The sequence below is a fragment of the Microbacterium sp. CIAB417 genome, from assembly GCF_022788845.1.
The window spans coordinates 1,079,846-1,135,979 of sequence record NZ_JAHZUT010000002.1 but is presented as its reverse complement, the minus strand read 5'-3'; the positions used below and the strand labels follow the sequence as shown (position 1 = coordinate 1,135,979).

The following is a 56,134-nucleotide window of genomic DNA, read 5'->3' as shown; positions in this document are numbered from 1 at the left end:
GCTGGCCCACGAACACGGCGTAGAGCGCGAAGGCCGCCACCATGACGGCGACGCCGATGCGTGCGCTCATGGAGTCGTCGCAGCGATCTGACCGGAGGCGGCGCCGTCGGTCACCCCGGCGCCCGTGGTGCGCGTTCCAGGCAAGCGGATGCCGATGTCGAGGAAGCTGTCGAGTCCCACGTGCACGCCGCGGGCGTCGCGGGCGGCGGCGAGCGCGATGCGGATGCCGGGGGCGTAGGCCAAGGCCGGCTCGATCGTGTCGTGCACGATCGAGAGTGACTCACCCGGTCCCGACAGCACCACCTCCTGGCGCGCGACGACGCCGGGGCGACGGAGCGAGTGGATCGGGACGCTGGCCACCTGCTGTCCGCGTGCCCGCTGGTCGACGTGCGGTGCCTCGACCGGGCCGGTGCCCTGGCGGGCGGCGGCGATCATCTCGGCCGTGCGCACCGCAGTGCCGCTGGGCGAGTCGATCTTCGTCTCGCGATGGGCTTCGACGATCTCGATCGAATCGAAGAAGGGCGCCGCGGCGGCGGAGAGGGCCGAGCCCATGACGGAGCCGAGCGAGAAGTTGGGGATGAACACGACGCCGACGTCCGCCGCATCCGCGAGAGGCCGCACGAGGGCGATGCGCTCGGCCGACCAGCCGCTCGTGCCCACCAGCACGTTCTTGCCGCGTTCGACGGCCGCGCGCACGACGTCGATGGAGATGGCGGGCACCGACGCGTCGATCACGAGGTCCGCATCGTCGATGGCCTGGATGTCATCGCGCGACGAGAGAGCGGCGACGAGCTCGAAGCCCTCCTCACCCTCGACCACGCCGCGGATGATGCTTCCCAGCTTGCCGGTTGCTCCCACGATGGCCACACGCGTCGTCATGTCTCCACCCTAGGCGTACCCCGGCTACGCTCGCGGTATGCCCACCCTGCGTGCCCTTCCCGCAGACGACCCCGTCAGTCACGAGCTGCTCACCCTGTACTTCGCCCGCCGTGCGGAGGGATTCCCCGGCGGCGGATACCGCACGGTCTTCCCGAACCCCGCGGTCTTCGAGGAGCCGAACGGCGTGTTCCTGGTTCTCTTCGACGACGCCGGCGACGCGGTCGGATGCGGCGGCATCCGTCGCATCGCGGACGGGCCCGCGGGCGTGCGCTACGAGCTCAAGCATCTCTTCGTCCGCCCCGAGGCGCGCGGCAGCGGCGGCGGCCGGCTGCTCGTGACCGAGCTCGAGGAGCGGGCGCGGGCATTCGGAGCCGTGGAGCTCGTGCTGGACACGCACCACTCCCTGGAGGCTGCGGGCTCGCTCTACGCCCGCAGCGGCTTCACCGCTATCGAGCCGTACAACGACAACCAGAACGCCACGCGCTGGTACGGCAAGGCGCTGACCTGACCCCGTCGAGCGTCAGACGGGCGGGACCTCGGGAAGGCCCGTGCGCAGCTCGAACGGCAGGTGGGCGAGGTCGTTGTGGGATACGAGCGTCCAGGGCCGGCCGTGGCGTTGTGCGATGACCGTGAGTCCCGCGTTCGCCTGATTGAGCGTCATCCAGCGCCAGTCGGGCGCACCCAGCACTTCGCGAACGAACCAGCCGATCACCGCGTTGTGCGTGATGATCAGCTCGTGCACGTCGCCCTGCTTGCGCACCAGGAAGGCGGCGAGGGCGTCGGCCATCTGCGCGCGCCCCGCGTCCACCGCAGCCTCGGTGATGCCGCCGAAGAAGGGCTCGAAGACCGCGGGGGTCTCCTCCGTCATCCCCGTCGGAACGCAGTCGAACAGCAGCGACGAGGCCTCCGGCGTGATCGACGGCATGCGCTCGGCCACCGCGCGGGCCGTCTCCGCGGCGCGCACGAGCGGCGAGTGCCAGACGGCATCGAACGGCACGCCCGAGAGCCGGTCGGCCAACAGCTCTGCCTGGCGGCGGCCACGCGGCGACAACGGTCCGTCGTCGATGCCGTGCTCCGCATCCTGATGCTCGCCGTGGCGGACAAGGTAGATGTAGTGAGTCACGCCTGTCGCTCCGTCGAGTAGGTCGAACGCCTCGTCGGCGTCTCATCCACCCTAACCCGCTACTCCGACGCGCGCGCGATCTCCGACAGCTGGCTGCGAGTGAGGCGGAGCCCTACGCCCTGCAGCACCTCCTCGACGTGCGCGGGCGCATACGCGTTCGCGATGGGGGCTGCGACGATCCGCTGCGCGAGCAGCCACGCCACAGCGACGGCCGAGACCGGCACGCCGAACTCCGCCGCCACCGCATCCAACGCCTTCAGCGTGCGACTACCGCGCTTGGTCAGGCTGCCGGCCAGCTGCGCCGCGCGGACCGAGGTGACGGCCTTGTCGCGCGTACGTCGAGCGCCCGCGAGGAACCCGTGCTCCAATGGATGCGAGGGCGTCACCGCGACTCCCTGCGCACCGGCGACGAGTCGCAGGTCGCCGTCGAAGTCCTTGCGGCGCAGCACGTTGTAGGGCACGTCGAGCACCGTGAAGCGCGGGAGTCCCGCTGAGGAGAGGATGCGAGCCTCCACGAGCTGCTCGGCGCGGAGGCCGTAGGCGCCGATGGCCCGCACCTTGCCGGCCTCGATCAGCCACTCCAGTGTGGCGAGCGTGTTCTCGAGCGATCCCACCCCTGTGGTGCCGTCGATGTAGAGCACGTCGATGCGGTCGGTGCCGAGACGGACGAGCGAGGCCTCGACAGAGCGGATGAGGTTGACGGGGCCGAGGCCCGGGTGATCGGGATGCGCACCGACACGGGTCATGAGCACGAGGTCGTCGCGCACGCGGCGCTTGCGCAGCCACTGTCCGATGATGTGCTCGCTGCGTCCGCCCGCGAAGCTGTCCGCGGTGTGCACCGCGTTGCCCCCGCGTTCGACGTACGCGTCGAGGATCGTGTGGCTGGTGTCGATGTCGACGTTCCAGCCGAACTCCGCCCCGCCCAGGATGAGGGGGAAGATGCGCTGTCCGCTTTCACCGAGATCGATGCGGATGCCTGCGCCGACCCCGGGGCCCTGCACGGGGATCGGGGCGGACGGATGCGTCTCAGCCACATCCGTCCGCGCGATCGGATGCGTCGCCGTGCCGATTCCGAAGATTCTCACGCGCACCCCTTCCGCACACTCGTGTCGCGGAACGCGGAATCCGTGGATCTCCCGCGTAGCTCGACGCGTACTTAGACAGTAAGTGAGCGCGCGGTCACCGGCTCTCGCCACGGTGACAGATCGATAAACATTGCATAACTCTTTTGTCACGGCTCGCCCGCGAACGGCGAAGACCCCCGCCGCGATACCGCGACGGGGGTCTCACTGCGGGGAAGGATCAGCCCTCTGCGGGAGCCTCCGGACCGGGGTTGGCCGCGTCGCGACCCTCCTGGTCGGCAGCCTCTTCGAGCACGGGCTCGAGCGACAGCTTGCCGCGGTCGTCGATCTTCGTGATCTTCACCAGCAGCTTCTGACCCACGTTGAGCACGTCGTCGACGTTCTCGACGCGCTTGCCGCCGGCGAGCTTGCGGACCTCGCTGACGTGCAGCAGGCCGTCCTTGCCGGGAAGCAGCGAGATGAAGGCGCCGAACGTCGCGATCTTCACCACGGTTCCGAGGAACTGCTCGCCGACCTCGGGGTTGGTCGGGTTGGCGATCGCGTTCACCTGGGCACGGGCAGCCTCGGCCGAGGGGCCGTCGGTCGCGCCGATGTAGACGGTGCCGTCCTCCTCGATGGAGATCTGCGCGCCGGTCTCGTCCTGGATCGCGTTGATCGTCTTGCCCTTCGGGCCGATCAGCTCACCGATCTTGTCGACCGGGATCTGGACGCTGATGACGCGCGGCGCGGTGGGCGCCATCTCGTCGGGAGCGTCGATCGCCGCGTTGAGCACGTTGAGGATCGTCAGACGCGCGTCCTTCGCCTGGGTGAGAGCTGCGGCGAGCACCGACGACGGGATGCCGTCGAGCTTCGTGTCGAGCTGGATCGCCGTGACGAACTCGCTGGTACCGGCGACCTTGAAGTCCATGTCGCCCAGCGCGTCCTCGGCACCGAGGATGTCGGTCAGCGCGGCGTAGCGCGTCTGGCCGTCGACCTCGTCGGACACGAGACCCATCGCGATACCCGCGACCGGGGCGCGCAGCGGCACACCGGCGTTGAGCAGCGAGAGCGTCGAGGCGCACACCGAGCCCATGGACGTCGAGCCGTTGGAGCCGAGAGCCTCGGAGACCTGACGGATCGCGTAGGGGAACTCCTCACGGCTGGGCAGCACCGGAACGAGGGCGCGCTCGGCCAGGAAGCCGTGACCGATCTCGCGACGCTTCGGGCTGCCCACACGGCCGGTCTCACCGGTCGAGTAGGGCGGGAAGTTGTAGTGGTGCATGTAGCGCTTGCTCGTCGTGGGGCTCAGCGAGTCGATCTGCTGCTCCATCTTGAGCATGTTCAGCGTGGTGACGCCCAGGATCTGGGTCTCACCGCGCTGGAAGATCGCCGAACCGTGCACGCGCGGGATGACCTGCACCTCGGCGTCGAGCGCACGGATGTCGGCCAGACCGCGTCCGTCGATACGCACACCCTCTGCGAGGATGCGGCCGCGCACGATCTTCTTCGTGACCGACTTGTACGCGGCGGAGAACTCGAGCGTCGCCGCGGCGGGCAGCTGCTCGGCCTCGACGGCGGCGACGAGCTCTGCCTTGACGGCATCCTTCACCGCGTCATCCGCGTTCTGACGCTCCTGCTTGTCGGCGATCTGGTAGATCGGGACGAGCTTGTCGTAGGCGCGCTCGGCGACGAAGTCGTACGTCTCCTGGCTGTAGGGCGGGAAGACCGGGTAGGGCTGGATCTCCTTCGCGGCGGTGTTCGCCACGACGTTCTGCGCCGCGACGAGCTCCTTGATGAAGGGCTTGGCGGCCTCGAGACCCTGCGCGACGATCTCCTCGCTGGGCTTGGTGGCGCCGGCCTTGATGAGGTCCCAGCTGTGCTCGGTGGCCTCGGCCTCGACCATCATGATCGCGACTTCGCCGTCCTCCAGGACACGACCGGCCACGATCAGGTCGAACACGGCCTCTTGCAGCTGCTCGGCCTTGGGGAAGGCGATCCACTGGTCGGCGTGCTCGCCGTGACCCGGGATGAGCGCGAGGCGCACACCGGCGATCGGACCGGAGAACGGCAGACCCGAGATCTGCGTCGACAGGGATGCGGCGTTGATGGCCAGCGCGTCGTAGAACTCGCCCGGAGCGATGCTCAGGACGGTGACGACGATCTGCACCTCGTTGCGGAGGCCGTCGACGAACGACGGGCGCAGCGGACGGTCGATCAGACGGCACACCAGGATCGCCTCGGTCGAGGGGCGGCCCTCACGACGGAAGAACGAGCCGGGGATCTTGCCGGCGGCGTACGAGCGCTCCTCGACGTCGACGGTCAGCGGGAAGAAGTCGAAGCCCTCACGAGGGTGCTTCCCGGCGCTCGTCGCCGAGAGGAGCATCGTCTCCTCGTCGAGGTAGGCGGCAACGGCACCCTGTGCCTGCTGCGCCAGTCGCCCGGTCTCGAACCGGACAGTGCGGGTGCCGAATCGGCCGTTGTCGAGAACGGCTTCGGCGGCGGTGATTTCCGGACCTTCCAAGAGGTCCCTCCTTCTTTGTTTAGGCTCGCCACCCCGTGTGGGCGACGAGCGGACATGCGAAGGAGCAGGGCTGCGGTTATGGGCGCGCGGCATGACTGCAGAGAGCCTGCGCTGGCCACCAGTAGAAGACCACCCGGCGTGCGACACACGACGAGGAACCCACCACAGGGGACCAGCTTCCCGCCGGCCTGCTCCGTGAACTCGTATGGAGTTGGGCGATCGCAGAAAGCGATCCGCCTCAGCTTACCAGTGCAACCCGTTCTCACGCCGTTCGGCGCCGCCTATCGTGGGACGCACCACCCGCGACAGCGGAACCGACGAGAGGACAGGCCATGACCCACGACGCCACCCCCGCCTCCGACCGCGACGCCGAGTCGGGCACCGAGCCCGCTGCCACCGGCGAGGAGCAGCTGGTCGAGGACGGCCTCCTCGACGGTGCACCCGAATCCCCCGACCCGCGCGAAGAGGCGCAGCTGCAGGCGCAGCTCGAGCGCGAGATGCGCTTCGACGGGTTCGAGCAGGGCATCGAGGGCTGAGACGCGACGAAGAGGGCCCCGGCACGCATCGCGCACCGGGGCCCTCTTCTGTGACTCAGCGAGCGGTGGTCGCCAGCGCCGTCGCGGCCGCATCCTCCCGCTCCGCGGCGGGCGCCTTCTCCCCCGCATCCGCGCCGTGTCCGCCGGTCAGCGTGGACTCGTCGAAGGGCCGGGCGCCGGAGAGCACCTCGCGCACCCGCGCCTTGTCGATCTGCCGGGTCCACGTGCCGATCAGCACGGTCGCCACGGCGTTGCCGGTGAAGTTCGTGACCGCGCGCCCCTCGGACATGAAGCGGTCGATGCCGACGATGACGCCCACCCCTCCGACGAGGTCGGGACGGTAGGTCTGCAGGCCCGCCGCGAGGGTCGCGAGTCCCGCGCCGGTGACGCCGGCGGCCCCCTTCGAGGCGATGATCATGAACACAAGCAGACCGATCTGCTCGGGGATCGACATGGGCGCGCCCATGCCGGTCGCGATGAACAGCGACGCCATCGTGAGGTAGATCGCCGTGCCGTCCAGGTTGAACGAGTAGCCGGTCGGAACGGTGATGCCCACGACGGGCTTGGAGACACCCAGGTGCTCCATCTTCGCGATGAGTCGCGGCAGCGCGGACTCCGACGAGGACGTGCCGACGATCAGCAGATACTCGCGGCCCAGGTACTTCATGAGCGAGAAGATGTTCACCCGGGCGACCGCGTAGAGCAGCGAGCCCAGGACACCCGCGATGAACACGAAGCAGGTGATGTAGAAGGCGACCATCAGAAGGCCGAGCCCCAGGATCGCCGCGACGCCGGTCGAGCCGACGACAGCGGCGATGGCACCGAACGCACCGACGGGCGCGAGCCAGAGGATCATGCCGAGGATGCGGAACACGAGCGTCTGCAGGTAGGTGACCGCCGTCATGATCGGCTTGCCCTTCTCCCCCAGGCCCTGCAGGGCGAAGCCGACGAGCAGCGCGATGAACAGCACCTGCAGCACGCTGCCGCCGGTGAACGCCGCGAAGAACGACTCCGGGACGATGTGCAGCAAGAAGTCCACCGTCGAAGTCGCCTCACCCGTCGCCTGATAGGTGGAGCCGGACATGTCCAGGCCCTCGCCGGGGTGGATGATGTTGCCGACCACGAGGCCGATCGCCAACGCGAAGGTCGACATGCCGAGGAAGTAGACCAGCGCGAGACCGCCGATCTTGCCGACGGTCGCCGCCTTGGCGATGGATCCCACCCCCACCACGATCGTGCAGAAGATGATGGGCGCGATCATCATCGTGATCAGGGACACGAACGCGGTGCCGAGCGGCTTCAGGCCGACCGCGAACTCGGGGAAGGCCAACCCCACCACGGCGCCGGCGACCACGGCGATGATCACCGAGACGTACAGCCAGGTGTGCTTGTCCCATTTCTTGCGACCGGGGCGGCCGGTCAGCCGCGGCAGGGTCACCGTCGTCGTGCGGGGAAGTCGCAGAGCCATCATCGTCTCCTTCTCGATCGGGCCGCCTCATCGTGGCCACGCTCGTACCTTCGCGCCGCTGACGGACCGGGTCGAGTTGTGGTCGTATTGATCACGGAGGATGCGGTGAGACCGACGAAGTTCCCGACGAGCGCTGCCACGCGGCTGTTCCTGCTGATCGCCGCCGCGGCGATCGCGGTGGCGGCTGTGCTCAGCGCGGTGCTCGTACTCGACGCACAGCGCGCAGAGCGGGCGGAGGCCGAGCGCGTGACGCAGATCGTCGCGCGCACCCTCGCCGAGGACCCCTTCGTTCGCGGCGGCATCACCTCCGCCGATCCCTCGGCCGTCCTCCAGCCGTTCGCCGAATCGGTCATGGCCGCCAGCGACCTCGACTTCGTGACGATCATGTCGCCCGACGGCGTGCGCTTCACCCACCGCGACCCTGCGCGGATCGGCGAGCGCTACATCGGCACCATCCCGGCCTCGCCCGAGTCGCTGACCGAGGAACGCTCAGGGACTCTGGGCCCGTCCGTGCGCACCATCGCCCCCGTCGCAGAGGGCGACGAGGTCGTCGGCTGGGTGTCGGCGGGGGTGACCCTGGGCAGCATCGGCGACGGGATCGCCGCCCGGCTCCCGTTCGCCCTCGCGGTCGCGCTCATCGTGCTCGCTGCAGGTCTGGCCGGCGCGGTGCTCGCGCGCGGGCAGGCGCGGCGCGTGACGGGCGATCTGGCCGCATCCGAAATCCGCGACACGCTCTCGAGCGCCGAGTCGATGCGCACACTGGGTGAAGCGCTCCGCGCGCAGACGCACGAGCACGGCAACCGCATCCACACCGCTGTCGCTCTTCTCGAGATGGACCGGCGCGACGAGGCGATCGCCCTGCTGACCGACTCCGCCCACGCATCGCAGCAGCTCGTCGACCAGGTCACGGCACGCACCGACGGCGACGCCACCGTGGGCGCCCTCGTGCTCGGCAAGGTGTCGCAGGCGGCCGAACGCGGAGTGCTGCTGCGCACGCAGATCGCGCCCGATGCACCCCGGTCCGTGCTCTCCGCGGTCGACGCCGTCACGGTGGTGGGTAATCTGCTCGACAACGCCGTGGATGCGGCAGCCGCCGCTCCCGCGCCGCGCACGGTCGACTTCGCGATGACGCGCTCCGGGCGGGACCTCCTCCTCACGGTGACGGATTCGGGCGCCGGAGTGCCGACCGAGATGCGCGAGAGGGTGTTCGAGATGGGCTTCAGCACGAAACCCGCGGGGGCGGAGGGTCGCGGTGTCGGCCTCGCACTCGTGCGCGACATCGTGACGGCGGCAGGCGGCAGCATCCGCATCGACGACACCGATCCCAGCCGGTTCGTGGTCGTGCTGAAGGGACGGGGATGATCCAGGTCCTGGTCGTCGACGACGACGCGCTGACCCTCGAGCTGCACGGACAGTACGTCGGGCGCCTGGACGGCTTCGAGGTGAGCGGACTGTGCGCCGGGGCAGCCGCCGCCGTACGCGCTCTCATCGGGCCGGCGCCGAGACCCGCCGTCGACCTCGTGCTGCTGGATATGACCATGCCGGACGCGAGCGGGCTGGATGTGCTGCGCCGCATCCGCGCCGCCGGCAGCACGGTGGACGTGATCGCGGTGACCAGCGTGAGAGACGCCGACACCGTGCGGGCGACCGCGAGCCTCGGCGTCGTGCAGTACCTCGTGAAGCCCTTCACCTTCGGCGTGTTCCGGGAGCGGCTCGAGCAGTATGCACAGGCACGCGAGCTGCGCACACCACGCGGATCGGCGACGCAGGCGGAGATCGACGCGCTGCTCGGGGCGGGCCGCACGGCTCCCATCCCGGTCACGCCGAAGGGCATCTCGCCCGACACGCTGGATGCGGTGGGCCGCGCCGTGCGCGAGAACCAGGCGCTCTCCGCCGCCGAGACGGCGCGCCTGCTGGGGCTGTCCCGCGTGTCGGCCCGTCGCTACCTCGAACATCTGGTCGAGATCGGCGCCGCCGAGCGCCGTGCACGCCACGGCCGCCCCGGTCGACCCGAGAGCGAGTACCGCTGGTCGATGTGACCGGTGGGGTTGGTGTGACGCCTGTGACGCAATAGCGTGTCCGCATGATTCTCGAGCGCGCGCCACGTTCTCGGGCGCCGCGCCCGAGGACTCTCGCTGTCGCCGCTGCGATCCTCGTCCTGCTCGTGGGGTCGGCCACACCCGCTCGCGCGGCCGACACGCCGTCCTGGGACGACGTGCAGAACGCGCGCAACGACCAGGCGGCCGCCGCCGAGCTGGTCGCGCGCATCGACGCCGAGCTCGACGCCGCCCAAGGGCGCAGTGCCACCGCCGCCACAGCGGCGCTGGATGCGGCACGCATCGCAGAGGACGCCCGCCGACGCGCGGACGACGCCGCGCAGCGCTCCGCAGCACTCGATGCGCAGGTGGTCGCCGCACAGGCGGAGGCCGAGGCGCAGCGTGCGCGCACCGGAGCGCTCGCGTCCTCCATGTATCGCCTCCAGTCCGACGGCCCTCTCGTCGCCCGCCTACTGACCGCGGCCGATCCCGACGACCTGCTCGAGCGTCTCGGCCTGCTCGACACCGTGAGCACGGCGTGGGCCGGCCGCGCGGCGCGAGCGCAGGGGGCGGCGAACGTCCTCGCGACACTCAACGATCAAGCCACGCTCGCACGCACCGCCCGCGAAGACGCCGCCACCGAGGCCGAGCGCGCGGCGGACGACGCGCAGTCCGCCGCGGATGCGGAGTCCGCGGCCGTCGTCGAGCTCACCGCGCAGGCGAGCACGCTCTATGCGCAGCTGGCGACGCTCAAGGGGACGACCGCCGAGGTGGAGCGCCGGTACCGCTTGGCGAGCCAGGTCGCGGCGCAACCGGCCAATCCCGCGCCCACCTCCCCTTCCTCCGGCTCACCCGCTCCCCCGGCCCCCTCCGTTCCCTCTTCCGGGTCCGGAGGCGGCGTCGTGGTCGATCCGGCCGGTGCGCGGGAGTACGCGCGCGGGGCGATCGGCGCCTACGGCTGGGGGCAGGACCAGTTCGAGTGTCTCGTGTTGCTCTGGAACCGGGAGTCGGGCTGGCGCGCCGACGCGCTCAACCCCTCCAGCGGCGCCTACGGGATTCCGCAGTCACTGCCGGGCGACAAGATGGCGAGCGCCGGCGCCGACTGGCGCACGAACGCCGCAACGCAGATCAACTGGGGTCTCTCGTACATCTCGAGCCGCTACGGCTCCCCCTGCGGAGCATGGGGCCACTCGCAGGCCACCGGCTGGTACTGACACCCCGCGCTCAGGCCGACGACGGAGCACGGCGCGAGCGCCGGGCCCCCGGCATCTCGACGTAGTCGGAGTGCTTCGCATCCAGGCCGTCACCGGCGGTGCGCCCCCGCATCCGACGCCACAGCCACGGCAGCGCGTCACGGCGCAGCCAGCCGCCCGCCGAGGGCTCGTCGTCGTGGAGGGCGGCATCCAGATCGCCCAGCGCCTCGGCATCCGGGATTCCCAGCACCTCGGCCGCGCGATACGCGAGGAATCGGTGGCCGCGCGAGCGCAGGTGCACCTTGTCGTCGGCCCACATCTCCAGTGCACCGATCTCGGGCAGGGCCTCCAGATCGAGGAGCATGCATCCGTGCGCACCTGCGATGCGGCGCAACTCGGAGGCGTACTGGGCGAAGCGGCGGGCGAAGAGTCCCGCGGCGCGACGGTGCGGCAGGAACGGCGTGACCAGCAGAACGTCGCATCCCGCCTCCCGCAGCGCCACCACTCCCTGCTCCAGGTCGGCGGCGAGAGCACGCGGGTCCGCACCGTGGCCGACGAGATCGTTCGCCCCCATGAGGATCGACACGAGATCCGGGCGAAGCTCGAGCGCCCGCGGGATCTGCGTCGTCATGAGATCGCGCACGCGGCGCGAGCGGACCGCGAGATTGGCGTAGCGGAAGGGTTCGCGGCCGCGGTGCTGCTGCGCGAGCAGCGGCGCGAGGCGGTCGGCCCAGCCGCGGTACTGCCCGTGGGGCGCGCGCGAGGTGTCGCACAGGCCCTCGGTGAGCGAGTCGCCGAGGGCGACGAACCGCGCCCATCGCCGCGGCGCGGGAAGCAGCGCCGGCATGGCGGGACGTGTGTCGCCGCGAGCCAGCAGACGGTCGTCGATACGGCGCAGCTCCCGCGCTTCGCCGTAGTGCCCGAGCAGCTGGCCGTACAGCGATGCCCACGTGCGCTCGGCGACGGCCTCGCGCGCGGCCAGCGAGAACGCCTGACGCTTCGCCTCGTCGCCCAGGAGGTCGCCCACGCGAGCGCGCAGATCGCCGAGGTCGCCGGGGCGATAGAGCCAGCCGTCGATGCTCGAGCGCACGAGGTCCACGGGTCCGCCCGTGCCCGTGGCGACGACCGGGACGCCGCTCGCGTGAGCCTCCTGGATCGTCTGACCGAAGGTCTCGCTCTCGCCGGGGTGCACGAAGACGTCGAACGATGCCATCGCCTCGGCGAGCTCGTCGCCCGCGAGGTGCCCGAGGAACACCGCGCCGGGCAGCTGTCGCTCGAGCTGCGGCCGGGACGGACCGTCTCCGACGATCACCAGCCGCGCACCTTCGACGCCGGCCAGCACGGCGAGATCCTCCACCTGCTTCTCCGGGGCGAGACGCCCGACGTAGCCGATGATGCGTGCACCGGGTGCCACGCTCCGACGGAACTGCTCGCTGCGACGATCCGGTCGGAATCGTTCGCCGTCCACGCCGCGCGCCCACATCCGCAGGCGATCCACGCCCAGCCGCTCCAGCTGCGCCACCGACGAGGTGGAGGGCGCGAGGGTGAGAGTCGCCCGGCGGTGGAGACGTGCGACGTGGCCGGCGGCGAGGACCGCGGCCTGCGGCATCCGGTAGCGCTCGGCGTAGGCGACGACGTCGGTCTGGTAGATCGCGACGGATGCGGCGTGCAGCGACTCGGCGGCGTTCACGCCCTGCCACCCCAGCACGAAGGGCGAAGCGAGATGGACGACGTCGGGGCGGAACTCGCGGAGGATCGCCGCGATGCGCGCCACGCGCGCGAAGACGACCCGCACCTGCGGATACGACGGCAGCGGGAGCGAGGCGAGCAGTTCGGTGCGGGAAGCGGCGACCGCGTCGACGGACTCGGTCGAGCGGGGGGCGATCACGAGCGTCTCGTGACCGTCGGCGGCGAGGTGCCGGAGCACCTGCAGGACGGAGCCGGTCACCCCGTTCATGTGCGGAAGGTAGGACTCGGCGATCAGCGCGACTCTCACGAGACCAGGGTGCTCCCGGCGCGGGGTCCGCACGGCGCGAACCCGGGCGGATCGACGAGAGTTCACCGGATGCACCACGGCTCGTCACCGGACGTGCCCCGTTGGGTCGCCGTTCACCCGCCGCTGCGATGCTTCACGGGTGGCGGAGCCTTTTCTGACCGATCTCGCATCGAGTCCGTGGGCGCTGCCGCTCATGGCCCTGCTGGTGTTCGCCGACGCCCTCCTCGTCGTGATCCCGGGCGAGGTCGCGGTGACCGCGATGGGCGCTCTAGCGGTGTCGACCGGGCATCCGCCGATCGTCGCGGTCGTGGCCGTCGCCGCTGCCGCCGCGTTCGCGGGCGACGCAGCCGGATACCTGATCGGACGCACGGTCGGGATCGATCGCTGGCGCTGGATGCGCCATCCTCGCGTCGCGGCGGCCTTCTCCTGGGCGCGGGGCCGCCTGCACCGCAGCGCCGCGACGGTGGTGTTCACCGCACGCTTCATCCCCTTCGCGCGGGTCGCTGTCACCGTCACGGCGGGGGCCACACGGGTGAGGCCCACGCGGTTCCTGGGTGCCTGCGCGCTCGCGGCGCTCGGCTGGGCCGTCTACCAGAGCCTGATCGGAGCCGCGGTCGGTGCCATCGTCCCCGGCGGCCCCGTGGTGGCGGTGATCGTCTCGATCGTGCTCGCGCTGGGCCTGGGCTTCGCCCTGGATGCGGTCGCCGCGAAACGAGTGAGGGCGCCGCGGTGACGCGGCGCCCTCACTCCGCACGGAGAGCTCACTCTCCCGCGAGGCCTCCCAGCAGGTGACCGAACGACCGGCCCTCCCCGAGGTAGTTCGCGGGATCGAACGGATCGGCGTCGACGACGGGGCTGCGACGGGCGATGGCCTCAGCCAGCTCGCGCGCGCCCTTGTCCACACGGCTCGAGAGCGTCGCGACCTGGTCGCCGCTGCCGCCCCAGTCGGCGGAGGCGGCGAAGACGCCGGTGGAGACGGCATCCGCGTGCAGGTAGGCGAACAGCGGTCGGATCGCGTAGTCGATCGCGAGCGAGTGGCGGGCGGTTCCCGCGTTCGCGCCGATGAGCACCGGCTTGCCGCGCAGCGCGTCGGGGTCGAGCACGTCGATGAATGACTTGAACAGTCCGGAGTAGCTGGTGGAGAAGATCGGCGTGACGACGATGAGCGCGTCGGCCGACACCACGGTGTTGATCATCGTCTCCAGGGCCGTGGGCGCGAATCCGGTGAGCAGGTTGTTCGTGATGTCGTGCGCGAAGTCGCGCAGCTCGAACACGTCGGCGGTGATCTCGATGTCGCGCTCCGCCAGCTCGCGCGCGGTGGCGGCGAGCAGGCGGTCGGCCAGCATCCGGGTCGACGACGGGTTGGACAGACCTGCCGAGATGACGGCGATACGACGGGTGCTCATCAGGCGCTCCGGGTGGCAGCGGCGCCGAAGGCGGCACCGACCGGCTGCGGGGTGTCCTGGTACGGCGAACCCGAGGTCAGGTTGTCGCCGCGGTTGGCGCGCGGGGTGGCCTGGCGGGGCTCGGCGTCGCCGTACATCTTGCGCACGAGGTTCTCGTGGGTGGGCGCGTCCGGCACGTCGGCCGGACGGTTCTTCGCGAGCTCCTTGCGCAGCACCGGCACCACCTCGCCGCCCAGGATGTCGAGCTGCTCGAGCACGATCTTCAGGGGGAGCCCCGCGTGGTCCATGAGGAACATCTGGCGCTGGTAGTCGCCGAAAAGGTCGCGCATACCGGCGTAGCGGTCGATGACCTGCTGAGGCGAGCCGACGGTGAGGGGCGTCATCTGCGTGAAGTCCTCCATCGACGGGCCGTGTCCGTAGACCGGGGCGTTGTCGAAGTAGGGACGGAACTCGTTGACGGCGTCCTGCGAGTTGGCGCGCATGAACACCTGTCCGCCCAGACCCACGATCGCCTGCTCGGGCGTGCCGTGTCCGTAGTGCGCGTAACGCTGGCGGTACAGCGCGATCAGTCGCTGGTAGTGCTCGGCCGGCCAGAAGATGTTGTTCGCGAAGAAGCCGTCACCGTAGTAAGCGGCCTGCTCTGCGATCTCGGGCGTGCGGATCGAGCCGTGCCACACGAAGGGGGGCACGCCGTCGAGGGGGCGCGGCGTGGCGGTGAAGCCCTGCAGGGGGGTGCGGAACTTGCCCTCCCAGTCCACGACGTCCTCACGCCACAGCTTGTGCAGCAGCGCGTAGTTCTCCAGCGCGATGGGCAGGCCCTGGCGGATGTCCTTGCCGAACCAGGGGTATACGGGGCCGGTGTTGCCTCGTCCGAGCATGATGTCGGTGCGGCCGTTGGAGACGTGCTGCAGCATCGCGAAGTCCTCGGCGATCTTCACCGGGTCGTTCGTGGTGATGAGCGTCGTGGCGGTCGACACGAGCAGTCGCTCGGTCTGCGCGGCGATCGCGGCGAGCGTCGTGGTGGGCGACGACGACCAGAAGGGCGGGTTGTGGTGCTCGCCGAGGGCGAAGACGTCCAGCCCCACCTCTTCGGCGTGCTTGGCGATCGTGATGGTGTTGCGAATGCGCTCCGCTTCGCTCGGGGTGTGACCCGACACCGGGTCCTGGGTGATGTCCGAGACCGTGAAGATGCCGAACTGCATTCCCGGCCAGGTGGTGTTCTCGCTCACGATTCCTCTTCCGCTTCCCGGGTGCGTGCCCGCATCCGTTTCTATGCGATTGAATATATCCCCTATAACGCGTCGGGGTCGAGGTTATTCCCGGCGATCGGATGCCGATTCGTACAGATGACGCAGATCCCTGCTCAGTTGGTGGGGCACCGTTTCGCTCGGCGAATGGCCGGTGTCGTACACGACGGCGTGCGCCCCGATCCGCGCCGCGTACGCGCGGTACTCGGACTCGGGCCAGAGATCGTGCGTGCCCGTGGCGACGAGCTTGGGGAGATCGAGACCGGCCACGGCGGCCGTCATATCCGGCATCGTCATCATCAGGCCCACGATGTCCGTCACGCTCGAGCGGCGGGTCAGCGCGAATCGCTCGCGGACGAAGCGCAGGCGACCCGGCGGCACGCGGTTGAGGTTGTTACGGATGCCCCAGAGCATGAGACCGGCGCCCGCGCGCGGACCCGCCGCATCCGACAGGCGTCCGATGCGCTTCACGCCCCGGAAGACCTGCCCCGTCGCCGGCGGACAGGTGACGAGCGCGAGGCTCGCAAAGAGGTCGGGCCGGGCCACGAGCGCCAATTGCGCGACGAGGCCGGCGAAGCTGTAGCCGAGCACGTGCACCGGGGCGGATCCGGTCTGAAGCACCGCGATCATGTCGTCCACGAACAGCGGGTAGTCGTAGTGCCGCCGGGGCGGTTCGAGGTTCTCGGGGCCCGCGTCCGCCGACTCGTACTGACCCGCCAGATCGTAGGATTCGACGCGGTAGCCGGCGGCGGCGAGCAGCGGCATGACCAGCACGAAGTCCTCCTTCGAGCCGGTCACCCCGGGAACGAGCAGAACCCGGGGTCCGTCCGCCGGGCCGAGCGACACACGGGCCAACGCCCCCGACGGCGCCGCGACGGCATCGCGTACGGCGTCCGACGGGAACAGATGCCAGTCCACGTCGCCGATGGATCGGTCCTGCCAGGCAGCGTCCTCGCGCACGGCCATCGCCACCCCCTCACCGGTGGCCACACCCTACTGCCTCCGCGGCCCGGCGACACGCGGGGCACGCGCACCGGTAGGGTCGCACGCGATGAGCCTTCCGCCGACCCCCGCGCCCGCGCGCCCGAAGCGCCGGGTGCCGTTCTGGGACAACGCGCGCCTCGCGTCGATCGTTCTGGTCGTGCTCGGACACGCCACGCAACGCCTCATCTACGACTCGGATGCGGCACTCGCGCTCTACCTCGTGGTCTACGCCTTCCACATGCCGGCCTTCGCGGTCATCTCGGGCTACTTCTCGAAGGCGGGCGTGCCGGGCAAGCGTCAGATGGCCCGCGTCGTCACCGACATCCTGCTGCCGTATCTCATCTTCGAGACCCTCTGGACGATCACCAAGTTCCTCGTCGAGGGCGCCGCCAACCCGAATCCCACCCAGCCCTCGTGGACGCTGTGGTTCCTGCTCGCGCTCGGGATCTTCCGCGTCGTGCTGCCCTATCTCGCGCTCCTGCGCTGGCCGCTGCTGTGGGCGCTGGTGGTCTCGATCGGTGTGGGCTACCTGCCGAACATCGACTCGACGCTGTCGCTGTCGCGCACAATGGGGCTCTTGTTCTTCTTCACCCTCGGCTGGTGGCTGCGCGAGCACGACATCGTCGAGCGCTTCTCGCTGCTGGCCCGCCCCTGGTGGAGCCGCGTCGCCGCTGCCGCGGTGCTGGTCGCTGCCGGCGCGGTCGCGTGGATCTTCATCGACCTCTGGCGGGCGATCGATCTGCGCACGTGGCTGTTCTACGAGGACGCCTACTCGGATCTCGGCGGCGAGCAGTGGTGGGCCGGCGGCATCCGACTCGCGCTCATGGCGATCGCCCTGCTGCTGACCGCCGCCTTCCTCGCACTCGTGCCCCGGCGGGCAGCGTGGTGGACCTCATTCGGGCAGTACACGATGTACGTGTACCTGCTGCATTCCTTCGTGCTCTACCCGTTCCGGGAGTCCGGCGTCCTGCGCGGGCTCGACCCGACGTGGTTCTGGCTGCCGGTCGTTTGCGCCGCATCCGTGCTCATCGCGCTGGGACTTGCGACGGCGCCCGTACGCCGTGTGTTCCGCCCCCTCGTCGAGCCGCGCTGGTCGTGGCTGTTCGCCGACCGCACCCTCGCGAGTCGCGAAGGACACCGCAGCGACCCGACCGGATCGCGCCGCGCTCCCGAACGCCGCTGACCCCGCTCAGGCGAAGAGGTCGGCTCCCACGAACGAGCCCTCTCGGATGCCGCCCGGCACCGCCCAGATGCCCGATCCGACGTGGCGCAGGTACTCCGTGAGCAGGTCGCGCGCGAGCGCCTTCTGCAGCGTGATGAACTGCTCGGGCGAGCGCTGGTAGGAGAGGAAGAAGAGCCCCGCCTCCAGCGCACCCCGGCCGTCGTTGCCGTCGACGAAGTTGTAGCCGCGACGCAGGATGCGGATTCCGCCGTTGTTGTCGGGGTGGGCGAGGCTGACGTGGGAGGCACGGTCGATGCGGGGCGCGCCCGACGCATCCTTCGCCGAGAAGTCCGGCTCGGTGAACTCCTGTCCACCCGACAGCGGAGCACCCTCGCGCTTGTCACGCCCGATCGTGCGCTCCTGCTCCATGAGCCGCAACCGGTCCCAGGTCTCGATCGTCTGACGGATGCGGCGGGCGACGAGATAGCTGCCGCCGGCGAGCCAGGCGGGGCCTTCATCTGCGACCCACACGTGGTCGGCGAGCGCCGCCGTGTCGGTCGCGAGGATGTTGGCCGTACCGTCTTTGAAGCCGAAGAGGTTGCGAGGCGTCGTCTGCGCGGCGCTCGTCTTGGACGTACGGCCGAAGCCGAGCTGCGCCCAGCGGATGCGGGCGCGGCCGAACGCGATGCGGCTGAGGTTGCGGATCGCGTGCACGGCCACCTGCGGGTCGTCGGCGCAGGCCTGGATGCAGAGGTCGCCGTCCGAGTTCAGCGGGTCCAGGTCGTCGCCGACGAAGCGAGGCAGCGGCTTCAGCAGGTCGGGCCGACGATCGGCGATCCCGAAGCGGTCGACGCCGTCGCGCTCGAAGAGCCCGGGCCCGAACCCGAACGTGATCGTCAGCGAGCTCGCGGGCAGACCTAGCGCCTCGCCGGTGTCGTCCGGCGGGGCCTGGGGTGAGCCGCCCACCGCGCCCGAGGCGCTGACGTCGAGCCCCTGCGTCATGCGCGATGCGGCATACGACCAGTCCTGGAGGAGCGAGACGAGGTCGTCGCGCGTCAGATCGTCGTCGAGGTCGAAGGCGGCGAAGTGCAGGTGATCCTGCACCTCGGTGGTGATGCCCGCCTGGTGATCGCCGAAGAACGCGTGGACACCATCCGCATCCGCGGCGGATGCGGCGCCCGCGACCGCCGTGGCGACCGCGGCACCGCCGGCCCCGCCGATGGCGAGGCCGGCGGCACCGGCGCCCAGCAGACCCAGCAGACCCCGCCGACTGAGCCCGGACGGCGCGGCGGCGGGCTCCGGCGGCTGGGCGGCGGAGGGCTGTTCGTTCACGAGAGGACGGTCACCGTCAGACGCGACAGCGGCTCGGCGAGCGCGTTGATCAGATCGGTCAGCGTGCGCTTGTCGGCCTCGGTCAGCGTCGAGTACGCGGCGAACGACGTGTCGGCGCTGCCGTACGTCGCCAGCTGCGCCTCGAGATCGGCGTAGCCCTTGTCGATGGCCGTCACGAGCTTCTTGCCGTCCGCACCCTTGCTCTCAGCGAAGTCGCGCACGAGCGAGTAGGCCATCTTGGACCCCTCGACGTTGGCGGCGAAGTCGTAGAGGTCGGTGCCGCTCCACCAGTCCTCCTCGCCGGAGATCTTGCCGTTCGCGACCTCGTCGAGAAGTGCGATGGCACCGTTCGAGATGCCTGCGATGCCCTGCGCGTCCAGCGCGCTCACGAACTCGTCGGAGTGGACGTAGTCGTTGAGCTGCGCCACATCCGCGACGAGCTGATCGGCGTGCTCCGCACGCTGCTCGGGCGTGGAGGGTGTCCAGTCCTGCCAGGCGGGGGTCACGCCGTCGGCGTTGAGCGCATCCTGCGCGGGGACCCAGAGGTCCTTCTCGATGCGGTGGAACCCGGTCCAATCCAGGCCCTCGGCGACCGCATCCACCTCGCGGTAGTCGATCTTGGGGTCGAGATCGCCCAGGGACTCGGCGACCGGTTCGATCCGCTCGTAGAAGGAACGCACCTGCGGGAAGGACGTGCGGGCGGTCTCATCGTCACCGGCGGTGTAGGCGGCGGTGAAGGCGTCGACGGCGGGGACCAGCTGCTCGACCTGGTCCTTCACGAACGCCGCGTACAGCGAGACGGCCTGCTGCTTCTGCTCGGCGTCGTCACCGGAGGCTGCGACCGTGTCGCCGGTGACGGTGAAGCCGGCCCGTCCGACACCCTCGCCGACCATGCCGGGCTTGCACAGCGTGAAGTAGTTGCCGGGCTGTGCGACGACCGTGAGCGTCCGCGAGGCCCCGGGAGCGATGTTCTCGACCTCGCCGACGATGCGCAGGCCGTCTTCGGCGAGCAGGTAGAACTCGCTGACCTGCGAGCCCGTGTTGGTGACGTCGAAGGCCAGGGTGCCGCTGGTCGCCGTCGCCGTGGGCAGATCGCACACGGAGTCGCTCGCCGTCACGGCGAGGACGTCGGATGCGGCCACGTCGGCCTTGGCGACGCATCCGGCGAGCACGAGCGAGGTGAGGACGAGCGCCGCGGCGCCGCCGATCAGACGAGGAGCTGTCATGAGGTTCCTTGATGTGCGGGAGCGACGGCTTCTTGCGCTCGGTGAGACCGCGGGTGCGAACGCGCACCGCGGAAGAAGAGGGCGCCGACGACGGCGATGTAGACGACCCACGCGATGACCTGCAGCCACGTCATCTGCGGCATGAACCCGACCGTGGCCTGCAGCAGCACGGCGACGGGACCGCCGGGGGCGATGATCGTCGACACGTCGAAGGCCCAGCCGAACGGGAATCCGGCGAGGCCCACGCCCACGACTCCGGTGACCGCGTCGATCGTGGCAGCGTCGGAGAACGGCCCCGGCAGCACGCCCGCCTCCTGCAGGTCGTGCACGCCGTAGGCGAGAACGCCGGCGGCGACAATGATGAGCAGGGCGCCGGTCCAGGTGAAGAACACCCTCAGGTCGAGGCGGATCATGCCGCGCGAGATGAGCGCGCCGAGCACGACCGCCAGCGCGAGGCCGAGGACAGCGCCGCCGAGTGCGGCGGGCGCATTACCGAAGGACTGCACCATCGACCACAGCAGCAGGGTCGTCTCGAGTCCTTCGCGAGCGACGGAGATGAAGCCGATGACGACGATGCCCCACAGCGCCCCGGTGGCGAGGGCACGGTCGATGTCGCCCTCGAGCGCCCGCTTGAGCCCGCGGCCGGCCCGCTGCATCCAGAAGATCATCCACGTGACCAGCGCGACGGCGACGAGCGAGAGGCCGCCACCGAGGATCTCCTGGGCCTGGAAGGTGAGCTCGTAGGCGCCGAACGTGAGGACCGCGCCCACCACGAGCGAGAGGAGAACGGCCAGTCCCACGCCCATCCACAGCCGCGGCAGCACATCGCGCCGTCCGAGCCGGGAGAGATACGCGGCGAGGATGCCGACGACGATGGCGGCCTCGAGGCCTTCGCGCAGACCGATCAGCAGACTCGACAGCACCGCGGCATCCTTCTTTCTGGTAAGGCTTACCTAAGCCCGGAGCGAGATTACTCCTGTTACGACCGGAGGCAAATTCCACGCCGTGCGGTAACGCTCAGCAACATTTCTCCGCGGCGCGACGCCGGGACGTACCTTCGGTGCATGAGCACGCCATCCCTTCCCGTCCTCGACTTCTCCCGCCTGTCCGGCGGCCCGGATGCGGCCGCGGCCTTCCGCGACGACCTGCGTCGCGCCACCCATGAGGTGGGCTTCTTCTACCTCACCGGCACCGGCGTCGATGAGCTGGCGCTGCGCCTTGAGAAGGTCGCGCGAGACTTCTTCGCGTTGCCCGAGGCCGACAAGCTGGCGATCGAGAACGTCAACAGCCCCCATTTCCGCGGCTACACGCGCATCGGCGGCGAGCGCACGCAGGGACAGGTCGATTGGCGCGAGCAGATCGACATCGGCCCCGAGCGCGAGGCCGTGACCGACCCGGACGCTCCCGACTTCAACCGCCTCACCGGCCCCAACCTCTGGCCCGAGGCACTTCCGGAGCTGCGAGAGGTCGTGCAGGAGTGGCACGACCGGTTGAGCGAGGTCGCGATCACGCTGCTGCGCCAGTGGGCGCTCGCGCTGGGAGCCGCGGAGGACTTCTTCGACCCCTACTTCGCGGATCCGGGCACGCTTATCAAGATCGTGCGCTACCCCGGCAGCCGTGAGCCCGAGCCGCAGCAGGGCGTCGGCGCGCACAAGGATTCCGGTGTCCTGACCCTGCTGTGGGTGGAGCCGGGCAAGGGCGGGCTCCAGGTCGAGCGCGACGGCGGCTGGGTGGACGCTCCCCCGGTCGACGGCGCGTTCGTCGTCAACATCGGCGAGCTGCTCGAGTACGCGACGCAGGGGTATCTGATCGCCACCAACCACCGGGTCGTCTCGCCCCGCTACCCCGAAGACCGCATCTCGGTGCCCTTCTTCTTCAACCCGGCGCTCGACGCCCAGCTGCCCCTCATCCAGCTCCCGCCGGAGCTCGCGGCACGTTCGCGGGGTGTGACCGAGGACCCCACGAACCCGATCTACGCCCGCTACGGCGAGAACGCTCTGAAGTCGCGGCTGCGCGCGCACCCGGATGTGGCGGCGATCCACCACGCGGACCTCCTGACCGCCCGCGCCTGACCCCCCTCCTCGGGATGCCCGCATCCCCCACTTGACCGCGAGACTGCATTTCCCTCACGAGATCACGGGTAAACACAGTGATCTCGTGTAGAAGATGCAGTCTCGCGGTTCTTTGATGCGGCGGGCATACAAAAGCGAAGGCCGCCCCACACCGTGGGGCGGCCTTCGAAGAAAGCGATATACGCGATCGCGCTGAGATCAGCGGCGCAGACCGAGACGCTCGATGAGCGAACGGTAGCGGTTGATGTCGATGTCCTGCAGGTAACCCAGCAGGCGACGACGCTGACCGACCATGAGGAACAGACCACGACGCGAGTGGTGGTCGTGCTTGTGCTCCTTGAGGTGCTCGGTGAGGTCCTTGATGCGCTGCGTCAGCATCGCGACCTGCACCTCGGGGGATCCGGTGTCACCGGGGTGCGTCGCGTACTCTTCGATGATCGCCTTCTTGACGTCGTTCTCGAGTGCCATAGATGGGATCCCCTCTCTCCTCGTTGCGCGGCGCCCTCCGGCTGATCCGGGGGCTCTCTTTATCCGCGGCCGATCGAACGGCAACCTCGAAAGTCTACCAGCGTTCGGCGCCGACCCCAACCGCGCCCGGCGACGGTACGCTCGCACCCGTGCAGTTCACCGTCCGCGTCAAGCCCGGCAGCCGCCGCGGACCCCTCGTCGAGGCGGATGCGGACGGCACTCTCACCGTGCACGTGCGTGAGCGCGCGGTCGACGGCGCCGCGAACTCCGGGGTGATCGCGGCCCTCGCGGCGCACCTCGGCGTCCGGCGCCAGGACGTCACGATCCGCACGGGGCACGCCGCTCGCATCAAGCGCATCGAGGTCGCCGAGTGAGGCGGATGCGGCTCGCGCGTCATCTGATTGACGTGCGCCCGCTCACCACCAGCGCGCCGTATGCGCGGATGTGGATCGGCTCCACGCTCGCGGGCCTCGGCGGGCAGCTGACGATCGTCGCCGTCATGCTGCACGTCTATGCCCTCACCGGCTCCGACTTCGCCGTGGCCATGGTCGCGGTTGCGGGCCTGGTCCCGATGGTGCTCGCCGGGCTCTACGGCGGGATGCTCGCCGACGCGTTCGATCGGCGCCTGGTCGCCCTCGTCGCCGCCTGCATCACCTTCGCCTCCACAGCCCTGCTGGCGGCTCTCGCCTGGTCCGGCGACGAGACCGTGTGGTGGCTGTATGCACTGAGCATCGTCAACTCCGCCGCCAACTCCGTCGTGATGGCCACCAAGTCGGCCATCACGCCGCGGCTGTTGCCCCGCGAACTGCTGCCGGCGGCAGCCGCCCTCAACGGCGTGACCGTCGGGATCATGGTGATGGCCGGCCCCGCACTCGCGGGCGTCCTGGTCGCGACCGCAGGCTATGCCTGGACCTACTCGATCGACGTCGTGCTCATGACCTCGCTGTTCCTGGGCCTGTGGACCCTGCCGAAGCTCCGCCCGGAGGGCGAGATCGTCCGCCCCGGCCTCGATTCCCTCCGGGACGGCTGGGCGTTCCTGCGCCGCGCGCGCAACATCCGGATGCAGTACCTGCTGGACATCATCGCGATGACGTTCGGGCAGCCGCTCGCCCTGTTCCCCGGCATCGGCGCCGTACTGCTCGGCGGCGGGCCGGTGACGACCGGCATCCTCACCGCTGCGGTCGCCGCGGGCGCATTCCTGTCGAGTCTGTTCTCGGGCCCGATCGGCCGGGTGCGACGCCATGGGCTCGGCATCGAGCGCGCGATCCAGGTCTACGGCGGTGCGATCGCCGTGTTCGGACTCGTGCTGGTCGCAGCGGCCCTCGGGTGGTTCGCGGGCGGCGACGTGAACGTCGTCCTGGTCGCGGGCGCCTGCGTGGTGCTCGCCGTCTCGGGCGCGGCCGACAACGTGAGCGCGATCTTCCGCTCGACCATGATGCAGTCGGCGGTGCCCGACACGATGCGCGGCCGCCTGCAGGGCATCTTCGTCGTGGTCGTGGCGGGAGGCCCGCGCATCGGCGCGCTCTACGCCGGGAGTCTCGCAACCCTGACGGCGCTGTGGTTCCCCCCGCTGCTGGGCGGCATCGTCATCATCGCGCTCGTCGGCGTGCTCGTGCGTCTGAGCCCGGGCTTCCGCGCGTACGACGCACTCCATCCGGTGCCCTGAGCTGCGGCTCGCTGCCGTTGTGCGGCGCCTTTCGGACATCGCATCCGCCAGGAGGTTGGAGTGTCGGTGTCCGTCACTAGAGTCGGTGAGTGCTTCCCGTCGTGCGCCACGCCGCCCCGCCCCGCCAGGCGGTCATCGCCGTGCAGTTCGTCCTGACCGGCATCATCTGGGGCTCCAGCTTCCTGTTCATGAAGGTCGCACTCGGCGGGCTCTCCCCCGCCCAGGTCGCGTGGTCGCGGCTCGTGCTCGGGGCGGTGACGCTGGGGATCTTCGTGGCCGTTCGCAGGGAGGTGCTCCCCCGGCGACTCGTGGTGTGGATGCACATGCTCGTGCTCGCACTCTCGTTCTGCGTCGTGCCGTTCCTGCTGTTCTCGTGGGCCCAGCAGCACGTCACCTCGGGCCTTGCGAGCATCTACAACGCGACCACCCCGATCATGACCGCGGTGATGGCCTGGGCCCTGTTTCGCGTCGAGAAGCTGCGCATCATCCAGATCGCGGGAATCCTCATCGGCATCCTCGGGGTGATGGTGATCATCGCGCCCTGGCAGGGACTCGCCCCCGATCAGAGCCTCATCGCCCAGTTCGCCATCCTCGGCGCCACCGCCTGCTACGGCTTCAGCCTCGCCTACATGCGACGCTTCACGTCCGACAGCGGCATGAGCCCGCTGGTCTTCTCGTTCCTGAACATCGGAATCGCCGCGGTGATCATGCTCGTGCTGACGCCGTTCATCGCTCTCACGCCCGTGCGGCTGGATGCGGCGATCATCGTCTGCCTCGTGCTCCTCGGCTGCCTCGGCACCGGCGTCGCCTACATCTGGAACCAGAACGTCCTCCGCGCCTGGGGCCCCACCCGCGCGTCCACCGTCACGTACATCACGCCCGTCGTGGGCGTCGTGCTGGGCGCCGTCGTGCTCGGCGAGACGGTGTCGTGGAACGAACCCGCGGGCGCCCTCGTCGTCTTCCTGGGCATCCTCCTCGCGCAGGACCGCCTGCGGCGCCGCGCGCGGACATGACGAAGGGGACGGATGCGGCCGCATCCGTCCCCTTCGTGTGCGATCAGGCTGCGACCGTGCCCTGCAGGTCGAGCTCGATCGTGACGTCCTTGCCGACGAGCACGCCGCCGGTCTCGAGCGCGGCGTTCCAGGTGAGGCCGAACTCCTCACGGTTGATGACCGTCTTGGCCGTCGCGCCGGCCTTGTAGTTGCCCCACGGGTCGGTGCCGAAGCCGCCGAACTCGAGCTCGAACGTGACGGGCTTCGTCACGTCCTTGATGGTGAGGTCGCCGTCCACGAGGAAGTCGCCCTTCTCGTAACGCACACCCGTCGAGACGAAGGTCATCGTGGGGTAGTTCTCGACGTCGAAGAAGTCGGCCGAACGCAGGTGACCGTCGCGACCCTCGTCCTTGGTGTCGATGGAGGCGACGTCCACCGTGGCCTCGACCTTGGCCTCGAGCGGGTTCTCCGGGGCGATGATCGTGGCGCTCTTCACACCGAAGGTGCCGCGCACCTTCGAGATCATCATGTGGCGCACCGCGAAGGTGACCTCGCTGTGCGAGGCGTCCAGCGTCCAGGTGCCGGCCTTGTATCCGGGGATCTCGATTGCGTTCGTGTCGGTCATGTTCGCTCCAAAACCAGGGCCGCGCGTTTCGCGGCGTCGAGTCCAGTCAACCGCATCCTCGGGGAACGTATTCCCCTGAATGCAAAATTCTGACGAGAGTCTTAAGAACTTCCGGTGGACCACGACGAAGGGCCCCGGATGCCCGGGGCCCTTCGAGAGATCGTGTCAGCCGACCTTCAACAGGTCGATGATGAAGATGAGCGTCTTGCCGCCGAGGAAGTGGCCACCTGCGGGGCCGTACGCCAGGTGCGGCGGGATCACGAGCTCGCGGCGACCGCCGACCTTCATGCCCGGGATGCCGTCCTGCCAGCCCTGGATGAGGCCTCGCAGCGGGAACTGGATGCTCTCGCCACGTCCCCAGGAGGAGTCGAACTCTTCGCCGGATTCGTACTCGACGCCGGCGTAGTGCACCGTGACGTTGTCGCCCGGCTTCGCCTCGTCGCCGTCTCCGACGATGATGTCGCGGATGACGAGCTCGGTGGGAGCGGGCCCTGCGGGAGCGTCGAACTCGGGCTTCGTGCGGTTGTCAGTCATGCCTCCATCCAAGCACGTCGCCGCCGCCCGCGAGGCGCGGCCGACCCTCTTGACAGCATCCGACGACGGGTGGATCCTGACATCAGAACAACTCAGCGCTCGGGAGTCACGCAGGCATCGCCGCGGCACCGGGCGCTGAGTCTTTTCCGGCTCGCTCCAGCCGAGCTCCGGGGCGCTCCCGCATCCGTTCGCGCAGCGTCGGACCGGCAGGCGCAGCCAGCCGGCCTCGCTCGCGAAGGCGCGGAAGCACCAGCTCCCCGAACGCTTCGACGTCGCGGGTTCCGAAGACCGGCTCGAAGAGGAACCCGTCGAGACCGGTCTGGTCGGCCAGCTCCGCGACCCGGTCGGCGACGTGCTCCGCGTCCCCCACGATGCGGAAGCCGCGCGTGCCCTTGCCGCGCAGGTCGTCGAGGATCTGGCGCACGGTCGGTGCCGGTGAACCGTCGCGGCCGAGGAAACGCTCGATGTTGCTCGTGCCCATCTGACCGACCACGCCACCGGCGGCCACGACCTCCGCGAGGGTCTTGTCCGGATCGAGCTTCAGCAGATCGATGCCGGTGTTCCCGGCGTAGAGGGCGGCCACGACTTCGTCCGACTGCATGCCGTGGAACTCGCGCCAGAGCTGCTCGGCGCCCTCCTGCGTCTCGTCGACGATCGCCGTGAGCCCTGCCATGATGCGGATCTCGTCGGGATCGCGCCCCGCGTCGGCGGCACGGCGGCGGATGTCGGCGACGGCCGCCGCCGTGTGCTCTGGCGTCGTGGCCTGCACGAACACTCCCTCGGCATGTGCGGCCGCGAGCGCCCGACCCTTCGGGGAGGTGCCCGCCTGGAAGATCACCGGCGTGCGCTGCGGCGACGGAGGGGCGCCGAAGTATCCGCGCGAACGGTAGTGCGCCCCCTCGAACTGGGTGCGATGGATGCGGGACGGGTCGATGTAGACGCCGGAGTCCGCATCCGCCACCAGCGCGTCGTCGTCCCACGACTGCTCCCAGTAGCTGCGAGCGAGGGACACATACTCCTCCGCCATCTCGTACCTCGTGTCGTGCGCGACCATCTCCGGGTGCCCGAAGAGCTCCGCGACGGCGTTCTGCGAGGCACCCGTCACGACGTTCCAGCCGATGCGACCGCGCGTGAGGTGGTCGAGGGTGCTGAACCGGCGCGACAGTGGGAGGGGATGATCCATCCCCGTCGTCGCCGTCACGACGAAGCCCAGCTTTTCCGTCTCGCGGGCGAGGATCGGGATGATGGTCGACGGATCGAGCCCGGAGAAGTTGATCGCCGCGGACAGGCACGCCGCACTGATGTCGCCGTTCTGCATCGGATAGCCGAAGCCGTCGGCGAAGAAGAGGAAGTCGTACCCGGTACGGTCCATGATCTTCGCCATGCGCACCCAGCGCTCCGGATCGAGGTAGTCCGCAGCGTCGCAGAGCGGGTGCGCCCAGCTGTAGGTGCCGCCGACCTGCGGCGCGTAGACCTCGAAGACGCCGAAGTGAAGGTTCGTCACAGCGCCTCCCCCAGCCATGCCTCGATGTCGGCCTTCGCGCGCGCCTTGAGCGCGTCCCCGGCGAGCGTCGTTTCGATGGAGCTCCACGCGCATGCGGCGAGCTGGCGGTCCGTCAGGCCGATCTGCTCGCGCGCGACGACGTACTCGTCGAGGATGCCGGGACCGAACAGGATCGGGTCGTCCGCATTGATGGAGCACCGCACGCCCGCATCCAGCAGCTGCGGGAGCGGGTGACGGGCGAGGTCGTCGACGACGTCCAGCAGCAGATTGGAGGTGGGGCAGGTGTCGAGACAGATCCCCCGCCGCGCCAGCTCCGCCACGAGCGTCGGATCCTCGATCGCCCGCACGCCGTGGAGCACCCGCGCAGCACCCAGGTCGTCGATGGCCTGCCAGACCGATTCGGGACCCACCAGCTCGCCCGCGTGCGGCGCGGATTGCAGGCCCGCGGCGCGGGCGATGTCGAACGCGGGGGCGAAGTCGGCGGCGGGATACCCGCGCTCCTCGTTCGCGAGCCCGAGGGAGACGACGCCACGACCCGCGCGGGCCGCTGCCGCCTCCGCGAGGGCGATGGCTTCGGCGAGGGGCTCGGTGCGATCGACCGTGACCATGAGGCCCACCTCGACACCGTGCCGTTCGCCGGCGATGCGAACGGCGTCGAGATGGGCGTCCAGGGCCGCCTCCAGGGTCCCGAAGGCGGCGAGATAGAACTGGGGACTCACGCCGAACTCGACGTACACCGCGCCGTCGGATGCCGCATCCGCCACGGCCTCGTCGATCAACCGCACGAGGTTCTGCGGATGCGCCAGGACCGCGAGCAGCCCCTGGTACATGTCGGCGAACGCGGTGAACCCGGAGAATCCGGACACCGGTGGGATCTCGACCGACATCTCCGCGGCCAGCTCGGCGAGCGTCGCGGGCCTCATGGCCGCCTCGAGGTGGACGTGGAGATGCCCCTTGGGCAGGGCGGCGAGATCGCGGAGGGCCGAGTCGGCCATGGACGCTCCTGACGTCGAGTGAACTGGTCGGTTCACGATAGCGACGCGGTGTTTCGCTCAGATGACGTCCGGCCTCAGAGCGCGAACAGGGCCGCGCGAGCGGCGACCGTGCGCTGCAGCAACGCGGCCTCCTCCGCGCTCGCCCGGGGGTCCCTTCCGCTGATCGCGCGCTGTCGCGCCGCAGCGAGCGCGGTCGCGTCGGCGATGAAGGTCCGCATGATCGGCACCCGGTCACCGTTGAGCGTGCGCGCCCAGGCGAGAGCGGCGCGGCGCCCCGCCGCGGTGGCGAGCATGTCGACCTCTTGCGGGGTGAACCAGCCCACGGCCGCGTACTCCCCCAGACGCGCGCGCGTCAGGCGCGCCTCCTCGCGCCGGAGGAACACGATCGCGACGACGAAGATCACGAAGAGGGGGACCTGGAGCACGGCGTACAGCGCGAAGAAGTCGCCCAGGAGGGCGGAGCCGTTCCAGAGCGCGTGCAGGGCGATGGCACCGACGAGGCCCGCCAGCCAGGGTCCGAGCGCGCCGCCGAGGCGGACGCCGCGACGGGCGGCGAGCCCCAGAGCGAACCCGGTGACCGCGGTGAACATGACGTGTGCGAACGGCGAGAGGATGCCCCGCACGAAGAAGGTCGCGGAGGCCTGCGTGAAGCCGCCCTCGATGAAGGCGCTCGCGAAGTACTGAATGTTCTCCGTGAAGGCGAACCCCGCACCGATCAGCCCGCCGTAGACGATGCCGTCCACCGGCCCGTCGAAGAAGCGTCGGGCGGCAGCGAAGATCAGGAGCACTCCGAGGCCCTTGCCGATCTCCTCGACGATCGGCGCCTGCACGACCGACTGCAGCAGGAGCGCGAACTGCGAGTCGCTGCGACCGAACGTCAGCAGCAGCACGAGGTCCACGCCGAGGGCCAGCGCCACGGCGGCGATGGCTCCCCAACCGAGCGCGAGGACGACGAGGCCCTTCGGCTCCGGCTCCCAACGATCCACGATGCGCAGGGCCCAGAGCACGCCCGCCAGCGGCAGCAGCGCGAGGATCCCTCCCAGCAGCGAGGCGACCGGTCCGATCGCCTCCAGGAAGTAGCCGACGAGCACCACGAGCAGGACCACGAGCAGGGCACCGACCCAGATGTAGAGTCCCCACGCCCGCCGGACCGGCGCGCCGACGGGCGGCTGCGAGGTCGCGGGGGCCGCAATCGGTGCCGGGGCGGCATGAACCGGCTGCGCCAGTGCGGAATCGAAGGCCGGCGGAGTGAGAGTCGGGCGGCCGTCGGGGGTCGTCATTCCCTCAGCCTACGGTCGCCGCCGGTAGCGTGGAGGGCATGCGCTTCGCCCACCTCCGCACCGCTGCGAATCCGGAGCCGAGACTCGTCGTCGTCGACGAGGACGCCGCTGCCTTCGTCGACGCCCTCTTCCCGCACGCCCCGAGAACACTCGAGCAGCTCATCCTCGGTGGAGACGAGCTGCTGGCGCGCGTGCGGGATGCCGCGGAGTCAGCCGAGGTGGAGCGCTTCGGGTTCGAGGGCGCCGAGTTCGCCTCGGCGGTTCTCGCGCCACCCGTCATCCTCGCGGTCGGACTCAACTACGCCGCGCACTCGGGCGAGCTGGGGCTCAAGACCGACCAGACCCCGACAGTCTTCGTGCTGTGGCCGAACTCCCTCACGGGACACGATCAGACCACGAGCTGGCCGCGCAGCCTCAGCGAATCCGTCGACTACGAGGCGGAGCTCGGTGTGATCATCGGCCGCCCCGCGAAGAACGTCCCACAGGAGAAGGCCCTGGACCACGTGTGGGGCTACACGGTCGTCAACGACGTCACGGCGCGCGACATCCAGTTCTCCGAGGCGCAGTGGTCGCGCTGCAAGTCGTTCGACGGCTTCACCCCGACCGGCCCGTTCGTGGTGACCGCCGACGAAGTACCCGACCCGCAGGATCTGCACATCTGGACGGTCGTCGACGGCCATACTGTGCAGGACGCGTCGACCGGGCAGATGATCCGACCGGTGTCGACGCTGGTGTCGCACCTCTCCCAATCGGTGACGCTGCTGCCCGGGACCCTGATCTCCACGGGCAGCCCCGGCGGCGCCGGCTACTCTCGCGATCCGCAGATCTTCCTGCGCGACCGATCGACCGTGACGGTCGGCATCGACGGCATCGGCGCCCTGACGACGCACTGCCGCATCCTGGACTGAACGACGATGGCCCCCAGAGCACCTGGGGGCCATCGTCGTTTCAGACCGGCTCAGCGGGAGGTGCAGGACTGGGTCACCCCGTTGATCTGGTACGAGCCGTCGGGGTTCTCCAGGCAGTACCGCATCGCCTGTTCGAAGACGCTGGCGAAGCTCACGATGAGGATGATCCCCACGATGATCCCGATCACCATGAACACCGAGCTGAGGATGATGGCCCAGACCGCGGGAAGGTTGCGCACGCCGGCCTTGCGGCTCTGCACGAGCGCGACGATGCCGAGGATGAGGCCGATCAGCTGCGCGAAGAAGGCCAGGATGAGTGCCACGATGCCGAGCGTCTTGCCCGGCACCGGAGCGCCGGGGGCCGGCTGGCCGGGAACCGGGCCGGCAGCGGGCGGCGCCGTCGGATAGGCCGGAGGCGCCTCTGCGGCGGCGGGCGGTGCCGTCGGATACGCCGGCGGCGCGGCGGGGTAGGCCGGCGGGGCCGGCGGGGTGTTCTCGGGCGATCCGGTCGGGTCGGTCATGATTCCTCCTGGTTCGGCGCGGGCACGGTGCGCGCTCCGACGCTATCGGCTGCGCCGCGCGGTCGCACGGTCGACACTCAGTCCTGGGTCGGAGTCAGGCTCGTATCGATGATCGGGATGGCTGCCGTGATGGCTTCGAGGCCCGAGAGCCGCGCGGGTGAGAGCTGCTTGAGCACCTCGTCGCGGGGCATGAGTCCCGCCTCGACGACGAGATCGGCGACGTTTCGACCGGTGAGCAGCGCCGTCTTGGCGAGCGCCGCGGCCGCGGCGTACCCGATGAAGGGCGTCAGAGCGGTGATCGCGCCCACCGACGAGCCGACCATCGCGCCCAGGCGATCGTGGTTGGCCGTGATCCCCTCGACGCAATTCACCCTCAGCGTCCACATGGCCTGCCGCATCCAGGTGATCGACTGGAAGATCGAGTGGGCGATCACGGGTTCGAAGGCGTTCAACTGCAGCTGGCCGCCCTCGACCGCCATCGTGACCGTCATGTCCGCGCCGACGACGGCGAAGGCGACCTGGTTCACGACCTCGGGGATGACGGGGTTGACCTTGCCGGGCATGATGCTGGAGCCCGCCTGACGCGCGGGCAGGTTGATCTCCCCGAGACCCGCCTGCGGACCGCTGGAGAGCAGCCGCAGATCGTTGCAGATCTTCGAGAGCTTGATCGCGTTGCGCTTGAGCGAGGAGGAGAACGACATGAACGAACCGGTGTCGCTCGTGGACTCGACGAGGTCGTCGGCCGTGGCGAGGTCGAGCCCGGTGATCTCGCGCAGATGGCGGAGCACGGCGGGCGCGTAGTCCGGATGCGTCGTGATGCCGGTGCCGATGGCGGTCGCCCCCATGTTGACCTCGTGCAGCAGCCACGCGTTCTCGCGCAGCCGGTGCAGATCCTCGCCCAGCGTCGTGGCGAAACCGTGGAACTCCTGCCCGAGCGTCATCGGCACCGCATCCTGCAACTGCGTGCGGCCGACCTTGAGCACGTCGTGGAACTCGCGCGCCTTGTCGAGGAACGCCTGGCGCAGCAGATCGAGCTCGACCAGCAGGCTCTGCAGGGTGAGCGAGAGCCCGACCTTGATCGCGGTCGGGTACACGTCGTTCGTCGACTGGCTGCGGTTGGTGTGATCGATCGGCGAGAGGAACGCGTAGTCGCCCTTCTCGCGCCCGGCGAGCTCGAGCGCCACGTTCGTGATGACCTCGTTGGCGTTCATGTTGGTCGAGGTGCCGGCGCCGCCCTGGATCACGCCGACGACGAACTGGTCGTGATGGCGACCCGAGATGACCTCCTGCGCCGCCCGATCGATGAGCGATGCGCGCTCCGCGTCGAGCACCCCGATCTCGCGGTTCGCTCGGGCCGAGGCCTGTTTGACCATCGCGAGCGCGACGATGAGGTCGGGGTAGACGGAGATCGGGCGCTTGGAGATGTCGAAGTTCTCGAGGGCTCGTGCCGTGTGGATGCCCCAGTAGGCATCCGCGGGGATCTCGAGGCTCCCGAGGGAGTCGGTCTCGGTACGGGTACGCGTCGTTGCGTGCTCTGGCATGCGTTGTCCTTGTGGGTCGTCGGCCGGTTGCCTGACCGAGCCTAATCGCCGTTCTCACGCACACCACCGGACACGGCGTACACCCCCGACCCGGCACCGTCCCCGGCGGCGAGCGTCAGCGCGGGCGCTTGCGGGAGAACGCGTCGAGGCGCTCTTGCGGGGTGAGCGCTGCCATCCTCGCGTTCCATTCGGGCGTGAAGAAGCCGGCAGTCTCGGCCTCGACGACCGGGACGACCGCGTGTGTGACCGTGTCGTCATAGACGTGCACCAGATGGAAGGACTGCCCCGCATCCATCCCGTTGACCTCGTCCGCGGGGCGGGCCAGATCCATCGTGTAGCAGGTGGCGGCAGCGACGCTCACGGGCACTCCGGCGAACGTACCGGAAGTCGAGTGGTGGAGGTGTCCGGCGAGGATGCCACGCACATCGCTGTCGCGTACCACGCCCGCCAGCCGGTGCTGGTCTCGCAGCTCGAGGATGTCGAAGAACGGGATGTGGCTGGGCAGCGGCGGATGATGCATCGCCAGGAGTGTCCCCAGTGGCGCGGGCGTCGCCAGCACATCGGCGAGCCACGCCAGCTGTGCGTCGTCGATCTCACCGTGGTGCCAGCCCGGCACGGTGGAATCGAGCACGACCAGACGCAGGCCGTTGAGGTCGTGGACGGCGGTGACGGGCTCGTCGCTCGCCGCCGCATCCAGCAGCTCGGTGCGCAGCGGCGCGCGTTCATCGTGGTTGCCTGCGACCCAGACCAGCGGCGCACCCCACCGCTCGGCGGCGGGCTCCAGCACCTCGCGCAGCGCCCGGTAGGCCTCGGGCTCGCCCAGATCGGTGAGATCGCCCGTGCACACCACCGCGTCGGGGCGGATGCGGGTGCGATCGATCGCGGCCACCGTGCGCCGCAGGTTCGCCAGCGTGTCGTAGCGTCCGCCCAGCGGTGCGTTGCCGGCGAGGAAGTGCGTGTCGCTGAGGTGGACGATCGTGCGCCGAGCGGGTGGATGCTCCCCGAACTGCACGACGGCGGATGCGGCACTCATAGGGCCACCCTACGACCCGCCGCCGACGCCGGGATCAGTGACCGATGACGATGAGCAGCAGCCCCGACAGGACGGCCAGTGCGCAGAATCCGAACGCCGCGCACGCGACGGCGAAGGCCAACCGCTTCTGCCCCACCGTCAGCGGCGAGCGCTTGGCCGCCTTCGCCGCGGCCTTCTCGGCCTTGGCTCGCTGCTTGTCGCTCATGACGGTGATGGCATCGGTGAACTCCACCGGCGCCACCACCGGCGCTCGTCCGGCGCGCACCAGCATCCGAAGGCCCAGGGCGTAGCTCCCGACGACGGCGCCGGCCGCGATGAGAGCGGCGAAGAAGACCTGGACGAAGGCGAACCAATCGATCTGGATGTCCATCAGCGCTGTCCCTTCTCCTGGCGTGCCCGCTCGCGCTCCAGGCGACGCTGGCGGCGCGTGGGCGGCGGGTTGCGCTTGACCTTGACGGCACGCCCGGAGTCGGCGACCTCGCTCATGGCGTTGGCGGCGGTGACCTCGTCACGGCGGGAACGCAGGAAGAGCAGGAGCACGATGATCACGGCCAGGACCGCGTCGATCGCGATGCCCCACGGGCCGAGCCAGGCCACGATGAGAGCCGCCGCCGCGCCGACGATGCCCGCCGCGGGAAGCGTGAGCAGCCATCCGATCGTGATCCGACCGACCGTCCGCCAGCGCACCTTCGCGCCGCGGCGACCGAGCCCGGACCCGATGACCGAGCCGGATGCCACCTGGGTGGTCGACAGGGCGAAGCCGAGGGCGCTGGACGCGAGGATCGTGGCGGCGGTCGAGCTCTCCGCCGAGAACCCCTGGGCCGGCTTCACGTCGGTGAGGCCCTTGCCGAGCGTGCGGATGATGCGCCAGCCGCCCATGTACGTGCCGAGGGCGATCGTGAAGGCGCAGGCGAAGATGACCCACAGCTGAGGATCGGCGTGAGCCGAGTCCTGCCAGCCGGCCATGATCAGCGCAAGAGTGATCACACCCATCGTCTTCTGCGCGTCGTTGGTGCCGTGGGCAAGGGCGACGAGCGAGGACGAGAAGATCTGCCCCCATCGGAACCCGTCGCGTCCGTCCGGCTTGCCGTCGTAGCGCCGGGTCACGGCGTACGCGAGCTTGGTCGCGGCGAAGGCGATGACGCCCGCCGTCACCGGAGCGATCAGGGCCGGGAGGATGACCTTGCTGAGCACGACGCCGAAGTCGATCGCGTAGGCGCCGATGCCCACGAGCGTCGCGCCGATGAGGCCGCCGAACAGCGCGTGCGACGAGCTCGAGGGAAGACCCAGCAGCCACGTGAGCATGTTCCAGGTGATGGCGCCGATGAGCCCGGCGAAGATCAGCGGGAGGAAGGCTCCGGGTGAGATCTGATCCTCGCGCACGATGCCGTGGGAGATGGTCTTGGAGACCTCGGTCGACAGGAACGCGCCGACGAGGTTGAGACCCGCCGCGAGCAGGACGGCGACCTTCGGCTTCAGGGCACCCGTCGCGATAGGCGTGGCCATCGCGTTGGCGGTGTCGTGGAAGCCGTTGGTGAAGTCGAAGAAGAGCGCGAGTCCGATGATCAGGACGACGATCAGTGCTGCGGTTTCCACCGTTCGCTTTCGGTGAGAGGGAGAAGGAGGGAGAGCCGAGCGAACGGCGGCGCGAACGAACAGTTCACCGTGAAGTCGGCATTCGTTAACCCGACCACACGGAATCCTTACATCGCCCGCCCTCCCGGTCAACTCAGTGCGCCGGGCGTAACCAGCGCTCCGCGTCGCCTCGCGCAGCTCCTGCGCGGACGGGCCGGAACCCGCCGCATCCGACTAGCGTGGAACGGTGACCGACTCCGCCATCCCCGCAGCCCCGCATGCCGCTCGCAAGGTCCGCTCGCGTTCGCACCACGGCGACGTCTTCGACGACCCGTACGAATGGCTCCGCGACAAGGACGACGCCGACGTCGTGGCACACATCGAGGCCGAGAACGCCTACACCGACGCACGCACCGCGCACCTCGCGGGCCTTCGCGAGCAGATCTTCCAGGAGATCAAGGGACGCACGCTCGAGACCGATCTCTCCGTGCCCACCCGGCGCGGTGCGTGGTGGTACTTCTCGCGCACCGAGGAGGGCAAGCAGTACGGCATCCACTGCCGCGCGCCGCTCGCCTCCCCCGACGACTGGACGCCTCCGGTCCCGGAGGGCGCGCTGCCGGGCGAGCAGGTGCTGCTCGATGGCAATGCGGAGGCCGACGGGGAGGAGTTCTTCTCCCTCGGCACCTTCGAGGTCTCCACCGACGGCCGGCTGCTGTTGTACGGCGTCGACACGTCCGGAGACGAGCGGTACACGCTGCGCGTGCGCGACCTCGAGACGGGCGCGACGCTACCCGATGTCATCGAGGGCACGTTCGCGGGCGCTTCGCTGTCTCCCGACGGGCGCTTCGTCGTCTACTCGACCGTCGACGACGCATGGCGACCCGACAAGGTCTGGCTCCACGAGCTCGGCACCCCGGTCACCGATGATGCGCTGCTGTTCCACGAGGACGACGACCGCTTCTGGGTCGGCGCCGGCTTCACCCGCAGCGACCGCTTCCTGGTCATCGGGGTCGGCTCCTCCATCACCTCCGAGGAGTGGCTGCTTCCCGCTGACGATCTGCGCGGCGAACCACGCGTGATCTGGCCGCGCCGGGAGGGCGTGGAGTACGACAGCGACCACGCCGTGGTGAACGGCGAGGACGTGCTCTACATCCTGCACAACGATCAGGCGGTGGACTTCGAGCTCGTGCGAGTGTCCGCATCCGATCCGCAGGGTGGGCGCGAGGTCGTCGTGCCGCACCAGGCAGGACGCCGACTGCTGGGGCTGTCCACCTTCCGCGACTGGGGGGTGCTGGCCTACCGCCGCGAGGGGCTGGCGCGACTCGGCATGCTGGACTACGCCGACGGCGCAGTGGCCGAGGTCGAGTTCGACGAGCCGCTCTACTCTGTCGGGACGGCGGGCAACCCCGAGTGGGCTCCTCCCCTCATCCGTCTGGGCTACGGCTCGTTCGTGACACCGTCGACGGTCTTCGACTTCGATCCCGTCACCGGCGAGCGCCTCGTGCGCAAGCAGCAGCCGGTTCTGGGCGGCTACGACAGCGCCGACTACGCGCAGGCGCGCGTCTGGGCCACCGCCCAGGACGGAACGCAGGTGCCCGTCTCGCTGGTGTGGAAGCGCTCGTTCGGGGATGCGGGGGCTGCGCCTCGACCCGTGCACCTGTACGGCTACGGCTCGTACGAGCACTCCATCGAACCGGCATTCTCTGTCGCACGCCTGTCGGAACTCGACCGCGGGGTGATCTTCGCTGTCGCCCACGTACGCGGCGGCGGCGAGATGGGCCGGGAGTGGTACGAGAACGGAAAGCTGCTGGCCAAGCGCAACACGTTCACCGATTTCGTCGACTGCGCCCTGCACCTGATCGATCACGGCTACACCTCGCCGGAGCTCCTCGTCGCCGAGGGCGGCTCGGCGGGCGGCTTGCTGATGGGCGCCGTCGCGAACCTCGCCCCGGAGCTGTTCGCCGGGATCCTCGCCGACGTGCCGTTCGTGGACGCCCTGACGACGATCCTCGACCCTTCACTCCCGCTGACGGTCATCGAGTGGGATGAATGGGGCGACCCGCTGCACGATCCCGAGGTGTACGCCTACATGAAGACGTACTCGCCGTACGAGAACGTGCGCGAGGGCGTCGCGTATCCCCGCATCCTGGCGGTCACCTCGTTCAACGACACCCGCGTGCTGTACGTGGAGCCCGCGAAGTGGGTGGCACGGCTGCGCGAGGTCGGCGGCGATGCGCTCCTCAAGTGCGAGATGGTCGCCGGCCACGGCGGCGTGAGCGGGCGCTACAACGCTTGGCGCGAGCGCGCGTACGAACAGGCCTGGATGCTGGACGTCCTCGGCCTCGCCTGACTCCGCCGATCCCCGCCGCGGTCGCCGGCCCGGCGCCCGTCGCACCCGGCCGTCAGGAGATATCCCTCCATCAGGAAGATCCCGCGCCGATCATCCTGATGGAGGGATATCTCCTGTTGGGGCGACTTCTTCAGCGGTGGAGGCCCTGCGCTATCGCCATCGCGACCGTGTCCATCACCTGGTCCGCCTGGAACAGGAGCTGGTAGTAGTCGAAGCGCAGCACGGTGTAGCCGCGGAGCGCGAGACGGGCATCCGCAGCGAGGTCCCGACGCCGTTCACTGGCCTGGTGGTGGGCGAACCCGTCGATCTGAACGACGAGTCGTCGCCCGATGAGCCCGTCGACGGGATGGCCGTCCAACCACACCTGCTGCTGGACGTCGACAGCCAACCGACGCATGAGTTCGACGAAGCGGGTCTCGATGCCGGAGTCAGAGAGATATCCCGCCAGCGCAGCCATCTCGCGCGCAGCGACCGCACCCCACTCGATGCGCGCGAGAACCGCATCATCGACGAGGCCTCGACGCAGCGCTGATTCCCAGATCGCCAGCGCCTCCCACCGGACCACGCATGCCGCAACGTGGAAGAGAACGTTCACGATCGGATCCAGCACGGCGTCCGCGGCGGTCGGCATCGGCGCCGCACCCCAGTGGACACGGAGTCCATCACGATCGAAGCGGGACGCGTTCGCCGCGACGGAGAGGTGGAGCTCGCCGTGCTCCCGCACCCACAGTCCGAGCCGCTCGGCCGCCGAGACGCAGGTGATCCGCCCGCCGACGACGACAGCCCTGCGGACCGCCGGGTTGGCACCGCCCGTCACCACCCACCCGCGTTTCGGTCGCTCCAATGCTCCTGCCGCCAGCGCGGTGCGCACCGCGTGCCGGGTGAAGCCGTCGGCGAAGAGCGATGTCACCAGCGCCGCACCACCGCAGCGATCGACGTGGGCGACGAGTTCGGTCGTGTTCGGCATAGCCCGAGGATGCGGTCTGCGCCGCATCCTCGGCAGCTCATCTACCCCGCACCGGGGGACACGCCGGGGCGTGAAGAGTGAGGAGACGACGCCGTAACGCAGGAGATCTCCGCTCGACAGGAGGATCCGGAGCGGACCATCCTGTGGGGCGAAGATCTCCTGATGAAGGGGCGCGAGCCGACTCAGCCGAAGAGCGCGGCGGCCTCTTCGTACCGGTACTGGGGAACCGTGTTCAGCTCACCGAGGGCCTCGGCGAACGGGACGCGCACGATGTCGGTGCCGCGCATGGCGACCATCTGACCCCACGCACCGTCGACGATCGCGTCGGCCGCGTGCAGGCCCAGGCGGGTCGCGAGCACACGGTCGAAGGCGGAGGGAGATCCGCCGCGCTGGATGTGGCCGAGCACCGTCGCACGGGTCTCGATGCCGGTGATGCGCTCGATCTCGGGGGCGAGCACCTCGCTGATGCCGCCGAGGCGGGGTCGGTTGAAGGCGTCGAGGCCCTTGTCGCTGAAGGCCTCGTCCATGCCCGTGAGCTTGAAGCCCTCGGAGACGACCACGAGCGGCGCACGTCCGCGGTCGTGCGCGCGGCTGACCTGGTCGACGATCTCGTCGATCGACATCGGGACCTCGGGGATGCAGATCACGTGCGCGCCCGCGGCGACACCCGCGTGCAGCGCGATCCAGCCCACGTGACGACCCATGACCTCGGCGACCATGCAGCGCTGGTGCGAGTCGCCGGTGGTGCGCAGACGATCCATCGCGTCGGTGGCGATGTTGACGGCCGTGTCGAAGCCGAACGAGTAGTCGGTCGCCCGCAGGTCGTTGTCGATCGTCTTCGGCACACCGAGCACGTTGATGCCGTCGTTCGCGAGGCGGTTGGCAGCCGCCAGCGTGCCCTCGCCGCCGATCGCGATGATGCCGTCGATGCGGTGCCCGTACAGGGTCTTCGCGATGTTCTCGGCGCCGCCGCGCGGACCCTCGTAGGGGTTGGTGCGGCTGGTGCCGAGGATCGTGCCGCCCACCTTCGACAGGCCCTTGACTTCATGCCGCGTCAACGGGAAGAAGTCGCCGTCGACCACGCCGCGCCATCCGTCGCGGATACCGACGAACTCGAGGTCGTAGGTCGTGGTGCCCTTGAGCACGACGCCGCGGATGACCGCGTTCAGTCCGGGGCAATCGCCGCCGCTGGTGAGAATACCGATCTTCATGCTGGAGTCCCTGCTTTCCGGGTGATGGTGCTCCGGGGAATGGGGCGACGCTGCCTCACCGACACTATCGCCTCGGAGCCCCCGGGCGCACACCCGGGGCCGTGCATATGGATGCGGGTCAGCCGCCGAGCGCAGACCGCGTCAGGTGCATGAGCGCGGACAGCTGCACGGAGTCACTGGAACCGGGCTCGACCGCGTGACCGTCGAGCGCGCGGAGGGACAGCCCCTGCTTGGCGTCGATGAGCTCGGCGATCTTCGTGTCGATCGTGTGCGCGGCGATGATGCGCCACGCCGTGACCGGCTCGTCCTGCCCGATGCGGTGCACGCGGTCGATCGCCTGCGTCTGCTCGGCGGCGGTCCAACTCAGCTCCGCGAGCACCACGTTGGATGCTGCCTGCAGGTTGACGCCGACGCCGGCGGCGGTCAACGAGCAAACCGCGACAGCCACCTCCGGGTCGGAGTTGAACGCGTCGATGGCCGCCTGGCGAGCGATGGCCGTCTGGTCGCCACGCAGCGACACGGTCTTCAGCCCGGCCGCGGCGAAGTGCGCCTCGGCCGCATCCATGACGTCGATGTGCTTCGCGAAGAAGACCACCTTGCCGACCGAGCGCTGCAGCTGCACGGTGTAATCCGCCGCGAGCAGGGCCTTGGCCTGGCCGATGCGGCGCACCATGGTGAAGACGTTCTCGCTGCCGGATGCGGCGGCCTTCGACTCGTCGAGCTCGTGCTGGGCGACCAGGCGCACGATGTCCTCGTCGATCTCGCCGATCGACAGGCCGCGCTCGCCACGGGCCTCGATGATGCGGCGATACCGCGCAGCCAGACGCTCGCCCAGCTCGCGCTCGGCGTGCCGGATCGAGCGGCCGTACTCGTCGTCGAGCTCGACGGGCAGATCCGCGACGAGCTTGTCGGGAAGATCCGCCGCCACGTCGGTCTTTCGCCGACGGACGATGCCCATGGAGATGACGGCGCTCCGCGCCTGCGGGTAGAACGCCTTGTCGGCGGGCGTGAGCCCCGTCTCGTCGAGCTTGGCCATGAGCTCCGGCCCCGGCTTCTCGCCGTTGGTCCAGCCCAGGAAGCGCCAGATCGCGTCGAAGTCCTCGACGTCGTTGATCAGGGGCGTACCCGTCAGCGCCAGCATGAGCGGATCGCGCCGCGCCTCGCGGATGCGGCCGGCTAGGGCCAGGACGTTGCGTGAGCGCTGCGAGGTGAGGTTCTTGATGAAGTGCGCCTCGTCGACGACCATGCCACGCAGGCCGATCGTGCTGAGCCACGACAGGTGACGGTCGAGGACCTCGTAGTTGACGATGAAGACATCGGCGAACGCGTCGATGTTCTCGCCGTCGCCCTGGATGACGGTGGCGCGCCGCTGCGGCGTCCACCGGTGCACCTCGCGCGCCCAGTTCATCTTGACCACGTTGGGCACGACGACCAGCAGCGGATACGCGTTCGCGACGGATGCGGCGAGCACGGACTGCGCGGTCTTTCCGAGACCGGGCTCGTCGGCCAGCAAGAAGCTGCGGTGCCCCTCGCGCACGGCCTCGAGGAAGCGCGACTGGTGCGCCATGACCTCGAGCCCCTTGGGCGACAGACGGTCGAACTCGGGCACGGGAGGCAGGTCCATCGACGCTGCTCCCCCGCCGGCGCCCGTCTCGAACGCCTTGTACAGCGGCCCCATGAGCTCCCAGTCGTCGAGACGACGGCGCGGGGTGCTGCCGGTGGAGCGCGGGGTCAGATCGGGCGCGAGGAACGGGTTCGCCATCTGGCGGGCCTCGACCTGCGGCGGCACGACCTGCCGGGACGCTGCCGCGGCGGGAATCATGGCCACGGGCGTCGCCGGCGCGGCATCCGTGATGATCAGCTCGTCGGGCGCGAGCTCCGCCCCGGACTCCAGCAGCCAGTCGCGCCGCATCCGCTTCGCGACCGGCGAGGTCGCCTGGTCGACTTCGAGCAGCTGGATGAGGGATGTGTCGCGGGCGGCGGTCTTGGCGAGGATGGTCGCCACGCCGTCGAGCCGCTTGAGCAGCTCGGCGCGGGACGCGTCGGTGAGCGTCGTGTCGGACTTCACGCGGGCGCGTTCCTCGCGCACCAGGAAGGCGATGACCTGGAACTTGACTCGGTTGGTGGGGCCCAGCTTGCCGCGCTGAGCCTTGGCCTCGACCTCGCGCACCTTGCGCGCGAGGATCGGGATGACGGGGGCCTCGTCGTCGCGCTTGGCGGACGAGGACTTTCTACGGCGTTGCGCCGCCGGTGCCGTGGTCGGCATGCTCCTCCTGAGCGTCGGGTCCGCAACGGACCGTCGACCGGTGTTTCGAGTCTCGCGGGCGGCTCGGTGCCGGCTCGTACGCGAGAGAGTCGACCGGGCCTGACGTGGATGCAGGGATCCGGGCCGACGCTCACAGTTTAGGGCATCGAGCGTGCTTTAGCAGTCTCACCCCCAGAGAGTGGCGGCGATGTCCTCCGTGTACCCGTCCGGCACGCTCGCGCTCCATGAGGTCGCGACCCAGCCATTGCCGCGCAGGAAGTCGGCTTCGTTGCCGCTCGTGCACAGGATGCCGCCCGAGTTGTCGGAGCAGACGAAGCCGGCCGCAGCCAACATGTCCTGGATGCGCGGCGCATCGGCCGGATCCACGATCGTCACACTCGTCGCGAGGGCGGCGCCGGCCGCGGTTCCCCACGTGCAGCGCAAGGTGGGCACGCCCGAGTCGATCAAGCCCCTCAGGGACGCGACCTGGGTCGACGCGATGTCGACGCCGGCGTCGTTCAGCGGCGGCAGCTCGGCACCGAGACGGCTGCGCATCGACGCCGAGTAGATCGCGTCGCACGAGGCCGGCAGCTCGATCTCCTGCGCCTGCGGGCGCGGCGTCGACGATGGCGAGGAGGTGGGTGACGACGAGGCGCCGGGGGTGGACGACTCGGACGGCGTCGTCGAGCCGGACGGCGACGCCGTCTCCGTCGGCTCGGGGACGCACGCGGTCAGCGCGAGGACGACCGCGCACAGGCCGATGGCTGCGCCGAGGGAACGAGACATGCGGATCACGACAACCTCCGGGAGTGGGACAGCTTCGACACTAAGCGGAGTGTCCCGACCTCCCCCGCAGCCGCGCCGTGATCAGCGGGCGCTGCGCAGTCGGAGGCTGTTGAGCACAACGAACAGGCTCGAGAACGCCATCGCGGCGCCCGCGATCATCGGGTTCAGCAGGCCGGATGCGGCCAGCGGGAGCGCGGCGAGGTTGTACGCGAAGGCCCAGAACAGATTGCCTCGGATGACCGACATCACCCGGCGGCTGAGGGAGAGGGCCGTTCCGACCTGGCTGAGCCGCGATCCGGTCAACGTGATGTCGCCGGCATGGCGGGCGGCATCCGTTCCCGCCCCCATCGCGATCCCGAGATCGGATGCGGCGAGAGCTGCGGCGTCGTTGACGCCGTCGCCCACCATCGCCACCCGCCGTCCCTCCGCCTTCAGCTGTGTGATCGCGGCGAGCTTGCCCTCGGGGCCGACCTGCGCCCTCACCTCGTCGATCCCGACCTCTGCGGCCACCCGACGGGCGACGGGTTCGGCGTCGCCGGTGAGCAGGAGCACGCGCATGCCCTTGCGGGAGAGCTCGGTGACGGCCTCGGCCGCATCCTCGCGCACGGCGTCCTCGAGCTCGAAGACGGCAGCGGCGTGCATGCACCCGTCATCGTCGGCCCACCCCACGATGACGTTGGTCCCCACGCTGTCCTCGAGGGCGGCGGCGAGGTCGGCAGGCAGCTGCGCCCCCTCAGCCGCGGCGAGCGCGGCGTTCCCGGCGAACGCGCGGACCCCCTCGACTTCGCCGAGCACACCGCGGCCGGGAACGGCAGCGAAGTCGGAGACGACGGGCGCGTCCGGGAGGGCGAGCGCGCGGGCGACGGGGTGTTCCGAACCGGCCTCGAGGGCCCCGGCGATGCGACATGCCCGCGCCTCGTCGACGCCGGGCGCGACGACCGCGCGGCGCACCCGCATCCGCCCGGTCGTGACGGTACCGGTCTTGTCGAGCACGACCGTGTCGATGTGCTGCGCGTTCTCAAGGGCGTCGGGCCCGGTCACGAGGATGCCGAGCTGCGCACCGCGGCCGGTGCCGACGAGGATCGCCACGGGGGTGGCGAGCCCGAGAGCGCACGGGCAGGCGATGATGAGCACGGCGACGGCCGCGACGAATCCCTCGGCGACCGATCCGCCCGCGAGGATCCATCCGATCAGGGTGAGCACCGCCAGCGAGACGACGATCGGCACGAAGACCGCGGAGATCCGATCCGCCAGGCGCTGCACGCGACTCTTGCTCATCTGCGCGTTCTCGACGAGCTGGGCGATGCGTGCGAGCCGCGTGTCGGCACCGACCGCCTCCGCCCGAACGCTCAGCGCGCCGCCGTGCACGATGGTGCCGCCGGTGACCGAGGATCCCGGCACGACGGCGACCGGAACGGCCTCGCCGGTGAGCATGCTCTCGTCCACATCCGCCCGTCCGTCCACGACGGTTCCGTCGGTGGCCAGCGTCCCGCCCGGACGCGTCACGAACACGTCTCCCGGACGCAGTGTCTCCAGCGGTACCGTGCGCCCGTCGACGAGTTCCACCTCGGGCGCGGTCAGCTCGCCGAGCGCGCGAAGCGCCGCACCGGCCGCGCGGCGCGACCGCTGCTCGATGTAGCGTCCGAGCAGCAGGAAGACCGTGACGGCGGCGGCCACCTCGAAGTAGACGAGGGAAGTGGCGTCGTGCACCGGCCCGATCAGGACGACCTCGTGCCGGATGCCCCAACGCCCGGCGGATCCGAACAGCAGAGCCCACAGACTCCATCCGAACGCGGCGAAGGTGCCCATCGTAATGAGCGTGTCCATGGTCAGCGCTCCGTGGCGGAGGTTCGCGAACGTCGCACGGTGGAACGGCCATCCGCCCCACAGCACCACGGGAGCCGCGAGCACCAGCGACAGCCACTGCCATCCGGGGAACTGCCACGCCGGAACCATCCCGAGCGCGACGACGGGGACCGCCAGGGCGGTGCTGACCATCAGGCGCGTGCGCAGGGTGGTGACCCCGGGCGCATCCTCCGCCTCGTGCACGTGACCGCCTTCGGGATGAGCGCGCGTGTGCACGGGCCGGATGCGGGCCGTATAGCCCGCCTGCGCGACCGCCTGCACGAGCCGCTCCTCCGGGAGGTCCGCGGGGTAGCTCACGTGAGCGGACTCGGTCGCGAGGTTGACCGCCGCCGCCACGCCGTCGACCGCAACGAGTCGCTTCTCCACCCGTGCCACGCAGCTGGCACAGGTCATTCCTTCGATGTCCAGGACCGCCTCACGGGTGGTGCTGCCGCTGTCGTGCATGTCGCCATCCTCCTCGCCCTTTGCAACGATATACCCCCCAGGGGTATTCCGCGAGACGTGCGTGCCGTCCGCGGCAGGGCGTAGCGTGAGCAGCATGGCGACCCGTCAGAACATGCCCGCGAGCGCTGGCGTCGTCATCGGCGTCGCCGTTCTCGCCTCCTTCGTGTCGTTCCTCGACGGCACCATCGTCAACGTGGCACTGCCCGCCATCTCCCGGGAGCTCGGCGGCGGCCTCGCCACGCAGCAGTGGGTGGTGGATGCCTACCTCGTGACGTTGGGGGCGTTCATCCTCGTCGCCGGCTCTCTGAGCGACGCCTTCGGGCGGGTGCGGATCCTGCGCATCGGGCTCCTGATCTTCGGTGCGTCCTCACTCGCTCTCGCCTTCGCGCCCAGTGCAGGGTGGCTCATCGCGCTCAGGGCGCTCCAGGGTGTCGGCGGTGCGCTCCTCGTCCCCAGCTCCCTCGCGCTGCTGACCGCATGCTTCGAGGGCGCCCAGCGCTCCCGCGCGATCGGGATCTGGACCGGGGCGACCACCGTCGCCACCCTCGTCGGCCCCCTCGTCGGCGGCCTGCTCGTCGATCTCCTCTCGTGGCGCTGGGTGTTCGTGGTGACCGTTCTTCCCGTCGTGCCCACCCTCCTGCTCCTGACCCGCATCCCGGAGTTGCGCACGCCCGGCGCGCGGATCGATGTGCTGGGCGCGGTGCTCAGCACGGGAGGCCTGGGCGCGTTGGTGTTCGCGCTCATCGAGCAGCCTCGGCTGGGCGCCGACTCTCCGTGGGTCTGGACCGGCGCGATCGGCGGCCTGCTCCTGCTGGCCGGATTCATCTGGCGGCAACGCGTCGCGCCGTCACCGGTCATGCCGCTGTCCTTGTTCCGCGCCCGCAACTTCTGGGCAGGCAACCTCACGACGTTGTTCGTCTACGCGGGGCTCTCACTCAACGGACTCGTGCTGACCATCTACCTGCAGCAGACGGCGGAGCTCTCGGCGACCGTCGCGGGGCTCGCCTCTCTGCCGCCGACGCTCCTGATGATCGCGTTCAGCTCGCGCGCGGGGGCGTGGGCCGGGAAGCTCGGACCCCGGTGGTTCATGACAGTCGGGCCGGCAGTCATGGCGGCGGGGTCCCTGCTCCTGCTGAGCGTGGGCGAACCATTCGACTACTTCACGCAGGTGCTGCCCGGCATGCTCCTGTTCGGGATCGGCTTGACCCTGACCGTCGCACCGCTCACCGCCGCTGTGCTGGGCTCCGTGACCTCCGAGCGCTCGGGCATCGCTTCCGCGGTCAACAACGCCGTTGCCCGAGTAGCAGGACTCCTCGCCGTCGCCGCCATCGGCGTGGTCGTCGGCGACGCGCTGGATCTTGCGGGTCTTCACACCGCGATGGTCTTCGTGGCCGTGCTCATGACGGTCGGCGCCCTCGCATCCGCACTCGGCATCCGAGGCGGCACGGACTCGGCTACGCGCCGAGCATCCGACGCACCTGCGTGACGTCGTCCGCCATCTGGGCGATCAGTGCATCGATGCCCTCGAACGCCACCATTCCGCGCACGCGCTGTACGAACTGCACATCCACCTCGTGGCCGTAGAGATCGATCCCCTGCTCGTCGAGCACGTGCGCCTCCACCTGGCGTGTCGGCACGTCGTCGAAGGTCGGGTTCGTGCCCACCGAGATCGCAGCGGGATAGCGCGTCCCCGAACGCAGCCCGGTCGCCTCGTCCACGAGCCATCCGGCGTAGACGCCGTCGGCGGGGACGAACCCCTCCAGTGACGGGCTCAGGTTCGCGGTCGGGAATCCGAGCTCGCGGCCGCGTTTGAGGCCGTGGACGACCTCGCCGCGCACGGATGCCGGCCGGCCGAGCAGTTTCGCCGCCCCCTCCACGTCGCCCTCCGCCAGCAGTTCACGCACCCAGGTCGACGACACCCGACGCCCGCCGTCGATCGCGCTCACGTCGTCGACGACGCCGACGCTGAAGCCGAACTCCTCGCCAAGTCGCTCGAGCGTGTCGGGGTCTCCCGCTCCCCCGCGACCGAACCGGAAGTCGTTGCCGACGAGGACGGCGCAGGTGCCGAGGGGTTCGACGAGGATGCCCCGGACGAACTCCCGCGGCTGCAGGTCCGCCAGCGCAGCGTCGAAAGTGAGCACCATCGCCGCGTCGATGCCGGTCTCTGCGAGCAGGCGCAACTTCTGCGTGACCCCCACGAGGTTCTCCGGGCAACGATCCGGTCGCAGCAGGGCGAGCGGGTTGCGATCGAAGGTGACGGCGACGACTTTGGCTCCGCGCGCCGCCGCCTCGACCTTGGCGCGCTCGAGAAGGACGCGGTGCCCCGCGTGCACGCCATCGAACTTGCCGATCGCGACGACGGACGGGCCGAAGCCTGCGGGAACCTCCTGAGGCCCGTGGAAGACGATCACCAGACGGACCTTTCGACACGGGCGGGAGCAGGCATGGCCGCCTCGCGCCCGGGCCGATGGGTGAACAGCCACCAGACGCCGACGAACGGAAGGATCAGCGGCACGAAGACGTAGCCCGACCCGAACCAGCTCCAGACCGTCTCCTCCGGAAACAGATCGTGCCGGAACAGGCTGACGGATCCGACGACCAGCACCCCGACCATCTCGAAGACGATGGCGATCCACGCGACGGCGTACCAGAAGCGCGAGTGCGAGAAGATGAGCGCCGCCGTCGCGAGGATGTAGACCCCCGCGGAGATCGCCGACAGCGTGAACGCCAGCGGCGCCGCATCGAAGCGCTCGATGATCTGCACGAGCGATCGGCCTGTGGCCGCGAGGGCCAGCACCGCGTACACCGCGACCAGCACGCGGCCGAGGCCGGTGATGCGGGGGCGGTTCGCGGGTGCCATGACCTGACAATCCTAGATCGAGGCGCCGGGCGCCCGGCTCAGGCGCCGATCCCACTCCAGATCACCTGCATCCGCCAGACCATGACCGCCACCGACCCCGCGGCCACGCCCATCACCACCGTGCTCCAGCGGCTGCGCTCGAGCAGCGCCCAGAAGACACCCGCGGGTGGAAGCAGCGCTGCGGAAACGAGATAGACCCAGAACTCGAGCGTGCTGCCGGAGATGGGGTTGCCCGCGAACGGCGCCACGATCGACACGACGATCTGCGCGATCAGCAGGAGCTCCACGAGAGCGAGCGCGCCGACACTGACATCGCTCGGGCGCCGACCGGCCAGTCCCAGGATGACGCACACGAGCGCGGCGATCGCGGCGACGACGACCTGCACGATCGCGAACCAGAGGATCACGAGTGCTCCTCTGGCATGTTCATCGCGCTCTTGAGGTCGGCGCCTCGACGCTCCAGCACGCCGATCAGGGCACCGTCCGAGCCGATCGCCGCCACCGGAGTGGCGGCGACTCTCGAGGCGGCGCCGCTGAGGCGCTTGCCGTGGCGCAGATCACGCGCCTCGTCGTCGCGGACGGTCAGCGTGGGCAGCGCGAGGGCTGCGGCGGCTGCGGGCCCCCACAGAGCCTGGTGGCCGATGTGCTCGAGGTCGACGGCGCTTGCGATATCGAACGCGCCGATGCGGGTCCGGCGCAGTGCGGTGAGGTGTCCGCCGACGGCGAGGGCTGCTCCGAGATCCCGCGCCAGGGCGCGGATGTAGGTGCCGCTGGAGCAGTCGATCACCGCATCCAGCTCGATCGCGCCCTCACGGCGCCGGATGTCGAGCACCTCGAAGCGCGAGACGGTCACGGCGCGCGAGGCCAGCACGACGTCCTCGCCCGCCCGCGCCAGGTCGTACGCACGTTTGCCCGCGACCTTGATGGCCGAGACCGTGCTCGGCACCTGCTCGATGTCGCCGGTGAGAGCGGAGACGCCCGCTCGGATCTCCTCGTCCGTCACGGCGGCGAGTCTCGCTGCATCCGTACGGTGGACGACCGTCCCGTCGGCGTCGTCGGTGTCTGTGCTCGCTCCGAGCAGGATGGTGGTCTCGTAGGTCTTGTCCAGCCCGACCACATAGGTCAGCAGCCGCGTCGCGGCGCCGACACCCAAGACGAGGAGCCCGGTGGCCATCGGATCGAGCGTGCCCGCATGGCCGACCTTGCGCGTGTTCAGCGCGCGACGGGTACGGGAGACGACGTCATGGCTCGTGAGTCCACCGGGCTTGTCGACCAGGAGCACGCCGGTCGGCGCTGCGTCGCCGGCCATCAGCAGAAGTCCCGGAAGACGCGAACCGGATGCGAAGGATCGGTGTTGTCGACGATCACGCTCGCGCGGCCGCGCGGGTCGCCGTCCTGCAGATAGAGCTCGAAGCCTTCGCGGTAGCGGGCGTTGGATGCTGCAAGAGGGTCAGGGTCGGTGCCGTCGCGCTCCGCCATGCGCTGGAACGCCACGTCAAGGGGCACGTCGAGCCACACCGACCAGTTCCAGACGTCGCGGAGCTCCGGGCGGAGGAGGAAGAGCCCGTCGACCACGAGAACCGCGTCGGCGGGCGCTGGTTCGGCCTCGACGTCCATCCGACGATCTTCGTCGAGGTCGAGCGTCGCCGTCACGAAGCGCGCGCCCGCCCGGAACGGTCGCAGCATCCGATCGAGCAGCGCGTCGTTGTCGTAAGAGTCGCGGTAGTGACCCTCAGCGGACGTGCGACCCCGCGCGTAGCGCTCGGCGCGCGGACGGTGGAAGTCGTCCGCGGATGCGCGGAACACGTTCGAGCCGTCTTCGCGCAGGACATCCGCGAGCGCGTCGGCGAACAGAGTCTTGCCCGCACCGTCCCTGCCATCCACGGCGACCAGCAGCCGACCCCGACGATGGTGCTGGCGCAGCTCCGCACGCAGCTCACCGAGCAGCGTTTCCTGTTCTTGCGAGATCGGTGGGCGCATGTCTCCAGCCTAGGCTGGAGGGATGCCGGATCTCGCCCCCGCGCTCGTCGCCTGGTATCGCGACAATGCGCGCGATCTTCCCTGGCGCGCACCCGGATTCGGGGCCTGGGGAGTCCTGGTCAGCGAGTTCATGCTCCAGCAGACCCCGGTGAACCGTGTGATTCCCCACCTGGATGCCTGGCTCGCCCTGTGGCCGACGCCCGCGGCGCTCGCGAAGGCGTCGCCGGCCGACGCGGTCCGGCAGTGGGCGAATCTGGGCTATCCCCGTCGCGCGCTGTGGCTGCACCGTGCGGCGGTGGAGATCCGGGATCGGCATGACGGCGTCGTGCCGCGGGAGGTCGATCAGCTGCTCGATCTCACCGGGATCGGCGACTACACGGCGCGCGCGGTCGCCGTCTTCGCATACGGCGATCGCCACCCCGTCGTCGACACCAACACCCGCCGCGTCCTCGCTCGTGCCATCGACGGCCAGGCCCAGCCGGGCCCGCCGTCTCGACGCGACCTCGCGGCGATGGACGCGCTCCTCCCGGCGGATGCGGCCACCGCCGCCACCGTCAATGCCGCCGCCATGGAACTCGGCGCACTGGTGTGCACGGCACGAAGCCCGCATTGCACCGAGTGCCCGCTGCGCGAGATCTGCGCGTGGCGACGCGCGGGCTACCCGGACACCGGCGACACGCGCCGTCGGCAGGCGCGGTACGAGGGCAGCGACCGGCAGGCACGAGGGGCCGTGCTCAAGCAGTTGCGCGAGGCATCCGGCCATTCGGTCGCCATCGAGAACGTCGCCGCGCACTGGCCCGATGCCCTGCAGCGCGATCGCGCCATCGATTCCCTCGTTGCGGACGGGCTCGCGGAAGCCGTCGACGGCGAACTCCGGCTGCCGCGCTGAGAGGCACCCTGTTAATCCCGGTCCGCGGGCGGATGCTTCGCCCCGGGCGGGCGTACGGTGCGAGACGTGGAGACGCTGATCGTCTACGAGTCGCTCTGGGGCAACACCCGCCAGGTGGCGGAGGAGATCGCCCGTGGCGCTCGAGAGCGTTCGGACGGGCTCACACTGTGCACGGTCGCGGAGGCACCGTCCTCACTCGCCGCGTCGCTCGGCCTGTTCGTCATCGGCGCCCCGACCCACGCGTTCACGCTGCCGACACCGTCGAGCCGTGCCGAAGCGCGCTCCCACGGTGCCGCCGTCCCCCATGCGCCTGGAGTCCGCGAGTGGCTCGCCACGGTCGTCGTGGAGAGCCCGCCGGCTCGGGTCGCGGCCTTCGACACCCGTCAGGGCCGATCGTTCCTCGTGGGCTCGGCCGCGAGGTCGATAGCGCGCGCGGCCAAGCGCCGTGCGCTCGTCGTGTCCGATACCGCCGACTTCGCGGTGACCTCACGCGAAGGCCCGCTCGAGCAGGGAGAGCTCGAACGGGCCTTCGCGTGGGGACGCGCGTTGACGGCGTCCCGTTGAGAAATCAGTCCTCGTCGTCCTCACGGGAGACGTAGGGATCGGCGTCACCGGCGTACTGAGCCGACGCCGCCAGACCCGCCACAGCGCTGTCCCGCTCGCGCGCCTCGCGCAGCAGGTCTTCGATGTGACCGGCGTTCTCGGGGACGCCGTCGGGGATGAATTCGAGCGTGGGCGTCAGCCGCACGCCGAGCTTGCGGCCCACTTCGCTGCGCAGCATGCCCGTCGCAGCGGTCAGCGCCGCCGCGGAGTCGAGACGCTCCTGCTCGGAGCCGAGCACCGTGTAGAACACCGACGCGTGCTGCAGGTCGCCCGTCACACGCACGTCCGTGATCGTCACGAACCCGAGGCGCGGATCGCGCAGCCCCTTCTCGAGCCGCTCGGCGATGAGCACGCGGATCCGGTCGGCGAGCCTCGCCTGCCGTTCACTGGCCATGTTCTTCTTCTCCCTATCTCAGTCCGCTGAAGGCGGACTCGAAACTGCGGAGGACTCGGATGTCCGTCCGAGGCAATCGGGTAGGGGCCCCGCTCTTGCCGAGGACGGACATCCGAGTCCGTAGCAACTAGAGGATCAGCCGCGCGGCTTCTCCACCATCTCGGTCGTCTCGATCTCGTCGCCGACCTGGATGTCGTTGTACTTGCCGAGGCCGATACCGGCTTCGTAGTCCGTACGCACCTCGGTGACGTCGTCCTTGAAGCGGCGCAGCGACTCGATCGCCAGACCGTCCGCGATGACGACGCCGTCGCGGATGACGCGGGCCTTCGCGTTGCGGGTGATGGTTCCCGAGCGCACGATGACACCGGCGATGTTGCCGAACTTCGAGGAGCGGAACACCTCGCGGATCTCGGCGACACCCGACTGGACCTCTTCGTACTCCGGCTTGAGCAGGCCCTTGAGGGACTGTTCGACGTCATCGATCGCGTTGTAGATGACGGAGTAGAAGCGGACATCGACGCCCTCGCGCGCGGCGCGCTCGCGGGCCTTCGTGTCGGGACGGACATTGAAGCCGATGACGATCGCGTTGTCGATCGTCGCCAGGTTGATGTCCGACTCGGTGATGGCACCCACACCGCGGTGGATGATGCGCAGCTGCACGGAGTCGTCGACCTCGATCTTGAGCAGCGACTCCTCCAGCGCCTCGACGGCACCGGACACGTCGCCCTTGATGATGAGGTTGAGCGACTCGACCTTGCCCTCCTCGAGCGCGCGGGTGAAGTCCTCGAGCGAGATGCGCTTGCGGGCCTTGGCCAGCTGGGCGTTGCGCTCGGCGGCCTCGCGCTTCTCCGCGATCTGACGGGCCAGGCGATCTTCATCGGTGACGATGAAGACGTCGCCGGCCCGCGGGACGGAGTTCAGACCCTGCACCTGCACCGGACGAGAAGGCCGGGCCTCCTCCACCGGGTCCCCGTTCTCGTCGATCATGGCGCGCACGCGGCCGTACGCCGTTCCCGCCACGATCGCGTCACCGACGCGCAGTGTTCCGGACTGGATGAGCACGGTGGCCACGGATCCGCGGCCCTTGTCGAGCTTCGCTTCGATCGCGACACCGCGCGCAGCCTTGTTCGGGTTCGCCGTGAGGTCGAGGCCGGCATCCGCGGTCAGCAGGACGGCGTCCAGCAGCTCCTGGATGTTGGTCCCCTGACGTGCGGAGACGTCGACGAACATGACGTCGCCGCCGTACTCCTCAGCGACGAGGCCATACTCGGTCAGCTGCTGACGCACCTTGGCCGGGTTCGCGTCGGGCTTGTCAACCTTGTTGACGGCCACGACGATCGGCACCTGGGCGGCCTGCGCGTGGTTGAGGGCCTCCACCGTCTGCGGCATGATGCCGTCGTCGGCGGCGACCACGAGGATCGCGATGTCGGTCACCTGCGCACCGCGGGCACGCATGGCGGTGAACGCCTCGTGACCCGGGGTGTCGATGAAGGTGATCGCGCGCTCGATGCCCTCGTGCTCGGTCCACACCTGGTACGCACCGATGTGCTGGGTGATGCCACCGGCCTCGCCCGCCACGACGTTCGTCTGACGGATCGCATCCAGCAGTCGGGTCTTACCGTGGTCGACGTGACCCATGACGGTCACCACCGGAGGACGGATCTCGAGGTCGTCCTCGCTCTCCGCCTCCAACTCGGCCTCGAGGTCGAGACCGAAGCCCTCGAGCAGCTCCTTGTCCTCGTCCTCGGGCGAGACCATCTGGATCTTGTAGCCGAGCTCCTCGCCGAGCACCTCGAAGGTGGCCTCGTCGAGCGACTCGGTCGCCGTTGCCATCTCACCCAGGTTGAACAGGATGGTCACGAGCGTGCCGGGCTGCACGGTGTACCCGCGCAGCGCCTCGAGCTTGTCCGCGAAGTCGGCGATGGAGGCACCGCGACGCAGGCGGATGATCTCGCCGTTGCCCTTCTGGACATTGACGCCGCCGACGACCGGCGCCGACCGCATCTCGAACTCTTGCCGCTTCGCCCGACGCGACTTGCGCTGACGCGACTTGCCGCCGCCCTTGCCGAAGGCACCCGCGGTGCCGCCGCCGGGGCCGCGACCACGGCCACCGCCGCCACCGGGACGACCGGCGAAGCCGCCGGCCGCGGGAGCGCCGGGACGCTGGAAGCCGCCGGCACCGCCGGGACGACCGGGGCCGCCGGAACGCTGCTGGAACGGAGCGCCGGGACGACCGCCGCCACCGGGACGGCCCGCACCACCAGGACGCGGAGCGCCGGGACGCGGGGCACCGGGACGCGGAGCCTGCGGACGCGGGATGTTGCCGGGCGAGGGGCGCTGGCCCATCCCCTGCGCACTCGCGAACGGGTTGTTGCCCGGGCGGGGGCCTGCGGGGCGCTGACCCATCCCCTGCGCACTCGCGAACGGGTTGTTGCCGGGACGGGGCGCGCCGCCGGGACGCGGCGGGGTCGCACCGCCGGGCTTGGGAGCCGCGCCGGGCTTGGGAGCGCCGGGGGTCGCCGCATCGGGCGTCGCGCCCGAAGCGGGTGCGGCGGGGGCTGCCGGAGCAGATGCGGCGGGAGCAGCAGGCGCTGCGGGCGCCGGAGCCGGCGTCTCGGCGACCGGCGCAGCCGGAGCCGCGGGGGTCGGAGCCTGCGGGCGCGGTGCCGCAGGACGAGCCGGGCCCGGACGGGCACCGCTCGTGGGCTTGGGTGCGGCGGCGGGCGCCGCGACCCCGTCTGCCTCGAGGGCAGCACGGAGCTTACGAGCCACCGGGGGCTCGATGGTGGATGAGGGGCTCTTGACGAACTCGCCGAGCTCCTTCAGCTTCGCAAGCGCGACCTTGCTGTCGACGCCGAGCTCGGAAGCGATCTCGTGCACGCGTGGTTTTGCCACAATTCTCCTGTCTTGGGGGCCTACCCAGGACAGGGCAGACCGTTAGTCGCGGACGGGTCTCATTTCGAGCCGTTCACTTTGTGTCCATAGCCGTTCAGCCGTTTCTCGATGGTCTGCGTGTCAAGCGGGCCTGACACACGCAATGCCCGCACGAACGCACGGCGCCTCAGGGCGGCATCCATGCATTCGGGCGTCTCGTGGACCCACGCGCCTCTGCCCGGCAGTGCCCCGCGCTCGTCGATGACGAGCGCGGAATCCACGCAGACCACACGCAGGAGGTCTTTCCGGGAAGCACGCGTGCGACATCCGACGCACGTTCGTACGGGTTCCATCTTACACCTGTCGACCGAGGGGGTCAGGGACGCGTCAGCTCTCCAGGATGCTGTCGGGCTGGATGTCGATCTTCGCGCCGGTGAGCTTGGCGGCGAGCCGGGCGTTCTGCCCTTCCTTACCGATCGCCAGCGACAGCTGGTAGTCGGGGACGAGCGCGCGGACGGCCTTCGTGGTCTGATCCAGCACGAACGCGGACGTCACCTTGGCGGGCGAGAGGGCGTTGGCGACGAAGGTCGCGAGATCGGCGTGGTAGTCGACGATGTCGATCTTCTCGCCGTTCAGCTCCTCGGTGACGGCGCGCACGCGGCGTCCGAGTTCGCCGATGCAGGCGCCCTTCGCGTTGATCGACGGGTCGTCGGTGCGAACGGCCATCTTGGTGCGGTGGCCGGCCTCGCGGGCGAGCGCGACGATCTCGACGACACCGGCG

General features: G+C 69.9%; 54 protein-coding genes (2 of these 54 cut by a window edge). 16 read left to right on the top strand and 38 right to left on the bottom strand.

What is annotated here, in order from left to right:
• Positions 1 to 70, bottom strand: the 5' portion of a protein-coding gene (locus KYX17_RS11945; protein ID WP_243227190.1) for a hypothetical protein. 377 nt of this gene lie to the left of the window's left edge; 70 of the gene's 447 nt are visible here — the first part of the coding sequence; the start codon lies at positions 68 to 70; its stop codon lies beyond the left edge, outside the window.
• The gene (gene dapB / locus KYX17_RS11940; RefSeq protein ID WP_243227189.1) at positions 67 to 879 is read right to left on the bottom strand and encodes a 4-hydroxy-tetrahydrodipicolinate reductase; all 813 of its coding nucleotides are present in this window, start codon (positions 877 to 879) and stop codon (positions 67 to 69) included. Before dapB ends, KYX17_RS11945 begins: the two co-directional genes overlap by 4 nt.
• 37 nt (positions 880 to 916) lie before the next feature.
• Between dapB and KYX17_RS11935 the strand changes: the two genes are divergently transcribed.
• Positions 917 to 1,387 (top strand): GNAT family N-acetyltransferase, encoded by a 471-nt coding sequence (locus tag KYX17_RS11935; RefSeq protein ID WP_243227188.1) that lies wholly within the window; start codon positions 917 to 919, stop codon positions 1,385 to 1,387.
• Between the two features lie 12 nt (positions 1,388 to 1,399).
• Here the strand turns inward: KYX17_RS11935 and KYX17_RS11930 are convergent, their stop codons facing one another.
• The 3 genes from KYX17_RS11930 to KYX17_RS11920 all read right to left on the bottom strand — a co-directional run bounded on the left by KYX17_RS11930 (position 1,400) and on the right by KYX17_RS11920 (position 5,584).
• On the bottom strand, positions 1,400 to 2,002 hold the full coding sequence (locus KYX17_RS11930) for a histidine phosphatase family protein (RefSeq protein WP_137416556.1): 603 nt from the start codon (positions 2,000 to 2,002) through the stop codon (positions 1,400 to 1,402).
• 59 nt (positions 2,003 to 2,061) lie between these two features.
• The gene (locus KYX17_RS11925) at positions 2,062 to 3,087 is read right to left on the bottom strand and encodes an aldo/keto reductase (RefSeq protein ID WP_374208941.1); all 1,026 of its coding nucleotides are present in this window, start codon (positions 3,085 to 3,087) and stop codon (positions 2,062 to 2,064) included.
• Positions 3,088 to 3,304: 217 nt separating this feature from the next.
• Entirely contained in the window at positions 3,305 to 5,584 is a 2,280-nt protein-coding gene (locus KYX17_RS11920) for a polyribonucleotide nucleotidyltransferase (RefSeq protein WP_234073242.1), read from the bottom strand.
• A gap of 332 nt (positions 5,585 to 5,916) precedes the next feature.
• Here KYX17_RS11920 and KYX17_RS11915 point away from each other — a divergent pair, with 332 nt between their 5' ends.
• Positions 5,917 to 6,120 carry a hypothetical protein gene (locus KYX17_RS11915; RefSeq protein WP_243227187.1) on the top strand — a complete coding sequence of 68 codons (204 nt, stop codon included), beginning with the start codon at positions 5,917 to 5,919 and terminating at the stop codon, positions 6,118 to 6,120.
• A gap of 55 nt (positions 6,121 to 6,175) precedes the next feature.
• Here the strand turns inward: KYX17_RS11915 and KYX17_RS11910 are convergent, their stop codons facing one another.
• Entirely contained in the window at positions 6,176 to 7,588 is a 1,413-nt protein-coding gene (locus KYX17_RS11910) for a cation:dicarboxylate symporter family transporter (RefSeq protein WP_243227186.1), read from the bottom strand.
• A gap of 105 nt (positions 7,589 to 7,693) precedes the next feature.
• On the opposite strand from KYX17_RS11910, the gene KYX17_RS11905 reads away from it, so the two are divergent.
• From KYX17_RS11905 to KYX17_RS11895, 3 genes are read left to right on the top strand one after another with little or no spacing between them, the layout of a single operon-like run.
• Positions 7,694 to 8,950: an ATP-binding protein gene (locus tag KYX17_RS11905; RefSeq protein WP_243227185.1), complete on the top strand. Its 1,257-nt coding sequence runs from the start codon at positions 7,694 to 7,696 to the stop codon at positions 8,948 to 8,950.
• Entirely contained in the window at positions 8,947 to 9,627 is a 681-nt protein-coding gene (locus tag KYX17_RS11900) for a response regulator (protein ID WP_243227184.1), read from the top strand. Before KYX17_RS11905 ends, KYX17_RS11900 begins: the two co-directional genes overlap by 4 nt.
• 44 nt (positions 9,628 to 9,671) lie before the next feature.
• Positions 9,672 to 10,838 (top strand): hypothetical protein, encoded by a 1,167-nt coding sequence (locus KYX17_RS11895; RefSeq protein ID WP_243227183.1) that lies wholly within the window; start codon positions 9,672 to 9,674, stop codon positions 10,836 to 10,838.
• A gap of 10 nt (positions 10,839 to 10,848) precedes the next feature.
• Here KYX17_RS11895 and KYX17_RS11890 read toward each other — a convergent pair whose 3' ends face one another.
• Positions 10,849 to 12,813, bottom strand: coding sequence for a GDSL-type esterase/lipase family protein (locus KYX17_RS11890; RefSeq protein ID WP_243227182.1), 1,965 nt, complete (start codon positions 12,811 to 12,813; stop codon positions 10,849 to 10,851).
• Positions 12,814 to 12,952: 139 nt separating this feature from the next.
• On the opposite strand from KYX17_RS11890, the gene KYX17_RS11885 reads away from it, so the two are divergent.
• Positions 12,953 to 13,546 carry a DedA family protein gene (locus KYX17_RS11885; protein WP_243227181.1) on the top strand — a complete coding sequence of 198 codons (594 nt, stop codon included), beginning with the start codon at positions 12,953 to 12,955 and terminating at the stop codon, positions 13,544 to 13,546.
• A gap of 28 nt (positions 13,547 to 13,574) precedes the next feature.
• Here KYX17_RS11885 and KYX17_RS11880 read toward each other — a convergent pair whose 3' ends face one another.
• The 3 genes from KYX17_RS11880 to KYX17_RS11870 form a co-directional block, all read right to left on the bottom strand.
• Entirely contained in the window at positions 13,575 to 14,219 is a 645-nt protein-coding gene (locus KYX17_RS11880; RefSeq protein WP_243227180.1) for an FMN reductase, read from the bottom strand.
• On the bottom strand, positions 14,219 to 15,421 hold the full coding sequence (locus KYX17_RS11875; RefSeq protein WP_243227300.1) for an LLM class flavin-dependent oxidoreductase: 1,203 nt from the start codon (positions 15,419 to 15,421) through the stop codon (positions 14,219 to 14,221). The genes KYX17_RS11880 and KYX17_RS11875 overlap by 1 nt, the downstream gene beginning before the upstream one ends.
• Before the next feature lie 111 nt (positions 15,422 to 15,532).
• Positions 15,533 to 16,432, bottom strand: coding sequence for an alpha/beta fold hydrolase (locus tag KYX17_RS11870; RefSeq protein ID WP_243227179.1), 900 nt, complete (start codon positions 16,430 to 16,432; stop codon positions 15,533 to 15,535).
• An 85-nt stretch (positions 16,433 to 16,517) separates the two neighbouring features.
• Here KYX17_RS11870 and KYX17_RS11865 point away from each other — a divergent pair, with 85 nt between their 5' ends.
• Positions 16,518 to 17,633, top strand: a complete 1,116-nt coding sequence (locus KYX17_RS11865; RefSeq protein WP_243227178.1) for an acyltransferase family protein — start codon at positions 16,518 to 16,520, stop codon at positions 17,631 to 17,633.
• A gap of 6 nt (positions 17,634 to 17,639) precedes the next feature.
• Here the strand turns inward: KYX17_RS11865 and efeB are convergent, their stop codons facing one another.
• Genes efeB through efeU form a run of 3 tightly spaced genes read right to left on the bottom strand, consistent with a single transcriptional unit; the run spans position 17,640 to position 21,093 of the window.
• Positions 17,640 to 18,944 (bottom strand): iron uptake transporter deferrochelatase/peroxidase subunit, encoded by a 1,305-nt coding sequence (gene efeB / locus KYX17_RS11860; RefSeq protein WP_243227177.1) that lies wholly within the window; start codon positions 18,942 to 18,944, stop codon positions 17,640 to 17,642.
• Positions 18,941 to 20,170, bottom strand: coding sequence for an iron uptake system protein EfeO (gene efeO / locus KYX17_RS11855; protein WP_243227176.1), 1,230 nt, complete (start codon positions 20,168 to 20,170; stop codon positions 18,941 to 18,943). Before efeO ends, efeB begins: the two co-directional genes overlap by 4 nt.
• Complete coding sequence (gene efeU, locus KYX17_RS11850) at positions 20,167 to 21,093, bottom strand: iron uptake transporter permease EfeU (protein WP_243227175.1); 927 nt, start codon at positions 21,091 to 21,093, stop codon at positions 20,167 to 20,169. The genes efeO and efeU overlap by 4 nt, the downstream gene beginning before the upstream one ends.
• Positions 21,094 to 21,234: 141 nt before the next feature.
• Here efeU and KYX17_RS11845 point away from each other — a divergent pair, with 141 nt between their 5' ends.
• Positions 21,235 to 22,242 (top strand): isopenicillin N synthase family oxygenase, encoded by a 1,008-nt coding sequence (locus KYX17_RS11845; protein ID WP_243227174.1) that lies wholly within the window; start codon positions 21,235 to 21,237, stop codon positions 22,240 to 22,242.
• A gap of 198 nt (positions 22,243 to 22,440) precedes the next feature.
• On the opposite strand, the gene rpsO is transcribed toward KYX17_RS11845, so the two are convergent.
• Positions 22,441 to 22,710, bottom strand: a complete 270-nt coding sequence (gene rpsO / locus KYX17_RS11840; RefSeq protein ID WP_137416542.1) for a 30S ribosomal protein S15 — start codon at positions 22,708 to 22,710, stop codon at positions 22,441 to 22,443.
• A gap of 149 nt (positions 22,711 to 22,859) precedes the next feature.
• On the opposite strand from rpsO, the gene KYX17_RS32285 reads away from it, so the two are divergent.
• From KYX17_RS32285 to KYX17_RS11825, 3 genes are all read left to right on the top strand, one after another.
• Positions 22,860 to 23,084, top strand: a complete 225-nt coding sequence (locus tag KYX17_RS32285; protein WP_243227173.1) for a DUF167 domain-containing protein — start codon at positions 22,860 to 22,862, stop codon at positions 23,082 to 23,084.
• Positions 23,085 to 23,089: 5 nt separating this feature from the next.
• Positions 23,090 to 24,376 (top strand): MFS transporter, encoded by a 1,287-nt coding sequence (locus KYX17_RS11830; protein ID WP_243227172.1) that lies wholly within the window; start codon positions 23,090 to 23,092, stop codon positions 24,374 to 24,376.
• A gap of 89 nt (positions 24,377 to 24,465) precedes the next feature.
• Positions 24,466 to 25,389 (top strand): DMT family transporter, encoded by a 924-nt coding sequence (locus KYX17_RS11825; protein ID WP_308220870.1) that lies wholly within the window; start codon positions 24,466 to 24,468, stop codon positions 25,387 to 25,389.
• Between the two features lie 43 nt (positions 25,390 to 25,432).
• Here the strand turns inward: KYX17_RS11825 and KYX17_RS11820 are convergent, their stop codons facing one another.
• The 5 genes from KYX17_RS11820 to KYX17_RS11800 all read right to left on the bottom strand — a co-directional run bounded on the left by KYX17_RS11820 (position 25,433) and on the right by KYX17_RS11800 (position 30,306).
• Positions 25,433 to 25,993, bottom strand: coding sequence for a YceI family protein (locus KYX17_RS11820; RefSeq protein ID WP_243227171.1), 561 nt, complete (start codon positions 25,991 to 25,993; stop codon positions 25,433 to 25,435).
• Between the two features lie 165 nt (positions 25,994 to 26,158).
• Positions 26,159 to 26,527 (bottom strand): FKBP-type peptidyl-prolyl cis-trans isomerase, encoded by a 369-nt coding sequence (locus KYX17_RS11815; protein ID WP_243227170.1) that lies wholly within the window; start codon positions 26,525 to 26,527, stop codon positions 26,159 to 26,161.
• Positions 26,528 to 26,633: 106 nt separating this feature from the next.
• Positions 26,634 to 28,031 (bottom strand): NtaA/DmoA family FMN-dependent monooxygenase, encoded by a 1,398-nt coding sequence (locus tag KYX17_RS11810; RefSeq protein WP_243227169.1) that lies wholly within the window; start codon positions 28,029 to 28,031, stop codon positions 26,634 to 26,636.
• Complete coding sequence (gene add / locus KYX17_RS11805) at positions 28,028 to 29,026, bottom strand: adenosine deaminase (RefSeq protein WP_243227168.1); 999 nt, start codon at positions 29,024 to 29,026, stop codon at positions 28,028 to 28,030. The genes KYX17_RS11810 and add overlap by 4 nt, the downstream gene beginning before the upstream one ends.
• Before the next feature lie 74 nt (positions 29,027 to 29,100).
• Positions 29,101 to 30,306, bottom strand: a complete 1,206-nt coding sequence (locus KYX17_RS11800; protein WP_243227167.1) for a PrsW family intramembrane metalloprotease — start codon at positions 30,304 to 30,306, stop codon at positions 29,101 to 29,103.
• 38 nt (positions 30,307 to 30,344) lie between these two features.
• On the opposite strand from KYX17_RS11800, the gene KYX17_RS11795 reads away from it, so the two are divergent.
• The gene (locus KYX17_RS11795) at positions 30,345 to 31,214 is read left to right on the top strand and encodes a fumarylacetoacetate hydrolase family protein (RefSeq protein ID WP_243227166.1); all 870 of its coding nucleotides are present in this window, start codon (positions 30,345 to 30,347) and stop codon (positions 31,212 to 31,214) included.
• A gap of 50 nt (positions 31,215 to 31,264) precedes the next feature.
• Here KYX17_RS11795 and KYX17_RS11790 read toward each other — a convergent pair whose 3' ends face one another.
• From KYX17_RS11790 to KYX17_RS11770, 5 genes are all read right to left on the bottom strand, one after another.
• Complete coding sequence (locus KYX17_RS11790) at positions 31,265 to 31,735, bottom strand: DUF4190 domain-containing protein (protein ID WP_243227165.1); 471 nt, start codon at positions 31,733 to 31,735, stop codon at positions 31,265 to 31,267.
• A gap of 77 nt (positions 31,736 to 31,812) precedes the next feature.
• Positions 31,813 to 33,276 carry an aspartate ammonia-lyase gene (locus KYX17_RS11785; RefSeq protein ID WP_243227164.1) on the bottom strand — a complete coding sequence of 488 codons (1,464 nt, stop codon included), beginning with the start codon at positions 33,274 to 33,276 and terminating at the stop codon, positions 31,813 to 31,815.
• Positions 33,277 to 33,391: 115 nt separating this feature from the next.
• On the bottom strand, positions 33,392 to 34,309 hold the full coding sequence (locus KYX17_RS11780; RefSeq protein WP_243227163.1) for a phosphodiesterase: 918 nt from the start codon (positions 34,307 to 34,309) through the stop codon (positions 33,392 to 33,394).
• Positions 34,310 to 34,343: 34 nt separating this feature from the next.
• Positions 34,344 to 34,679, bottom strand: coding sequence for a peptidase (locus KYX17_RS11775; protein WP_243227162.1), 336 nt, complete (start codon positions 34,677 to 34,679; stop codon positions 34,344 to 34,346).
• A complete protein-coding gene (locus KYX17_RS11770; RefSeq protein WP_243227161.1) occupies positions 34,679 to 35,905 on the bottom strand; it encodes an inorganic phosphate transporter in 1,227 nt (408 codons plus the stop codon). Before KYX17_RS11770 ends, KYX17_RS11775 begins: the two co-directional genes overlap by 1 nt.
• Before the next feature lie 226 nt (positions 35,906 to 36,131).
• On the opposite strand from KYX17_RS11770, the gene KYX17_RS11765 reads away from it, so the two are divergent.
• Positions 36,132 to 38,234: a S9 family peptidase gene (locus KYX17_RS11765; RefSeq protein ID WP_243227160.1), complete on the top strand. Its 2,103-nt coding sequence runs from the start codon at positions 36,132 to 36,134 to the stop codon at positions 38,232 to 38,234.
• Positions 38,235 to 38,364: 130 nt separating this feature from the next.
• On the opposite strand, the gene KYX17_RS11760 is transcribed toward KYX17_RS11765, so the two are convergent.
• The 5 genes from KYX17_RS11760 to KYX17_RS11740 form a co-directional block, all read right to left on the bottom strand.
• Positions 38,365 to 39,201: an endonuclease domain-containing protein gene (locus KYX17_RS11760; RefSeq protein ID WP_243227159.1), complete on the bottom strand. Its 837-nt coding sequence runs from the start codon at positions 39,199 to 39,201 to the stop codon at positions 38,365 to 38,367.
• 182 nt (positions 39,202 to 39,383) lie between these two features.
• Positions 39,384 to 40,412 carry a 6-phosphofructokinase gene (locus KYX17_RS11755; protein WP_243227158.1) on the bottom strand — a complete coding sequence of 343 codons (1,029 nt, stop codon included), beginning with the start codon at positions 40,410 to 40,412 and terminating at the stop codon, positions 39,384 to 39,386.
• A gap of 118 nt (positions 40,413 to 40,530) precedes the next feature.
• A complete protein-coding gene (locus tag KYX17_RS11750; protein ID WP_243227157.1) occupies positions 40,531 to 42,678 on the bottom strand; it encodes a DEAD/DEAH box helicase in 2,148 nt (715 codons plus the stop codon).
• A 165-nt stretch (positions 42,679 to 42,843) separates the two neighbouring features.
• The gene (locus KYX17_RS11745; RefSeq protein ID WP_243227156.1) at positions 42,844 to 43,443 is read right to left on the bottom strand and encodes a hypothetical protein; all 600 of its coding nucleotides are present in this window, start codon (positions 43,441 to 43,443) and stop codon (positions 42,844 to 42,846) included.
• Between the two features lie 81 nt (positions 43,444 to 43,524).
• The gene (locus KYX17_RS11740) at positions 43,525 to 45,753 is read right to left on the bottom strand and encodes a cation-translocating P-type ATPase (RefSeq protein ID WP_243227155.1); all 2,229 of its coding nucleotides are present in this window, start codon (positions 45,751 to 45,753) and stop codon (positions 43,525 to 43,527) included.
• A 94-nt stretch (positions 45,754 to 45,847) separates the two neighbouring features.
• Between KYX17_RS11740 and KYX17_RS11735 the strand changes: the two genes are divergently transcribed.
• Positions 45,848 to 47,239 carry an MFS transporter gene (locus tag KYX17_RS11735; protein ID WP_243227154.1) on the top strand — a complete coding sequence of 464 codons (1,392 nt, stop codon included), beginning with the start codon at positions 45,848 to 45,850 and terminating at the stop codon, positions 47,237 to 47,239.
• On the opposite strand, the gene KYX17_RS11730 is transcribed toward KYX17_RS11735, so the two are convergent.
• The 5 genes from KYX17_RS11730 to KYX17_RS11710 are packed head-to-tail and all read right to left on the bottom strand — an operon-like array spanning position 47,208 to position 50,593.
• Positions 47,208 to 48,164: a bifunctional riboflavin kinase/FAD synthetase gene (locus tag KYX17_RS11730; RefSeq protein WP_243227153.1), complete on the bottom strand. Its 957-nt coding sequence runs from the start codon at positions 48,162 to 48,164 to the stop codon at positions 47,208 to 47,210. The two genes, KYX17_RS11735 and KYX17_RS11730, sit on opposite strands and share 32 nt — an antisense overlap.
• Positions 48,161 to 48,613, bottom strand: a complete 453-nt coding sequence (locus KYX17_RS11725; protein WP_243227152.1) for a hypothetical protein — start codon at positions 48,611 to 48,613, stop codon at positions 48,161 to 48,163. Before KYX17_RS11725 ends, KYX17_RS11730 begins: the two co-directional genes overlap by 4 nt.
• Before the next feature lie 38 nt (positions 48,614 to 48,651).
• Positions 48,652 to 49,020 carry a hypothetical protein gene (locus KYX17_RS11720; protein WP_243227151.1) on the bottom strand — a complete coding sequence of 123 codons (369 nt, stop codon included), beginning with the start codon at positions 49,018 to 49,020 and terminating at the stop codon, positions 48,652 to 48,654.
• Complete coding sequence (gene truB / locus KYX17_RS11715; protein WP_243227150.1) at positions 49,017 to 49,922, bottom strand: tRNA pseudouridine(55) synthase TruB; 906 nt, start codon at positions 49,920 to 49,922, stop codon at positions 49,017 to 49,019. Before truB ends, KYX17_RS11720 begins: the two co-directional genes overlap by 4 nt.
• The gene (locus KYX17_RS11710; protein WP_243227149.1) at positions 49,922 to 50,593 is read right to left on the bottom strand and encodes a uridine kinase; all 672 of its coding nucleotides are present in this window, start codon (positions 50,591 to 50,593) and stop codon (positions 49,922 to 49,924) included. The genes truB and KYX17_RS11710 overlap by 1 nt, the downstream gene beginning before the upstream one ends.
• Positions 50,594 to 50,615: 22 nt before the next feature.
• On the opposite strand from KYX17_RS11710, the gene KYX17_RS11705 reads away from it, so the two are divergent.
• Both KYX17_RS11705 and KYX17_RS11700 read left to right on the top strand, forming a co-directional pair.
• Positions 50,616 to 51,482: an A/G-specific adenine glycosylase gene (locus KYX17_RS11705; protein ID WP_243227148.1), complete on the top strand. Its 867-nt coding sequence runs from the start codon at positions 50,616 to 50,618 to the stop codon at positions 51,480 to 51,482.
• Between the two features lie 66 nt (positions 51,483 to 51,548).
• Positions 51,549 to 52,046 (top strand): flavodoxin/nitric oxide synthase, encoded by a 498-nt coding sequence (locus KYX17_RS11700; protein ID WP_243227147.1) that lies wholly within the window; start codon positions 51,549 to 51,551, stop codon positions 52,044 to 52,046.
• Between the two features lie 4 nt (positions 52,047 to 52,050).
• On the opposite strand, the gene rbfA is transcribed toward KYX17_RS11700, so the two are convergent.
• The 4 genes from rbfA to nusA all read right to left on the bottom strand — a co-directional run.
• Positions 52,051 to 52,479 (bottom strand): 30S ribosome-binding factor RbfA, encoded by a 429-nt coding sequence (rbfA, locus tag KYX17_RS11695; RefSeq protein WP_243227146.1) that lies wholly within the window; start codon positions 52,477 to 52,479, stop codon positions 52,051 to 52,053.
• A 135-nt stretch (positions 52,480 to 52,614) separates the two neighbouring features.
• Complete coding sequence (gene infB / locus KYX17_RS11690) at positions 52,615 to 55,374, bottom strand: translation initiation factor IF-2 (protein ID WP_243227145.1); 2,760 nt, start codon at positions 55,372 to 55,374, stop codon at positions 52,615 to 52,617.
• A 59-nt stretch (positions 55,375 to 55,433) separates the two neighbouring features.
• Positions 55,434 to 55,706: a YlxR family protein gene (locus KYX17_RS11685; protein ID WP_243227144.1), complete on the bottom strand. Its 273-nt coding sequence runs from the start codon at positions 55,704 to 55,706 to the stop codon at positions 55,434 to 55,436.
• Positions 55,707 to 55,740: 34 nt separating this feature from the next.
• On the bottom strand, positions 55,741 to 56,134 hold the 3' end of the coding sequence (gene nusA, locus KYX17_RS11680; protein WP_243227143.1) for a transcription termination factor NusA. The gene runs 593 nt beyond the window's last position; 394 of the gene's 987 nt are visible here — the last part of the coding sequence; the start codon falls outside the window, past its right edge; it ends in the stop codon at positions 55,741 to 55,743.

Bases quoted from the DNA above. Each gene is read 5' to 3' on its own strand.
- dapB (WP_243227189.1), bottom strand. From the start codon at position 879: ATGACGACGCGTGTGGCCATCGTGGGAGCAACCGGCAAGCTGGGAAGC.
- KYX17_RS11935 (WP_243227188.1), top strand. From the start codon at position 917: ATGCCCACCCTGCGTGCCCTTCCCGCAGACGACCCCGTCAGTCACGAG.
- KYX17_RS11915 (WP_243227187.1), top strand. From the start codon at position 5,917: ATGACCCACGACGCCACCCCCGCCTCCGACCGCGACGCCGAGTCGGGC.
- KYX17_RS11910 (WP_243227186.1), bottom strand. From the start codon at position 7,588: ATGGCTCTGCGACTTCCCCGCACGACGACGGTGACCCTGCCGCGGCTG.
- KYX17_RS11900 (WP_243227184.1), top strand. From the start codon at position 8,947: ATGATCCAGGTCCTGGTCGTCGACGACGACGCGCTGACCCTCGAGCTG.
- KYX17_RS11895 (WP_243227183.1), top strand. From the start codon at position 9,672: ATGATTCTCGAGCGCGCGCCACGTTCTCGGGCGCCGCGCCCGAGGACT.
- KYX17_RS11880 (WP_243227180.1), bottom strand. From the start codon at position 14,219: ATGAGCACCCGTCGTATCGCCGTCATCTCGGCAGGTCTGTCCAACCCG.
- KYX17_RS11875 (WP_243227300.1), bottom strand. From the start codon at position 15,421: ATGCAGTTCGGCATCTTCACGGTCTCGGACATCACCCAGGACCCGGTG.
- KYX17_RS11870 (WP_243227179.1), bottom strand. From the start codon at position 16,432: ATGGCCGTGCGCGAGGACGCTGCCTGGCAGGACCGATCCATCGGCGAC.
- KYX17_RS11865 (WP_243227178.1), top strand. From the start codon at position 16,518: ATGAGCCTTCCGCCGACCCCCGCGCCCGCGCGCCCGAAGCGCCGGGTG.
- efeO (WP_243227176.1), bottom strand. From the start codon at position 20,170: ATGACAGCTCCTCGTCTGATCGGCGGCGCCGCGGCGCTCGTCCTCACC.
- KYX17_RS11845 (WP_243227174.1), top strand. From the start codon at position 21,235: ATGAGCACGCCATCCCTTCCCGTCCTCGACTTCTCCCGCCTGTCCGGC.
- rpsO (WP_137416542.1), bottom strand. From the start codon at position 22,710: ATGGCACTCGAGAACGACGTCAAGAAGGCGATCATCGAAGAGTACGCG.
- KYX17_RS11830 (WP_243227172.1), top strand. From the start codon at position 23,090: ATGCGGCTCGCGCGTCATCTGATTGACGTGCGCCCGCTCACCACCAGC.
- KYX17_RS11820 (WP_243227171.1), bottom strand. From the start codon at position 25,993: ATGACCGACACGAACGCAATCGAGATCCCCGGATACAAGGCCGGCACC.
- KYX17_RS11815 (WP_243227170.1), bottom strand. From the start codon at position 26,527: ATGACTGACAACCGCACGAAGCCCGAGTTCGACGCTCCCGCAGGGCCC.
- add (WP_243227168.1), bottom strand. From the start codon at position 29,026: ATGGCCGACTCGGCCCTCCGCGATCTCGCCGCCCTGCCCAAGGGGCAT.
- KYX17_RS11800 (WP_243227167.1), bottom strand. From the start codon at position 30,306: ATGACGACCCCCGACGGCCGCCCGACTCTCACTCCGCCGGCCTTCGAT.
- KYX17_RS11795 (WP_243227166.1), top strand. From the start codon at position 30,345: ATGCGCTTCGCCCACCTCCGCACCGCTGCGAATCCGGAGCCGAGACTC.
- KYX17_RS11790 (WP_243227165.1), bottom strand. From the start codon at position 31,735: ATGACCGACCCGACCGGATCGCCCGAGAACACCCCGCCGGCCCCGCCG.
- KYX17_RS11785 (WP_243227164.1), bottom strand. From the start codon at position 33,276: ATGCCAGAGCACGCAACGACGCGTACCCGTACCGAGACCGACTCCCTC.
- KYX17_RS11780 (WP_243227163.1), bottom strand. From the start codon at position 34,309: ATGAGTGCCGCATCCGCCGTCGTGCAGTTCGGGGAGCATCCACCCGCT.
- KYX17_RS11775 (WP_243227162.1), bottom strand. From the start codon at position 34,679: ATGGACATCCAGATCGATTGGTTCGCCTTCGTCCAGGTCTTCTTCGCC.
- KYX17_RS11760 (WP_243227159.1), bottom strand. From the start codon at position 39,201: ATGCCGAACACGACCGAACTCGTCGCCCACGTCGATCGCTGCGGTGGT.
- KYX17_RS11755 (WP_243227158.1), bottom strand. From the start codon at position 40,412: ATGAAGATCGGTATTCTCACCAGCGGCGGCGATTGCCCCGGACTGAAC.
- KYX17_RS11750 (WP_243227157.1), bottom strand. From the start codon at position 42,678: ATGCCGACCACGGCACCGGCGGCGCAACGCCGTAGAAAGTCCTCGTCC.
- KYX17_RS11745 (WP_243227156.1), bottom strand. From the start codon at position 43,443: ATGTCTCGTTCCCTCGGCGCAGCCATCGGCCTGTGCGCGGTCGTCCTC.
- KYX17_RS11740 (WP_243227155.1), bottom strand. From the start codon at position 45,753: ATGCACGACAGCGGCAGCACCACCCGTGAGGCGGTCCTGGACATCGAA.
- KYX17_RS11735 (WP_243227154.1), top strand. From the start codon at position 45,848: ATGGCGACCCGTCAGAACATGCCCGCGAGCGCTGGCGTCGTCATCGGC.
- KYX17_RS11725 (WP_243227152.1), bottom strand. From the start codon at position 48,613: ATGGCACCCGCGAACCGCCCCCGCATCACCGGCCTCGGCCGCGTGCTG.
- truB (WP_243227150.1), bottom strand. From the start codon at position 49,922: ATGGCCGGCGACGCAGCGCCGACCGGCGTGCTCCTGGTCGACAAGCCC.
- KYX17_RS11710 (WP_243227149.1), bottom strand. From the start codon at position 50,593: ATGCGCCCACCGATCTCGCAAGAACAGGAAACGCTGCTCGGTGAGCTG.
- KYX17_RS11705 (WP_243227148.1), top strand. From the start codon at position 50,616: ATGCCGGATCTCGCCCCCGCGCTCGTCGCCTGGTATCGCGACAATGCG.
- rbfA (WP_243227146.1), bottom strand. From the start codon at position 52,479: ATGGCCAGTGAACGGCAGGCGAGGCTCGCCGACCGGATCCGCGTGCTC.
- KYX17_RS11685 (WP_243227144.1), bottom strand. From the start codon at position 55,706: ATGGAACCCGTACGAACGTGCGTCGGATGTCGCACGCGTGCTTCCCGG.